Genomic DNA, 57,671 nt, shown 5'->3' on the forward strand with positions numbered 1-57,671 from the left:
CGGTCCGCCCTGGCGGCGAACCAGCCTTCCCTGCCCTGCTCCGCAGGGGTTCGATTCCTCCCCGCCCTGAAGGACGGGGTTTCCTCGAAGGAGACATGAGGGAGGACGTCGTGGAGCCATTCGAACTCCGCCGCGCGGTTCAGGCGGGACGGGCGACCGCCGTGGAGCTGGGCCTTCAAGTCGACGATGTGGTCGTCATCCACAACTCGGACCGCGTCGCGTTGCGCCTGGTCCCTTGCGATGTTCTGGCTCGGGTCGCGCCTTCGGGGCATCTGGCCGACTCCGAGTTCGAAGTGGAGGTTGCTCACCGTCTCGCCGGCATCGACGCGCCCGTGGCTGAGCTCGACCCTCGGGTCGTCCCCCGGGTCCATGTGCGTGACGCCTTCGCCGTCTCGCTCTGGACCTACTGCGAACCTGTGGGATCGGAGATCGCGCCGGCCGGCTACGCGGACGTGCTCATGCGGCACCATGCCGCTCTGCGGCGGATCGATCTGGACGCACCGCACTTCACCGATCGAGTCGCCGTGGCACTGAGAGAGGTGAACGCCCGGGAGCGGTCCCCCGAGCTGCCCGAGCCCGACCGGGAACTCCTCAGCGACACACTCAGCGGTCTGGCCGCTGCGATCAGCATCGACAAAGCCCGCGACCAGCTGCTGCATGGCGAACCGCACCCGGGCAACCTCCTCAACACCAGGAGAGGGCCGCTGTTCGTGGACCTCGCCACGTGCTGCCGTGGGCCGGTCGAGTTCGACCTCGCCCATGCGCCCGAAGAAGTGGGAAAGCACTATGCGGGGGCTGACCGCGCCCTGCTTCACCGGTGCCGCGCCCTGAACTGGGCGATGTTCTCGGCCTGGCGCTGGCGCCGAGACGACCAGATGCCCGACCGGGACCACTGGAGAGTGGAGGGCCTCAACCGGGTTCGCGCCGCACTTGATCGCTGCGGACCGGGCTGAACTCGGTTGAGGCCGTCGGGAGTGGGCGACGGACGGAGACGTCACCCGGCGGACGGGGGTGTCATCCGCCGCGGCTTGCTACCAGCCGGCCTTGACCCCGTTGTAGGCCTTGCGGCAATCGGCGTTGGTGGCCTCCGCCGAGAGCTTCTCCATGCTGTTCTGCCAGACCTTCTTGGCCACCTTCTCCAAGTCCCGTGTCTGGGCGGGGATGTTCGGCGCGAACTTCTTGATCGTCCCGATGGCGGAGGTGGTGAACTTGTTGCACGCGGGTCCGGCGGCGTTCCGGTAGCGGGTGTCCAGGTCCGTGGCCACCGCCTGGCCGTTCTTGGTGGCCCAGTTGTTCCAGGCCGCGCACGCCTCCTCGGTGATGGCCTTCTGGTCGGCGTCGCTCAGGTTCATGACCTCGACCAGCATGGCGTTCTGGACCTTGTCGGGGACCGTGAAGTCCGTGACGGGGAACTTGTCGAGGGTGGTGAGCAGCGCCTCCTGGCAGGCGGGCGGCAGCGGGGCCGCCTGTGCGGAGGCCGGGAAGGCGAGCGCGGAGGCGGACAGGAGGGCCGTGGTGAGGACCGTGCGCTGGACGGTACGCGACAGGCTCATAGGGGTGTGCTCCTTGCGTAAGGAATGTGACGGTTCGGGGCGATTCAACGCCCGCTTACAGAACGATCATTGGCCGCCGCGGTCACGGCGGCCCGTTCCGGTGGGAGCGCGTCGCGGGTACGGCGGCGGAAGACCATGAACCCGGCCAGCGCCGCCCCCGTCAGCCAGAGGAGCTGGATCGCGAGGCCCTGAGCCACCGGCGCGGTGGAGAAGGCCGCGGACATACTGGCCTGCACGGCTCCGTACGACGGCAGGAAGCGCACGACCGGGCTGTCCGACCCGGAGCTTGAGAGGGGGTTCTGCAGGGCGACGTCGATGACGCTGATCATCAGGATGGCGAACATGCCCTCCACCTCGCGGCGGAGCACCGAGCCGAAGACCACTCCGAGCGCGCCGTAGGTCAGGGCGGCGCAGAACAGCGCGGCAGCGAGCATGAGTGGCTGCCGGGGCGACCAGGCGAAGCCGGCGGCGGCCGTGGCGTACGCGGCGACGGCGGCGCAGACCAGGGTGAGCGCGGAGAGCTTGGCGAGGACCAGGTGGTGCCGCGGGTAACCCGCCATGGCCAGGCGCCGGTCGAAGGCACCGCCCGTGAAGGTGGCGGCGAACATCATGAACCCGGCGATCAGAGTGACCGCGTTCAACGCACCCGTGATCTGGGTGAGATGGTTGCCGGGCGGGGTCAGCACCTCACCCGTGGCGCGCAGTCTAAACGGCGCCGGCCGGTCGGGAATGGTCACGTAGGCCAGGGCGATCCACACGGGGATGTAGAGCACCACCAGCAGCATCGCGAACCGGTTGCGGGCGTGGCCGATCAGCGCGTACCGGGAGGCCGTGGTGAACAGGGCCCAGTGCCGCCTCATGCCGCGGCCTCCGCGCAGGCGTCCTGGCGGTGCAGGCGTCCGTCCTCCAGGCGCCACAACTCGTCCAGCCGGTCGATGTCGTACGCCAGGTGCGAGACGACCAGCACCGAGCGTCCGGCGTCGCGCAGCCCGGTAGCCAACTCCCAGAAGCGCAGATACGTCTCCCAGTCGAAGCCCTGGTAGGGCTCGTCCAGCAGCAGCACGTCGGGGTCGTGCATGAGCGCGAGGGTCAGGTTCAGCTTCTGCCGTGAGCCCCCGCTGAGCAGGCCCGCACGCTGGTCGAGGTACTCGGTGAAGTCCAGGGTCTCCATCACTTCCCCGGCCCGCCGCAGGTCCGCGAGTCCGAAGGCGTGCCGGAAGAAGTCGAGGTGCTGACGAACGGTGAAGGAGTCGTCCAGGACCACGGACTGCGGGCAGTAGCCGAACCTTCCGCTGTGGCGCACCGAGCCCCGGTCCGGCCTGAGTTCACCGGAGAGGATCTTCAGCAGCGTCGTCTTGCCCGCGCCGTTCTCCCCGACGATCCCGGCGAGCACCCCGGTGCGCAGCCGGAGGTCGACGCCTCGTAGAACCGAGTGCTGCCGGTAGGAGTGGTGCACATCTGTGACGTCCATCGCGCTGCTCCGTCGTGCCAGGTCTTCCGGTTGTCCGCGGAACCGGTCCGCGTCTTCCGGCTCTTTCCGAAGCGGCGGCAAAACCGGGCCGCCCGTGCCCAACGAGCGGCCACAGCAAGGGAAACGGCGTGGTCTCGGCTCGGTCCCACGGCGTCAATCCGGCGCCCGCCGCGTCACGCGTGCGGCGGTTACGCCGGCGGAAAAGGGGTTCGGGGTCGCCGGGGCGGCTAGCGTCGCCCGGACCGGGGTGCCGGCAGGTCCGCCCGCCCGGGTTCCGCTCCGGTCCAGAAAGGTCGGTCAGTCATGCGGAGGACATGTGTGATCGGCGCCGGTCCGTCAGGCCTGGCGGCGAGCAGGGTCTTCGCCTCCCGGAACGTTCCGTTCGACTGCTTCGAGGCCGGGTCGGGCATCGGCGGACTCTGGCGGTACGGCAACGACAACGGCATGTCGGGGGTGTACGCGTCGCTGCACGCGAACATCTCGAAGGAGAGCATGTCGTTCTCCTCCCTCGCCATGCCGGAGAGCTACCCGGTCTTTCCGCACCACAGCAAGGTCCTGGCGTATCTGGAGGACTACGCTGCGTCGTTCGGCCTGCACCGCCACATCGTGTGCGGCACGGAGGTCACTTCCGTGCGGCCCGTGGACGAGGGCGGCTGGGAGGTGGTGTGCCGGCGCCGCGGCGACACGGGCGAGGAGACGCGGCGCTACAGCGAGGTGGTGGTGGCCAACGGCCATCACTGGGACCCGCGTCTCCCGGCCCCCGCCGTGCCCGGTGCCGAGGAGTTCGAGGGGACCGCGATCCACTCGCACGACTACCGCACCCCTGACCCGTACGCCGGTCTGCGGGTGCTGGTCATCGGCATGGGCAACTCCGCGTGCGAGATCGCGGCGGAGATCTCGCGCACGGCGGCGCGGACGTTCCTCTCCGCGCGCGACGCGGCGCACGTGTTCCCCAAGATGCTGCTCGGCCGTCCGGCGGACCACCTGGTGTGGAGCCCGCTGGCCGGTCTCCCGCGGTTCCTGAAGGACCCGGGGCTGCGGCTCCTCCTGCGGCTCACCCGCGGTGCGCCGGCCCACTACGGGCTGCCCGCACCGGACCGCGGCCCGCTCGCCCGCCACCCTTCCACCTCCGACGAACTCCTCGTCCAACTGGCCCGGGGCGCGGTCACGCCGAAGCCCGGAGTCCGCTCCTTCGGCGGGACCACGGCGGCCTTCGCGGACGGCAGCCGTGAACCGGTGGACGCGGTGGTGTACGCGACGGGCTACGCCATCTCGTTCCCCTTCCTGGAACCGTCCCTGTTCGCCGCCCCGGACGGGCGCACCGAGCTCTATCTGCGTACCGTCCCGCCCCGCATCCCCGGGCTCTACTTCATGGGGCTCGCACAGCCTTCCGGCGCGGCCTTCCCGCTGCTCGAACCGCAGGCGGAATGGATCGCCGAACTGATCGAGGGCGCGGTCGCGCTGCCGTCTCCGGCGGACATGACACGGGCGATCGCGCGCGAGTGGCGCCGCCATCGCACGACGTACGTGTCCACCTACCGCCACGGGATCGAGATCGACTTCCGCTCCTACCGAAGGGCCCTGCGCCGGGAGCGCCGAGCGGGCAGGCGTCGCGCATGTGGCATCATGCCGAGCCTGCCCGGCGTCAGCGGCACCACCCGGGCGGCCGACGCCGTGTGAGCCCTGTGGATCGCCAAGTGACCTTCTGAAAGGAAGGGTTGGCACCGGGACCGTACCCGGGCGCTGGGTACGGCCCCGGTGCCGGTTCGTTCACTCGGGCGCCGAGGCCCCTTCCAGCTCACCCACGGCCTGCTCCCACAGTTCCGGGAGCGACTCCCCGAACGGCAGGGCCCGGTCGGACACGAAGGTCACCTCGGCCGAGCCGCCGAAGAACGACAGGCCCACCCCGAAGAGGTGTCCGGGCACCAGCAGGGGCAGCAGGGCGACGCCCGTCACCTGGGTGGTCCCCAGGCTGCCCTTGTCGGCGACCGGCATGGACGTGGCCATGACCTGGGTGACGCCCGGGGAGAGCATCCTGCGCAGGTACCACTCGGTCGGGCGGTCGGACATGTGGCGGACGAGGTCCTGAATACCCTGCCGCCATGCGTCGCCCCGCAGTTTCCGGGTCGTCGCCACGACGGAGTCCAGCCGCCACAGGGACGAGTCGCCGTCCCGGGACCGGGTGCCGCGCTCCGGGGCGGCCCGCACGGGCAGCTCCAACGGCAGGGCGAAACAGCGGTTGCCCCAGGTCTGTTCCTCCTCCGGGCGGCGCGCGTCGACGGGCAGCAGAACCGTCACGCGGGGAAGCCGCACACCGGACTTGGCGGACCAGGCCGACAACGCCCCGCCGAGCGCGGCCAAGTGGGCGTCGTGCGCCGATCCCCCACGTGCCGCACCGATCCGGCGGAGGGTGTCCGCCGACACCCGGCCCCGCCACAGGCGCCGCTCCCCCGTGGGGACGAAGGGAATGGCCGGACGGCGGCCGGGGAGGGTGAGCGAGCCGGCCATGAACTTCGCCGCCAGCCCGACGGCGGTGCCCACCCGCCGGGGCAGACCGGCCGGGCGGCCCTTCGCCGGCACCGGGCGGGCCGATGCCTCCCCCTCGCCCAGCATGGCCCGGAACGCCATCGCGGCGGCCGAGCCGTCCTGGCAGGCGTGGCGGAAGCGGTAGCACAGGGCGTAGTCGTCGGGCGCATGGCCATGGACCAGCCAGAGCCCCCAGTAGGTGCCGTGCGCGAACGGCGCGTTGACCGCGGTGTGCAGCGCGGTGTCCCAGCCCTCGGAGCCTTCGGCGACCACCTCGTGGACGTGGCGGTCGATGCTGAAGTCCGCGTCCGGCCGCCACCGGGGGCGCCGTGAGCCGCCGCCCTCGATCCGGCTCGTGTGCAGGGGCAGCCGGCCCAGGCGGAAGCCCACGTACGCGCGGAGGTCCGCCAGGCTCGGCGGCGGCCCGCTCAGGTAGGCGACGCCGCCCGCGTCCCAGCGGGTGTCGGGGTGGCGGCGTTCCACGCTGAGGAACACGCGGTCGATCGTGTGGGTGGGGAGACCGGGCAACGGACCGGACGGGGCTGAGGGGACGGGCGCGGGCATCGGGGAACTTCCATTCGTGCCGAGGGACAAGCAGGCGGGGCGAGGCCGGGCGGTCGGCCATCCCGACCGACCGCGGGACGTGTCACCTCGACCTGGATCAACACGGTTTATATCCGCACGTGGTGGGGGGCCGCAGGCGCTCGGGACCGCGGGCTCCCCCGTCTCACGCCGGGCTGGACGCTCCGCACCGCCCGCAGGCGGCGAGGCGGAACCACCCGGGGCCGCACATCGTCACCGCTCCGCCACCTCCGGCGAGATCATCCGAAAGGAGGACAGACTTTCCCGTCGCCCGCTCGGTCCCGGCCGCTTCGTCGCGCCGCTACGGACGTGCGTCCTGCCATTGCGACGGGCGCTTCGAAGGAACGTCCTGGATACGCACGGACCATGGCCCAGGTCATCCGTTCAGGTGAGCCGGTGGGATCGGAAGCTCCGTCGCCGTCCGCCGTCTGACACTGTGTGCCTTGCCCCGCGATCATCAGGCCGAGCCCGCCGGTGCCCATGCGCGCCGTGGGGGCGGTCGACTGCGTCCCGCCTCCCGGCCGCCGCAGCGGCCCGGCCTCCACCGCCCTCGCGCGCGATCGTGGTCCAGTCCCCCTTCGAACCCCTGGAGCCAAGGTCATGCACGTCGCCCTCACCGGCGCCACCGGATTCCTCGGGCTGCGCCTGCTGCGCCGTCTGCTCGGCACCCACCGGTCGGTGACGGTCCTGGCCCACGCGGGATCGGGCGACGCGGTGCACCGCATCAGCCGGTTCTTCGAACTGACCGGCGCGCCCGAGTCGTTCGTCGCCAGACTCCCAGGCCGACTACGGGTGGTGGAGACCGAGTTGGAGCAGCCCGGGCTGGGGCTGTCCAGGCGCGCGTTCCAGGAGTTGGCCGACGGGCTCGGCGCGATCTGGCACAGCGCGGGCAGCATCAACCTGGAGGCGGATCTTCCCGAGCTGCGCCGGACCAACGTCGAAGGGACCCGGCACGTGCTGGAGTTGGCCGCCGCCGGACGCCACAGACCCGTGCTCCACCACGTGAGTACGGCCTTCGTGGCCGGGAGCCGGCGTGAGGGCGTGGCCTACGAGGACGAGCTGGACGACGCGAACGGCTTCGAGAACACCTACGAGCGCTCCAAGTACGAGGCGGAGGTGCTGATCCACGCGTGGTCGCGGCAGCACCGCCGTCCGGTCGTGGTGCTGCGGCCCAGCATCCTGGTCACGGATCTGCCGCCGCACCCGGAACTGCCCTCGCATCCGCTGCAGGTCATCGAGCGGATCCTGCGCGACGCGCGACGCGCCGCCGGTCCCGGGAGCCCTGCAAGCGACGGTGCCGGGTCCGACGGCCCGCACGGTTCCGGCCTCCCGGACGGCCGTCCCCGCGTCCGCATGGTGGGGCATCCGCACGGCCGGCTGAACCTGATGCAGGTGGAGCACGCGGCCGAGGTCATGGTGCGGCTGGCCGGCCGGACACCCTCGGGCGGAGTCGACACGTTCCACGTCGTCCATGACCACGACGTGCCGGTGCCGACGATCGTGACCTTGCTGGAGCGGCTGGTCGGGTTGTCGATCGACCTGGTCGCCACCAAGCCGGACGATCTGTCGGCGCTGGAGGCGCTGGTGGACTTCTACCCGGGTCTCACGGCCTATCTGGCCCACCGGCGGCGCTTCGACGACACCAGGGTCCGGGCCCTGTTCGGTCCGTCGGCGGCCTCCCGCCCGGTGGACCTCGACTACCTGTTGTGCGGGCTGGTTCCGAGGGACCCGGTTCCCGCCGGGCCGCCGCCCACGCCCACGGCCGCCTCCCCGTCCGGCCGGTACGCCTGACCCGCGTCCCTCGCCTCCCCTCTCCCCGCTGGAGCCCCTTCGTGCCCGTGCTCTCCCCTCCTGACGCCCCCGTCGCGTCTCCTCCCGCCTTCTCCCTGGAGGAGATCGCCGCCCGTGCCCGAAAAATCCGGGAGCCCGTACACGTCGTCAGCGGGCCGAGCGGCCGTGAGCTGGGGCTCGCGACCGGCCCCGTACCCGACGGACAGGTGCTCGGCACGCTGCCGCCGCTCTACCCCGAGTGGCTCGGCGGGCGCACCTTCTGCGAGGCCCACGGCGTCCGTTTCCCCTACGTGGCGGGCGAGATGGCGAACGGCATCGCGACCACGCGGATGGTGTCCGCGATGGCCCGGGCGGAGATGCTCGGCTTCTTCGGCGCCGGCGGTCTGGCGTACGCCGAGGTGGAGCGGGCCGTGCACGCGCTGGCGCGGGAACTGCGGTCCCGGCCGAACTGGGGCGTGAACCTGATCCACTCACCGGCCGAGCCCACGCTGGAGTTGCGCGTCGCCGAACTGCTGCTGCGCTGCGGTGTGCCCCGGATCTCGGCGTCGGCGTTCATGGAGCTGACCCCGGCCGTCGTGCTGTGCTCGGCGCGAGGTCTGCGCCGGGGCGCCGACGGCGGGATCGTCCGGGGTACGCGGATACTCGCCAAGGTCTCCCGGCCCGAGGTGGCGGAGAGGTTCCTCTCCCCCGCCCCGGCCGCGCTCCTCGACCTGCTCGTCGCCCAGGGGAAGCTGACCCCGGAGGAGGCCGCTCTGGCGGCCCTGGTGCCGGTGGCCGAGGACATCACCGTGGAGGCCGACAGCGGAGGTCATACCGACAACCGGCCGTTGTCGGCCCTGCTGCCGAGGATCGTCCTGCTGCGCGACGCGCTCTGCCGGCGGTTCGGCCACCCCCGGCCGGTCAGGATCGGCGCGGCCGGCGGACTGGGCACTCCGGACGCGGTGGCCGCCGCCTTCGCCCTCGGCGCGTCCTACGTCGTCGTCGGATCGGTGAACCAGACCGCCGTCGAGGCGGGCCTGTCCGACGAGGCCAAGGCGATGCTCTGCGAGGCGGACGTCGCCGACGTGACGATGGCACCGGCGGCGGACATGTTCGAACTGGGAGTCACGCTGCAAGTGCTGTCCCGGGGAACGATGTTCGCCCGGCGGGCCGCCAGACTCCACGCCGCGTACCGGGCGCACGGCTCGCTGGAGGAGATCCCGCCCCCGGTGCGCGTCGCGATCGAACGGGACGTGCTGCGAGCCTCGTTCGACGAGGTCTGGCAGCGTACGCGCGCGTTCTGGGAACGGCGCGACCCCTCGGAGATCACGCGTGCGGAGGCCGACCCCAAACACCGTATGGCGCTGGTCTTCCGCTGGTACCTGGGCAGTTCCAGCCGGTGGGCGATCAGCGGCGAGTCGGCGCGGCGTGCCGACTACCAGATCTGGTGCGGTCCGGCGATGGGCGCGTTCAACCGCTGGGTCGCAGGCACGTTCCTCGCCGAACCGGCGAACCGGTCCGTGGTGCAGATCGCGCTCAACCTGCTCGAAGGCGCCGCGGTACTCACCCGCGCCCACCAACTGCGCACCTACGGAGTTCCGTTGCCGTCCGAGGCGTTCACCTACACCCCGTGCGGGCTGGCATGAGCGGCCCCCGGGTCCCGAAGGCATCAGCAGCAGCCGTCCATCCCCGAGGAGATATCGTGTCGGCTTCCGCCCCCGGGCAGGTGCCCGTCGCCGTGGTCGGTGTCGGTGCCCTGGTGCCCGGCGCGACGGACGCGGCCGGCTACTGGCGGATCGTGACCGGCGGCCGGGACCTGATCACCGAAGTGCCCGCCTCCCGCTGGCTGGTGGCCGACCACTACGACCCGGACCCCGCCGCCCCCGACAAGACGTACGCCCGCAGGGGTGCCTTCCTGCCGGAGGTGGACTTCGATCCGCTGGCGTACGGTGTGCCGCCCGCCGGCCTGCCGGCGACGGACACCTCCCAACTGCTCGCCCTGATGGTCGCGGACCAGGTGCTGACCGACGCCGGCGGTCTGCCGGACATGGACCGGGACCGGGTCGGCGTCGTCCTCGGCGCTGCCGCCCTGGAACTGCTTCCGCACATGTACGGGCGCGCCCATCGCCCGGTGTGGCTGAAGGCGTTGCGGGAGTACGGTTTCGCCGAGGCCGAGGCGCGGGCCGTGTGCGACCGCATCTCGGCGCACTTCACTCCGTGGCAGGAGTCGACCTTCCCGGGCCTGCTCGGCAATGTCGTCGCGGGACGCATCGCCAACCGGTTCGACCTGCACGGCACCAACCACACCACCGACGCCGCCTGTGCCAGCTCCCTGGCGGCCCTGTCCACGGCGGTCGGCGAACTGGCGCTCGGACGAGCCGACCTGGTGATCAGCGGAGGCGTGGACACCGGCAACGACATCGGCATGTTCCTGTGCTTCTCCAAGACGCCCGCGCTCTCCCGCTCCGGTGACTGCCGTCCGTTCTCGGACGCGGCGGACGGCACCATGCTGGGCGAAGCGGTCGTGATGTACGCGCTGAAGCGGCTGTCCGACGCGGAGCGGGACGGCGACCGGATCCACGCGGTGATCCGGGGCATCGGCACCTCGTCCGACGGCCGGAGTACGGCGATCTACGCGCCGCTGCCCGACGGTCAGGCACGGGCTCTGCGGCGCGCGTACGAGCAGGCGGGCTACGGTCCGCGGACCGTGGAGCTGGTCGAGGCGCACGGGACCGGCACGAAAGCCGGGGACACCGCCGAACTGACGGCGCTGCGAGCGGTGTTCGAGGCGCCGGGGCGTACGGACGGGCAGCGCATGGACGGGCAGTGGTGCGCGCTCGGCTCGGTCAAGTCGCAGATCGGGCACACCAAGTGCGCGGCGGGCGCGGCGGGTCTGCTCAAGGCGGTCATGGCCCTGCACCACAAGGTGCTGCCACCGACCATCAAGGTCGACCGGCCGATCCCGGCGGCCGCCGACCCGGACGGCCCGTTCTACGTCAACACCGAGACCCGGCCGTGGGTGCGGCCCGCCGGTCATCCGCGCCGGGCGTCGGTGTCGAGCTTCGGCTTCGGGGGCAGCAACTTCCACGTCACGCTGGAGGAGTACGTGCCCTCGGGCGCCGCGGCCCGGGTGCCGCCGCGCCATCGCTCCGCGCCGGACGAACTCGTCCTGTTCAGCGGCGCGTCGCCGTCCGACCTGGCGCCGCCGGAGACGGACGGCGGCCGTCCGCTGGCCGCGCTCGCCCGGGAGAGCCATCGCGCGTTCTCGCCCACCGACCCGGTGCGGCTGGCCGTCGTCGCCACGGACACCGAGGACCTGCGGGAGAAGTACGCGCAGGCGCTCACGCTGATCCGGCAACGGCCCGGCACGGCGCTCTCGACACCGAACGGCATCCGGTACGCCGTGGGGGACCCTGAACCCGGCCGGCTCGCCTTCCTGTTCCCCGGACAGGGGTCCCAGTACGTCGGGATGGGCGCCGGCCTCGCGATGCTCTCGCCGACCGCCCAGGCCGTATGGGACCGGCTGGCCGGTACCGGTTTCGACGGACGGCCCCTGCACCGGGTGGTGTTCCCGCCGCCCGCGTTCACCGACGGGGAACGCGCGGATCAGGCGGCGCTTCTGGCCGCCACCGAGTGGGCACAGCCCGCTCTCGCGGTGCACGCGCTCGCACTGCTGGACGTACTGCGGGAGCTGGGACTGCGACCGGACTGCGCGGCGGGCCACAGTTTCGGTGAGCTGGTGGCACTGCACTGCGCGGGTGCCCTTGACGCCGACGCGCTGGTCGGTCTGGCCCGCAGGCGCGGCGAGTTGATGCGGGACGCGGCCGCCGTACCGGGCGCGATGCTGGCCGTGGCGGCGGATCGCGAGCACGTGGTGTCGGTGCTGGCCGCCGGCGGGTTCGGCGACATCTGGCCGGCCAACCACAACTCCCCGCGCCAAATGGTGCTTTCGGGGGCGACGGAGGCCGTCGCGCGCGCCGAGAAGGCGTTCGCGGCCGAGGGTGTCGGCACGCGCCGGCTGGCCACGTCGACCGCGTTCCACAGCCCGCTGGTCGCCCCGGCCGGTGAACCGCTCGCCGCGTTCCTGCGTACGGTCCCGCTCACGGAGCCACGGATCGAGGTGTACGGCAACGCGGACGCGGCACCGTACCCGTCGCCGCCGGACGAGGTACGCCGCCGGATCGCCGAGCACCTGGCCTCACCGGTGCTCTTCCAAGACCAGATCGAGGCGATGTACGCGGCGGGGGTGCGCACCTTCGTCGAGGTCGGCGCGGGCACCGCGCTGACCGGCCTGGTCGGGCAGATCCTCGGTGACCGCGAGCACGCGGCGGTGCCTCTGGACCGGCCGGACCGGTCCGGGGTCTCCAGCCTGCACACCGCGCTCGGCGAACTCGCCGTGCGCGGCATCCCTCTCGACTTCGATCCCCTCTGGGCGCCTTACGCCTCACCCGGAACCCCAGTCAAGGAGCGCACGCCCCGGATGACCGTGAAGATCAGCGGAGCCAACTACGGTCAGCTGTACCCGCCCCGCGCCGACGGGGCCGAGCCATCGCCGTCCGCATCGACGCCCACGCCCGCACCCGTGCCCGTGCCCGTGCTGGAGCATGGGCCGGAGCACCACCCGTATCACGCACCTGTCCCTGCACCCTCCCCCTCCCCCGCGTCCGACATCCCGGTGGTTCCCATGCACGCGTACGAAGCCGAGCCGTCGCACGACCCCGTACCCGCGTACGACGCCGTGCCCGCCGACGACGCCCTGGCCGTGTACGGTGCCGAGTCCGGAGCCGCCCCCGCAGCCGAGTGGTACGCCGCGGTGGAGAGCGTCCAGCGGCACACGGCTGAGGCTCACGCGGCCTGTCAACGCATGCTGACCGACAGCCATTTGGCCTTTCTGCGGATGACCGAGACCACCCTGGCGGCGATGCTCGGGATCCAGGGCACCGGCGGTGCGCTCGACGCCCCGGCTCCCCCTGCACCGCTGCCGCTCCCCCGGCCTTCAGCGCCTCGGCAGGTCCCTGCACCTGCGACACCGGCCCCGTCGGCGGTCGGCGTTCCCGGGACCCAACCCGCCTTCGTACCCGCCGGGTCCGGCGTCGCGCCGTCGCCCGCACCGGTCGCCGCCGAGGACCGGGCGCCTGCCGCCGTCCCGGTGGATTCCCCGGACCCGGCCACCGACGGCGCGCCCCTGTCGGCGCCCGCGCTGGAGGAACTCCTGCTCTCGGTGGTGGCCCGGCTCACCGGCTATCCGGCCGAGATGCTCAACGTGGACATGGAGTTGGAGGCCGATCTGGGAGTCGACTCGATCAAACGCGTCGAGATCCTGTCGGCCGTGCGCCGCAGCGTCGGCGACATGGCGGCGGGAGACGTCGGAGAGCTCGGCAAGCTCCGTACGCTGCGCGAGATCGTCGAGGCGCTCACGGCGACCGGCCGGCAGCCCGGGAGCAAGGCGCCGGACGCCCCGGCCGCGCCCGCATCGTCCGGGGCGCCCGCCATGTCGGGGGCTCCCGCAGCGTCGAAAACCCCCGCAGGGGCGGGAACTTGCGCCGCCCCGGAGGCTCCCGCCACCCCCGCGATTCCCGCCGCCTCGGACGTGGCCGGCGTCCCGGCAATCCCGGCCATGCGCACCGAGTCCGGGCAGGAGACGGCACTGAAGAGGCTGGTGCCGCGCGCCGTGGAGTCATCGGCGTCCGGCCTGGCGACGGCCGGGCTCCTGGACGGACCGCTCGTGGTGACGGGCGCGGGCCCCCAGGACGCCGCGCTCACCGGCCTCGTCGCGCGGAAGCTGGCGGAGCACGGCGTGGACGCCACCGCCACGGCGGAGGTGCCCGAGGACGCGCACCGTGTCGTCCACCTCGGCGGGCTGACCAGGAGCGGCGCGCCGGACGAGGCGAGGGAGGTCCACCGGTCGGTGTTCCGCGCCGCGCGCACGGTCGCGGCACAGGCGGCCGAGCGGGGCGGGCTGTTCGTGACCGTGCAGGACACCGGGGGCGACTTCGGGCTCGGCGGTCACGCACCCGACCGGGCCTGGCTGGGCGGGGTCGCCGGTCTGACCAGGACCGCGGCGAAGGAGTGGCCGGGCGCCTCGGTCAAGGCCGTCGACTGCGAACGCGGTGGCCGGAGCGACGAGGAGGTCGCCGAGGCGATCGTGCGGGAGCTGCTGGAAGGCGGCCCCGACCTGGAGGCCGGTCTCCGCGCGGACGGTACCCGCACGACCCTGCTGGCGGTGCCCGCGCCGGTGACGCCCGACGGCACCCGGCGGATCACACCGGAGTCGGTGATCGTGGCCACCGGAGGGGCCCGCGGGGTGACCGCCGCCGCGCTGCTGGACCTGGCCAGGACCCACCGTCCGCGGATCGTGCTGCTCGGCAGGACGGCGCCGTCTCCCGAGCCCGAAGGGCTCGCGTCGGCCGCCGACGAACCGGCGCTCACCCGGCTGCTCGCCGAGCGTTCCACCGGGGACGCGGCGGACTCCTCGCCCGCCCGGATCGCGGCGCGGGCCCGGGAGATCCTGGCCGCGCGCGAGGTGCGGGCGACGCTGGCGGCGCTTGAGGAGGCCGGGTCCCCCGTCCGGTACGAGCAGGTGGACGTCCGCGACGAGGACGCCGTGGCCGCGGCACTGCGCGACGTACGTGACGCGTGGGGGCCGGTCACCGGCATCGTGCACGGCGCGGGGGTGCTGGCCGACAAGCTGATCGCCGACAAGACCGACGAGCAGGTCGAGTCGGTGATGTCCACCAAGGTGGACGGTCTGCGCGCGCTGCTGGCCGCGACGGCGGACGATCCGCTGGACGTGATCTGCCTGTTCTCCTCGGTGGCGGCCGTGTTCGGCAACGCGGGGCAGAGCGACTACGCCATGGCCAACGAGATCCTTGCTCAGGTCGCGTCCGCCGAACAGGTCCGCCGCCCCGGCTGCCTGGTGCGGTGCGTCGCCTGGGGTCCGTGGCGCGGCGGTATGGTCACGCCGGCCCTGGCCGGGCACTTCGGCCGGTCCGGGGTTCCGCTGATCCCTCTGGAGCAGGGGGCGGCCGCCTTCACGGCCGAGCTGGACGGCGCGGCCGGTGAGGCCCGGGTCGTCCTGGTCGCGGGGGACGATCCGGAGGCCCTGTCGCCGGCCGGCGATCCGCGTCCGGCTGAGCTGCTGGTCCGGGCGGACGGCCTGCCGCAACTGGCCGATCACGCGATCGCCGGGGTTCCCTTGCTGCCCGTGGCGATGGTCCTGAACTGGTTCGCCGGGGCGGCCACCGCATGGCTGCCGGGCGGAGCCGGCCCCCTCGTCCTGCGCGATCTGCGGGTGTACAAGAAGTGCGCCCTGCCCGAACTGGCCGGAGCGGGACACCGGCTCACCCTGCAGGGCAGCCGGGGTCCGGCCGGTTCCCCGTCGGGGCTGGAGGCGGAGCTGCGGGGCGACAGCGGGGTGGCGCACTTCCGGGCCGTACTGGACACCGGAGCCGAGGAGCCGGATCCGGCCGCGTGGAGCAGCCCGGACGGCCTCGAGCCGCTGGACGGCGTCGAGTTGTACGACGGGGAGATCCTCTTCCACGGCCCCCGCTTCCACTCCGTCCGCTCGCCGCACGGTGTTTCGGAGCACGGGGCCGAGGCGGTCGTCGCGGGCGTATCCGTGCTGGAGTGGCCGGGTGAGCACTGGCCGCTCGACCCGGCCGCCGTGGACGGCGCGCTCCAACTCGCCCTGGTCTGGGCGCAGGAGGCACTCGGTGCGGCGACGCTGCCGATGGCCGTCGCGGAGTGCAGGGTGCACCGGCGCGGTCCGGTGGAGGGCACCGTGCGGTGTGTGCTGCGGGGCCGGAAGGTCCACAGCACGGGGGCGCGCTGCGACGCGGCGCTCATCGACGCCGATGGAGCCGTCCGTCTGGAACTGCTGGGCGTGGAACTCGTCCGCCGCCCCTCCTGAGCCGCGCGTCTTCCGATATCCGGCCTCCCGCGTACCAGCCCCGCCCTGCCCCGCCGTGAAGTGAGACCCGCATGCAATTCGAACCGATCGCTGTCGTCGGCCGGGGCTGTGTGCTGCCCGACGCGCTCGATCCGGACACGTTCTGGGACAACGTCGTCGCGGGCCGCGCGAGCCTGTCGGCCGTCCCGGAGCGCCGGTGGCGGCTGCCCCGCCGCTGGGCCATGGGCTCGGTGGACGACCACCTCGACCGCACCTGGACCGATGTCGGCGGGTTCGTCACGGGGTTCGAGTCCGTCTTCGACCCGAGCGGCTTCCGGATCGCCCCGGAGCGGATCCTGTCCCTGGACCCGCTCTTCCACTGGGTCCTGTACGGCGTCCGGCAGGCGCTCACGGAGGCGGGCCGCGAGGGTCCGCTGCCGCGCGCGGGCCTTGTGCTGGGAAACCTGTCCTACCCCACGCCCTCGGGGGCGGCTTTCGCCGAGCACGTCTGGCTGTCCGCCCAGCAACCTCCACTCCGTGACGCCCTGCTGACGGGAGAACGCGCGGAGCGGCCCGACGCCCGGAACCGCTTCTCGTCCGGGCTGCCCGCCCTGCTCGCCGCGCGGGCCCTCGGGCTCGGTGCGGGCGCGTGGTCACTCGACGCCGCCTGCGCGTCGTCCCTGTACGCGGTCAAGCTGGCGTGCGACCGGCTGCACGACGGCACGGCGGACCTGATGGTGGCCGGTGCGGTCAGCCGGGCGGACCCCCTCTATCTGCATGTGGGGTTCTGCGGGCTGTCGGCGACGAGCCGTACGGGGCGCAGCCGCCCCTTCCACCGGGACGCGGACGGCCTGGTGCACGGGGAGGGCGCCGGGTTCGTCGCGCTGATGCGGCTGTCCGAGGCCCGCGCCGCCCGTCTGCCCGTGCTCGGGGTGATCCGCGGTGTCGGGTTGTCCAACGACGGGCGGGGGGCCGGGCTGATCAGTCCGTCGGAGGAGGGCCAGGTCCGTGCCATGCGCCTGGCGTACGAGGCCGCGGGCGTCGCGCCCGGGACCGTGTCGCTCGTCGAGTGCCATGCGACGGGGACGCCGGTCGGGGACACGGTGGAGGCGCGCGCCATGGCCCGGGTCTTCGGGGCCGGCGACGACGTGCCCATCGGTTCGGCGAAGTCGAACGTCGGGCATCTGCTGGCCTCGGCGGGCGCGGCCGGGCTGCTGAAGGTGCTCGGCGCGCTGCGCGCCGGGGTGCGTCCGGCGACGCTCGGGGCCCAGCGGCCGCTGGAGGCGCTGGCGGGCACGCCGTTGCGGGTGCTGGCGGCGCCGGAACCGTGGCCGGGGCCGCGCCGGGCGGCGGTGAGCGCGTTCGGGTTCGGCGGGACCAACGCCCATCTGGTGGTGGACCTTCCGGACGGCGACCCGGTGCCCGCCGCACCGCGACCGCTGGGCCCCACGTCCGCCGTGTCGCGGCCGGTCCACCCGCCGGCCGACGCCGTGCCCGCCCGGGCCCGGGTGCGGGAGTCGCCGGGCGGCCGTAGGCCGGTGGCGATCGTCGCCCTGGGCGCCCGTGTCGGTGACGGGACCTGCACCGAGGACTTCCGTCGGGCGGTGCTGGGCGGTGAGCGGCGCGGCCCCGCCACGGAGATCGCCGTGGAGTTGAGGGACCTGTGCTTCCCGCCCCTGGCCCTTCAGCGGACGGTGCGCCATCAGCTCCTGGTGCTGGAGGCGGCCCGGGAGGCCGTGCGGTCGGTGTCCTTGCCGCGGGAGCGGACCATGGTGGTCGTCGGGATGGGGGTGGATCCCGAGGTGGCCCGGGCGGGCGCCCGCTGGCGGGTACCCCACTGGCTGGAGCAGGCCGGACTTCCCACCACGGCGGCGTCGGCGGGGCTCGCACGGGACGCGTTCGTGCCGCCCATGACCGCGGAGGCGGTGGTGGGCAGCATGCCGAACCTCGTCGCGAACCGGATCAGCACCCAACTCGACCTGGCGGGAGCGGGGTTCGCGGTCTCGGCAGAGGAGGCGTCCGGACTGGTGGCGCTGGGCCTGGCGGCCCGGGCCGTACGGTCGGGGGAGGTCGACGCCGCCCTCGTCGGTGCCACCGACCTGTCCTGCGAGGCGGTGCACCGGGCAGCCCAGCGGGAGCTGGGACACGAGGACGAACCCGGGGACGCCGCCGTCGTCCTGGTCCTCAAGTCCCTGGACACCGCGCGCAGGGACGGCGACACCGTCGTCGCCCTGCTGGACGAGGACACCGCCGGCACGCCCGGCATGGTCATCGGGGACGGCCCCGACGCGGTGTTCGATCCGGCGTCGGTCTTCGGGCGCGCTCACGCCGCGTGCGGGCTGGTCTCCGTCGCGGCCGCGGCGCTCTCGCTCCAGCACCGCGCGGTGCCGCGCCCGGGCGGTCCCGCGGACACCACGGCCGTCGCGGACACCGCGAAGGCCGTGGTGAGACCGATGGAAGGGCCCACCGCGAGTGTCCGGCTGCGCGCGGGGGACGCCCGGCCGTGGCTGCGGGGCCCGGCTCCGCGTCTGCACGTCTTCTCCGGGGCCGGCCGCCGGGAGGTGCTGGCCGCGCTGGAGGCCGGTACGGAGTCCGGAGCCGGACCGGCCCGGCTGGCGCTCGTGGCCGACGACGACGCGTTGCCGGGCCGTGTGGCGGCGGCCCGTCGTTGGCTGGCCGGGGACGGGACCCGCCCGGCCGATGTGGCGTACCGGGACAGGCCGGTCACGGGGCAGACCGCGTTCGTGTACACCAACGGCTCGGCCGCGTACCCCGATATGGGCCGCGAGTTGACGCTCGCGCTGCCGTCGCTCGGCGAGGCCGTCCGGGTCCGGCACGGGGCGATCGGCGCACGACTGCGTTCCCGTACGGAGCGCGGCGTGTTCGACCAGATCTGGGCCGCCGCCGAACTCGCCGCCGTTCACACGGTGTTCAGCCGGGAGGTGCTCGGGCTGCGGCCGGACGCCGCTGTCGGGTACTCCTCGGGAGAGTCGGCCGCCCTGGTGGCGCTGGGTGCCTGGCCGGACTCGGCGAGGCTCTTCGACGCCACCCGTGACAGTGGTCTGTTCACGACCGAACTCACCGGTGAACTCAGGGCGGTCCGGCGGCACTGGGAGCGTCTGGGTGTCCAGGGCTCCCGCTGGTCCAGCCATCTGGTCACGGCGCCCCTGGAGGTGGTCCGTGCCGAACTCGCCGCCGAGGCCGCGGTCCATCTGATGGCGGTGAACGCGCCCGGAGTCTGTGTCATCGGCGGCGAGTCGCGCGCGTGCGCGGCCGTCGTGGCGAGGATCGGCGCCGACCGGGCGATCGAGCTCGACTACGACCTGGCCGCCCACGCACCGGAGTTGGCGGAGATCCGCGAGGTGTGGCGTCAGGCGCACCACCAGCCCACCGTCGACGTGCCCGGTGTGCGGTTCTACAGCGGGGCCACCGGGCAGTCGTACCGGCCGACGGCCGAGCGGGCCGCCGAGGCCCTCACCGCGCAGGGGCTGAACACGATCGACTTCGCGGCCACGGTCGAGCAGGCGTGGGCCGACGGTGTCCGGGTCTTCGTGGAGCACGGGCCGCGCAAGCTGTGCACCGGCTGGATCAAGCGGGTGCTCGGCGACCGGGACCATGTGGCCGTCGCGCTGGACGCCCCGGGCGACACCGGGCTGCGGCAGCCCTGCCTCGCGGTGGCCGAGCTCGTCGCCGCCGGGGTGCCCGTGCGCGCCGACGCGTTGTTCGCCCGGCTGGCGGAGGCGGCCGCCGAGGTTCCGCGTCCGGGGCCCGCGGTCACCGTGCCCGTACCCGCGTCTCCGGTGCTGCCGCCGGTGGAGGCGGCCCCGGTGACCCTGCCCCGGGCCCCCGAGCTGGCGCCGGTGCCGGACCCGGAGCCCGGCCGGTCCGGGGCACCGGCCCCCGTTGCCGTGCCGCGCCCCGGCGCCTCGGAGCGGCGTCCGGCGCCAAGCGTCCGGCCGGCGGACCCGGACGGACGGGAGCCGCGGGTGACGGGCGCCCGTGCCGCGGCCCTGCGGCAGACCGGTCGGGTCGCCGCGCTGCACCAGGAGATCCTCGCCGGGCACGCCGAGGCCCATCAGCGGTTCCTGCGGCTGTCCGCGCTGGCCGTCACCGCGCTGAGGAGCGGCGGCGTATCCGTTCCCGTGCGGCAACCGGACCTCCCGGCCCCGCGTCCGGCGCCCGTACGGTCCGCTCCCCACCCGCTTTCCCCGCCGCCTGTCCCACCGGAGACGGCACCCTTGAGGCCGGGGCCGAAGTTCGACCGTGCCCAGCTGGAGCATCTCGCCTCGCGGGAGGTCTCCGCGCTGTTCGGCCCCCGATTCGCCGAGCAGGACGCGTACGCGGTGCAGACCCGGATGCCCCAGCCGCCCATGCTGCTCGCGGACCGGGTCACCGGCATCGACGCCGTGCCGGCGGCGCTCGTCGCGCCCGGCCCGGTTCGCACCGACGGGACGATCTGGACGGAGACCGACGTCCTGCCCGGCGGCTGGTACCTGGACTCCACCGGACGTATGCCCGCCGGGCTGATGATCGAGGCGGGCCAGGCGGATCTGCTCCTGCTCAGCTGGCTGGGCATCGATCTTCTCAACCGGGGCGAGCGCGCCTACCGGCTGCTCGGCTGCGAGATGACGTACCACGGCAGCCCGCCGGAAGCGGGCGACACCCTGCGCTACGAGATCCACGTCGACGGCCACGCGGAGCACGACGGTGTCCGGCTCGCCTTCTTCCACTACGACTGCTACGTGGACGGCGAACTCCGGCTCAGCGTCCGCGAGGGGCAGGCCGGGTTCTTCACCCCCGAGGAGCTCGCGGGCAGCGGCGGGGTGCGGTGGGATCCCGCCGAGCGGCCGCCCGGCGACGACCTGCCGCTCGACCCGCCCGCCGTGCGCCGCGGGCGCGCTCGCTTCGGCGCGGACCGGGTGCGCGCCCTGGCCCAGGGGCGGCCGGCGGACTGCTTCGGTCCCGGCTGGGAGGCGACGGCGGCGCACGTACGCTCACCGGGGCTCGACGACGGCAGGCTGCGGCTGCTGCACGAGGTGACGGAGTTCGACCCGGCCGGAGGTCCGTGGGGCCGCGGCTATCTGCGGGCCGAGACCCCACTGTCGCCGGACGACTGGTTCTTCGCGGGGCACTTCAAGAACGACCCCTGCATGCCGGGCACCCTGATGCTGCAGGGCGGCCTCCAGGCGATGGCGTTCTACCTGACCGCCCTCGGCTTCACCGTGGACCGGGACGGCTGGCGTTTCGAGCCCGTCGACGGGCTGCCCTTCAAGGCGATGTGCCGCGGCCAGGCCACTCCTGCCGGGCGGCGCGTCGTCTACGAGGTGTTCGTGCGCGGTGTCTCGGCCGGTCCGGTGCCGACGCTGTACGCGGACGTGCTGGGCTGGGTGGACGGGACGAAGGCGTTCCTGGGCCAGGAGGTGGCGCTGCGGCTGGTGCCCGACTGGCCGCTGTCGCACTGGCGGCGCTCGGGCCCGCCCGCCGTGCAGGGCAGCGGTGCGCCGGTGCCGCTCCCGCTGCTCGGCGGGCTGGCCGGGCACCGGGAGGAGAAGCCGGTGGCGAGGGCTGCCGACGGACTCCCCTTCGGCTACGCCTCGTTGCTGGCGTGTGCCTGGGGCAGGCCGACCGAGGCGTTCGGTGCGGCGTACGAGCCGTTCGACGGCACCCGCAGGGTCGCGCGGCTGCCCGGTCCGCCGTACCACTTCATGAGCCGGATCGTCTCGGTGGACGGTCCGCAGGGCGGTATGCGGGAGGGCAGCGGCGTCGTCGCGGAGTACGACGTGCCCGCGCGTGCCTGGTACTTCGAGCAGAGCGGCGGCCGTACGATGCCGCTGGCCGTCCTGATGGAGATCGCGCTGCAACCCTGCGGGTGGCTGGCCTCGTACGTGGGCAGCGCGCTGACCACCGGTACGGATCTGCTGTTCCGCAACCTGGACGGCGCCGGCACGGTCACCGGTGAGGTCACTCCGGCGACGGGCACGGTCCGCACCCAGGCCGAACTGACGCGTGTCTCGCAGAGCGGGGACATGATCATCGAGTCGTTCCGGGTGAGGTGCACGGCCGACGGCGTGCCGCTGTTCGAACTGTCCACGACTTTCGGCTACTTCCCGCCGTCGGCCTTCGAGCACCAGCAGGGCCTCACGGTGTCGGCCGCGGACCGGGCGCGTCTCGACGAGCCCTGCGACCACGTCGTCGATCTGACCGCCCGGCCCGCCCGTTACTGCGCCGGAAAACCGCGGCTGCCGGGCCCGATGCTGCTGATGCTCGACCGGATCACCGGATCCTGGCCGGACGGGGGCAGCCGGGGGCTCGGGCGGCTGCGGTCGGAGAAGGACGTCGTCCCGGGCGAGTGGTTCTTCCGGGCGCACTTCTTCCAGGACCCGGTGCAGCCGGGGTCGTTGGGCGTCGAGGCCATGTGCCAGCTTCTCCAGTACCACCTGCTCGAGCGCGGCGCGGCGGACGGCGTCCCGCACCCACGGTTCGAACCGGTGCTGCCCGGCCGCGAGACGACCTGGACCTACCGCGGCCAGATCACCCCGGCCAACCGGCTGATCCGGGTGGACATGGACATCGTGGAGAGCGGCACGGACGCGTGGGGGCCCTACGTCACGGCGGACGCGACGCTGTGGGGCGACGACACCTGCATCTACCGGGTGCGCGGGCTGGGCATGCGCGTGGTGTCCGACACGGCTCCCGGGCCCTCACCCGCGCCGTGACGTGAGGGCCCGGCCGTGGCGGGCGCACCGCTTGCCGGTGGGGCGGCCGGGTTTCACCGGCCTTGGCCCATCGCCGGGAGGAGGACGACCAGCCGGGCGCCGGGGCGGTTGTCCTCGATACGGGTGCTGCCGTGGTGGGACGTGACGGTGTCACGGACGATGGCGAGGCCGAGGCCGCTGCCGCCGGTGTCCCGGGCGCGGGCGCCGTCGAGCCGGGTGAAGCGCCCGAAGACGCGCTCGCGGTCGGCCTCCGGGATGCCGGGTCCGTCGTCGGCGACGGTCAGTTGTGCCGTGTCGCCGAGCGTGTGGAGGCTGACGTCGATCCGGGTGCGGGCATGGCGCAGCGCGTTGTCCAGCAGGTTGCGCACGACACGGGCGAGGGCGTCCCCGTCGCCCGCCACCCGCGCGGCGCCCACGGCGTGCTGGTCGATGACGAGGCGGGTACGCCGACGGGCTTCGCGCACCTCGGTGAAGACGATCTCGTCCAGGTCGACGGGGCGGGCCCGCAGCCGCGGCCGGGCGTCGAGCCGCGCGAGCCGGAGCAGGTCGTCGACGAGCCGGGTGAGCCGTTCGGTCTGCGGCAGGAGCCCGGCGGCGAGGGACTGCCCGTCCGCCAGGCCGGGATGCTGGGCCGCTACGGACAGGCGCGTGTGCAGAATACTCAGGGGGTTGCGCAGTTCGTGGGCCGCGTCCGCGACGAACCGCCGCTGCCGCCGGGTCGAGGTGTCCAGGCGGGCCAGCAGGTCGTTGAAGGTCGTGGCCAGCCGGCCGAGCGCGTCGTCGGCGGGCGGTACGTCGAGGCGGCGGCTCAGGTCGGACGCGGTGATCTCGGCGGTCTGGGCGCGCATGCCGTCGACGGGGCGCAGCGCACGCCCGGTGAGCAGCCACGCCACTGCGGTGAGGGCGGCGACGACCGCCGGGACTCCGGTGGCCAGGGCGACGGTGAGCTGGGCCAGACCGTGGTCGACGCTCTCGGTGGGCACGGCGACGTAGACGGTCACCGGGTCGTGGGCGGTGCCCGCGGGGATGCCGACGGCACGCCATGTCCCGCCCGTGCCCACAGGGATGTCGTCGACGGTGTGGGCGCGCGGGGTGGCCGCCCGGCTCGCCGGGAAGGTGAAGACACGCGGCCGGCCGTGCAGGTTGGCCGAGCTGGCCCGTACCTTCCCGTTCCCCGCGATCACCTGGACGGCGACTCCCCCGTGGTCGGTCGTGGGCACGTCCGCCGTGGTCCGGTCACCGTCCTGGTCCGCCGCCACGACCTGGGCTCCCTGGAGGGCGGTCTGGTCGAGTCCGCTGATCAGGCTGGCGTGCAGCCAGACGACGAGCAGCACGGCGGCTCCGGCCAGTCCGGCGGCGATGACGGCGGCCGCGGCGGCGGTCAGCCGCAGGCGCAGTGACCGGCAGGCCCACCACGACCGGATCCCCGCGGCCATCGGTCACCCCGTACCGCCGCGCAGCCGGTAGCCGGCACCGCGGACGGTCTCGATGGTCCGGCGTCCGAAGGGGGCGTCGATCTTGCGGCGGAGGTAGCCGACGTAGACCTCGACGATGTTGGTGTCGCCGTCGAAGTGCTCGTCCCACACGTGGGTGAGGATGTCCGCCTTGCTGATCACCTCGTCGGGGTGCCTGAGCAGGTATTCCAGGAGGGTGAACTCGCGTGCGGTCAGGTCGATGTCGCGGTGTCCACGGCGGCAGCGGCGGCGCGCCGGGTCCAGCGTGAGGTCGTCGGCGGTGAGGACGGCGGGGCGGGCGGGTGCGCCTCGCCGCAGCAGGGCCCTGAGGCGGGCGACGAGCACGACGTAGGAGAAGGGCTTGCTCAGGTAGTCGTCGGCGCCGAGGTCGAGGGCGTCGGCCTCGTCGTACTCCCCGTCCTTGGCGGTGAGGACCAGCACCGGGGTCCAGGTCCGGGCCGCCCGCAGGCGTTTGAGGACCTCGTAGCCGGACAGGCCGGGCAGCATGATGTCGAGCACGATGACGTCGTACGGTTCGTGGAGCGCCCGCCAGAGTCCGTCCGGGCCGTCGTGTGCCAGGTCCGAGACGAAGCCCTCGGTGGCAAGTCCGTCGGCGATGGCCTCGGCGAGTGCCTGCTCGTCCTCGATGATCAGCGTCCGCATGGCAGCCTCAGGACCAACGATAGCTCCGGACGGGAGCCGCCGTTTTCCGTGAGGGGGCGTGTGCGGTACGGCGGTGGGGTCATTCCTCCATCACGGATTCCACCAGGTCCATGGCCAGGTCCAGGGTGTCGTGCACCGGCAGGCCGTGGTCGGTGTACCAGTTAGGCGTGGCCTCCGGGTGGGGACCGGTGACCGCCACCCGCCCGCGGCCGAAGGGGGTCACGAGGGCGGCGGGGGTGCCGTTGTCGTAGGTGGCGAGGACGGTGGCGTCGGCGTGCTCGTCGAGGACGAAGAGCGGGCCGTCCTGGAAGTAGACGATGCGGGGCCGGCCTCCCCAGTGCACCGTGACCAGGGTGTCGCTGTCGTCGTGGACGGTGGCCCCCGGGGAGGAGATGTACTGGTCGGTGTCGCCGGGGAGCAGGCCGAAGCCCGGGGTGGCCCCGGCGAGGTAGCCGCCGAGGCAGAACCCGAGGTAGCGCCCGCCGTCGCGGACGAAGTCGCGGATCTCCCGGCGCCGCCGCCGAAGTCTCCGGTAGGCGGAGGCGAGCGTGCCCCCGCCGGGCTGGGCGTACAGCGCGGCCTCGGTGAGGATCCCGGCCGACAGCGGGAGCGCCTCGCCCGGGCCGGTGTGGCGGACGTCCAGGTTCCACGGCCCGGCGGAGAGCAGCGCGGCGACCGCCTCGGGGCAGCCGGGCAGCGAGGCCGGGCCGCGGTAGACGAGGGCGAGGGGGCGGCGCCCGGCGGGGGCCCCTGAGTGCCCCGGGTGTGTCATGGCCGCCCCACCGCGGGTACGTCGTCGGCCTGACCGGCCGTCGGTACCGTGCCGTCTCCTTCGGCGGGGAGCCCGTGCCAGCTCGTTCCCGGTGTCAGGCGCTCGCCCTTCATCACCAGGGACAGCGCCCCGAGCCGGACACCGGCGCCCACCTGCGTGTCGTAGAGCACGACGGTCCGCGTACCGACGCTCGCGGCGGGGCCGACGGTCACCGTGGACATCTTCATCACCCGGTCCTCGAACAGGTGGGTCTGCAGGGAGACGTGCATGCCGATCGAGGCGTCGTCGCCCACTTCGACGAGGTCGAACTCGGTGAGGTAGGTGGTGCCGATCCAGGTGCGCCGTCCGATGCGGGCACCGAGCAGGCGCAGTACCGGCGGCAGGAAGGGCGTCCCCACCAGGGCGCCCACGCCCGCGGGCACCGCCGCCGCCTCGAAGAGGCCGGTGACGAACTCCGTGCGGCGCACGAACAGGCTCCACAGGGGCTCCACGCGCGGCCGGTACCGCCCCGCGACGGCCCACTTGGCCGCCACGCAGCACCCGATGACGATCAGCACCGCGCCCGCGGTGAACAGCGGCGACAGGGCCAGGGTGACCCACGGCCCGGTGCGGCGGGCGGTCTGCGACAGCGCGAGCAGGTACAGGAAGGCGGCGGTCGCGAGCACCGACATGGGCAGGGTGACGCGGAAGAACTCGATGGCCAGTCGGCCGAGCACGGCCCCGCGGGTGGGCCGGAACGTCTTCTCCTCCGGGTAGGAGCCGCTGTCCTGGCGCACGGGCAGCCGCAGGGCCGGTGAGCCCAGCCAGGTGCTGCCGGCGGGCACGCGCTGCGGGGGCGGCACGGTGGCCACGCCGACGAGCGAGCCCGGGCCGAGCCGCGTCCCGGCGGGAACGAGCGCCGCGTTGCCCACGAAGGCGCGTTCGCCGATGTCGGTGGGCCGGCAGGCCATGCGTCCGGCCGCGAAGGCCGCGGCGCCGACGCCGGCCATGTCGGCGACGAAGCTGCCGTCGCCGAGGGTGAGCAGGTCGGGATCGAGGTGCGCCGCGGTGGAGATCTCGGCGCGCCGGCCGACGCGGGCGCCGAGCAGCCGCAGCCACGGCACGGTGTAGAGCGTGGCGTAGAGGGAGTTGGTGAGGGTGAGGCTCTGCTCAAGCAGCTTGTCGGCGATCCACTTGCGCACGCCCAGCGCCGAGCGCGCCGGATGGATCCCGGGTGGTGTCCTGGTCAGGACGGCCCGCTTCCCGGCGGCGACGAACAGGCACACCGTCGCCACGAAGACCGGACCGGACAGGGCGGTCGCCGCGAGAGCGGCTGAGGTGCCGCCGCGCGACCAGGCCCACCAGAGCAGGGCGGCGCTCGGCAGGGCCGCGACGAGCACGACGGACTCCAGCAGGACCAGGCCGAGCACGACGGCGGCCAGGTGGCGGGGCCGCCACGGATCCGCCCCGGTCCGCTCGCGCAGCATCGTCTCGACGTGCGGGGCGAGTGCCTCGACCGGGCGCGCGGGCGATCCCGCGCGGCGCGCTCCGGCCGGAACGGCCTCGTCCGGGCCTGCCGCGGACTGCTCGCCGAGCGCGGACCCGGGGCCGAGGCGGGCCCCTGGTTCGAGGACCGCGTTGGCCCCGACGTACGCCCGCTCGCCGACGGTGATCGGCGCGACGGTGACCCAGCCGTCGGCGACCTGCCAGGGGCGCAGTGTGGCGCCGTAGCCGATCGTGGCGTCCTGGTCGACGCGCAGCAGCGTGGGCAGGCCGACGAAGCTGGTGGCGATGGTGGTGCGGGGGCCGACGCGGGCGCCGAGGAGCCGCAGGTACGGGCCCATGAGGGGGGATCCGCTGAGCGTCCGCAGGGGGCCGATGCCGTGCAGCAGTACGTCCAGCAGCCACAGCCGCAGGTACGTCGCTCCCCAGAGGGGGTACCGGCCGGGCCGGACGCCCGCCGCCAGGGGCCGTGCGAGCAGAACGGGAACGAGCCAGCGTACGGCGAACCAGCCGGCCGTCACCGCGAGGGCGGGCCCTACGGCTTCGCCGCCCGTCACCTGTCCGTGGCTCAGCACGAGGGCCCCGGCCACCGGGCCGGTGAGCAGGAGGAGCAGTACGTAGAGGGCCGTGCCCTGGACGAGGCCGGCGCGCGCGATGCGGGCGCGGCCGTGCCGCAGGGGGGCGGGGCGGGGCCGTCGTGGTGTGCGGGAGGCGTCGGCCGTTGCGCGCAGCCGGGCCGCGAAGCCGCTCACGGTCGGGTTCTCGTACAGTTCGCGCAGGGTGGGGCCGGGCCCGCCGCCCGGGTCGCGCAGCAGGGACACCGCTCGGGCGGCGAGCAGCGAGTGGCCGCCGAGGTCGGTGAAGAAGTCGGCGTCCGCGGAGAGTTCGCCGGGGTCCATGGCGAGTGTCCGTGCCCAGGCGTCGCGCACCCTGGCCTCGAGCCGGTCGCGGACCGGCGTGACACGGCCGGTGCCGGCGAGCCGGCGGCCGGTGGGTGCGGGCAGTCTCCTGCGGTCCGTCTTGCCGCTGGGCATGACGGGCAGCCGGTCGAGGAAGTCCAGTGTGGCGGGGACCATGTAGGCGGGCAGCGAACTGCGCAGGCGCCGGTGGAGGCGGGCGGTGAGATCGTCGTCGGGGTCCGTGCCGTTCCCGGCGGGCACGACGTAGGCGGCGAGGACGCGGTCGCCGTCGTGTCCGTCGCGCGGCGCCACAGGAGTGGTGGCCGCCTGGGCAACGCCGGGGTCCTCCAGGAGTACGTTGTCGATCTCCTCCAGGGACACCCGGTAGCCGCGGATCTTCACCTCGGCGTCGGCCCGGCCCAGGTATTCGATCTCCCCGTCGTCGGTCATCCTGCCGAGGTCTCCGGTGCGGTACAGGCGGCCCGAGCCGGGGGCCAGGGGGTGTGGGACGAAACGCTCGGCCGTCAGGTCGGGCCGTCCCGCGTAGCCGCGTGCGAGGCCCGGGCCGCCCAGGCAGATCTCGCCGACGGCGCCCTGCGGCACGGGGCGCAGCCGCTCGTCGAGGAGGACGGCCGAGCAGGTCGGCAGCGGGCGGCCGATGGTCACCGGGCGTCCCGGCCGGACTTCCTGCCAGGTGGCGGTGACGGTGGCCTCGGTCGGCCCGTAGGTGTTGAGGACGCGCCGTCCCGGCCTGCACCACCGCTCGACGAGCGGGGCGGGGCACACCTCGCCGCCGACGACGACCGTACGGAGCCGCGGGAGGTCGCGGGAGATCGTCGCGAGCAGCGTCGGGACGCAGTACAGAGCGGTGACCTGGTGCTCCTGAAGGAAGTCGGCGAGATCGTCGCCCAGTTGTGCGGGGCCGCCGGGTCCGGCGACCAGTGTGGCGCCGGCCGCCCAGGTGGGCCAGATCTCCTCGATGGAGAAGTCGAACGAGAGGGTCATGCCCTGGTAGACGCGATCGTCCGGCCGGATGCCGTAGATCGGTGCCACGACGCGCAGGAAGTTGCAGATGCTCGACTGCGCGATCTCCACGCCCTTCGGCCTGCCGCTGGATCCCGAGGTGTACATCACGTAGGCCAGCGGATCGTCCGCTCCCCTCGGCGGGACGGCGGGCCGCCCGGGCGGCTGGGCGGCGAGGTCCGCGGCAGACGTGTCGATCTCGATCACCTGGCACGTCGTTTGGCACCGCCGCGCCCAGGCGGCGCCGGACGCGAGCGCCGACGTGGTCAGCACCGCGGCCGCGCCCGCGTCGCCCAGGATGAAGGCGACGCGCTCGGGCGGCGCGGCAGGGTCGATCGGCACGAACGCCGCGCCCGCCTTGCACACGCCCAGCAGGCACGCGTACATGTCCACGGTCCGGGGCAGCAGCAGGCCCGCTCGGCTGCCGGGGCCGATGCCGGCGCGCAGCAGGTGTTGGGCCACCCGACTGGCCCGCGCGTCGAGTTCGGCGTAGGTCACACGCCGCGATCCGCAGACGAGGGCCGGGGCCGACGGGGTGCGGTCGCAGGCGTCGTCGAAGAAGCGGTTCAGCCGGTCACCGGTGCCTCCGGTTCCCGGGGCCGTGCGGCCCCGGCGAGAAGAGACGAATGGGGCCGCGGTACGGGAAGCCATGGACGCCTCCTCTTCGATGCGGGAAGAAGATGCGGGAAGGACTCACTTGCTCGGTGCGCGAAGGACCCGGTCGTCCCCGGTACTCCTCCAGCCTCGGCGACGCCCGCTGAGAGGAGACTGAGAAGCCGCCCGTGGCCGGCCCGGCGGGCCGCCCACCGCGCCCGTCACGGCGATCGCGAGGACGGCGACCGCGACTCGCGGGACGACGTCCTGCCCAGCTCCGGCGCCCCCTGCCCCCAGATCATCTGAGTACGGCACCTGAGTACGCGCGCTCATGCTCCGCGGCAGGGCTCGCAGCAGACTCCTCGGCATGACCCACCTACCGCCACCGGCCGAGGAGTTGCGGCTCCTCGACGCGGAGTTGCGGCAACTCGACGCCCGACGGGCCCAGTTGCTGTTCCGCCGCGCCTATCTGATAGGTCTCCTCCAGCCGGCCTTCCCGCCCGCTCCGCCCGTCTCACGGCGGCCCGAGACCACCGCGCCCCGTGTGCAGAACGTGCTCCTGGTCCTCGGCGGCGTCCTGCTGACCGTCGCCGCGATCGCGTTCACCCTGGTCAGCTGGGGGCACCTGGGCATCGCCGGGCGGTCCCTGGTGCTCGCCACGGTGACCGCGGCGGCGCTCGGCGCTCCCGTGTTCCTGCTGAGGCGCGGGCTGCGCTCGACGGCGGAGGCGCTGGCGGGCCTCGGTCTGGCGCTGACGGTGCTCGACGCGTACGCGCTGCACGAGGTGGCGCTGACGGCCACCGACGGCACGGGGTACGCGGCCGTCGCGGCGGTGTGTCTGGCCGGGCTGTGGTGGGGGTACGGCAGGGGGCTCGGTTCGCTGCGCCTCCCCTTCCCCGCCGCGCTGGCCGCCGGCCAGTTCCCGCTGCTGCTGTCGGCGGTGGCGGCCGGTGCTGGCCCGTACGCGATCACGGCCGCGCTGCTGCTGACGGCCGCGTGCGACACGGCCGTGGCGCTCCGGACGTCGGTGGGGTGCCTGCGCATCGCCGCCGCCGTCGGCGCGTACGGGATGGGCGGCTGGGGCGTGGCGGCGGCGGGCCTGCTCTCCTTTGAGGCGTCCGGTCCGAGCGCCGCCGCCCGTGCTGCGTCGCTCCTCGCCCTGGCGGCGGCGATCGCGCTGTACGCCGCGTGGCGCACCCGGCGGCAGGGCCTTGCCTTCGGCGCCGCGGTGACCGGCGGGCTGCTTCTGGTCGCGGCGCTCGGCGGCATCCCTCGCGCGATGCTGCCCGGGGTGTGGACGGTGCCCGGCTATCTGGTCTGCGGGGCCGGACTGCCGGCGGCGGTGCGCCTTCGGCTTCCGGATCCCGTGCGGCGCGGTGCCGCTTGGGCGTCGGCCGCCGTCCAGGCCCTTGCGTTGGTGTGGGCGCTTCCCCTGGTCTTCGTGGCGCTGCTGGGTCCGGTCGGGCTGACGGGACGGATCTGGTCCGGTGCGCCGTCGGATCTGCTTGGCGCGCTGACGGTCTGGGTGTCCTGGCCTCCGGACGCGGCGGCCGCGCCGCTGGTGCTCGCGGTCGTCGCGGCGGTGCTGGCCGTGGCGGCCCGCGCCACCACCGCCCGGCGCGACCAGGCCTCGGCCGGTGTCGTGGTCCTGGCCTGGGCGGCCTTGCTCGTCCTCCCGTTCGCCCTGCGACTCCCTTATACGGCCGGGCTGTTCGCGCAGGGGCTGACGGTCGTGGCGGCGCTGGCGGTGGCGGTGTACGCGCGCCGGACACCGACGTCCCTCACCGCCGTACTCCTTTCCCTGCTCACCGCGGCCGGTCTCTCGGTCCTCTCGCTCGCTTCCCAGGAGGCGACCCTGGCCGTGCTCGCCGTGCTGACGGCGATCTTCACGGTGGCCGCCGCGCACCCGCGGCTGACCGCCGTCTGCGCGAGCGCGTCCCTGGCCGGTGCGGCGGGTCTGGCCTGTGCGGCGGGTGCCGCCGCGGGCCGGCCCGCCGCGCACACGGCGCTGTTGCTCCTGGCCGTCCCGGCCGCCGCGGCCCTGTTCGCGGCGCGGGTCCCGCGCTCCGCGGTTCCGGTCGAGGCCACCGGCGCCGGGGCGGGGATCCTGGCCATCGGGCTGGCCGTCACCGACGCCCCGGTGCTGGCCCTGGTACTGGCCCTGTGCGGGGTGATCGCCGCGGGCACCGCCGTGCGCGCCGACCGCCGTCGGGCGGGGTACGCGGCCGCCGCGTTGTTCGTGCTGGCCGGCTGGGTGCGGCTCGGGTCGTGGGGCGTGGTCGCGCCGGAGGCGTACACCCTGCCGGTGACCGTGCCGGCGCTGGTCGTGGGCTTCGTCCGGCGCCGCCGGGACCCTGGAGCCTCGTCGTGGACGGCGTACGGCCCCGGGCTCTCGGCGACGCTCGTGCCGAGCCTGCTCGCGGCGTGGGCCGGCGCCGACTGGCCGCGCCCCCTGCTGCTCGGCACGGCCGCCCTCGTCGTCGTCCTCGTGGGGGCCCGCCACCGGCTCCAGGCACCGCTCGTTCTCGGCGGGAGCGTGCTCGTGCTGGACGCGCTGCATGAACTCGCCCCCTACCTCGTGCAGTTGGCGGGCACGCTCCCGCGCTGGCTGCCTCCCGCGTTCGCCGGGCTGCTGCTGCTCGTGCTGGGCGCGACGTACGAGCAGCGGATCCGGGACGCCCGGCGGATGCGGGACGTGCTGGGCCGGCTGCGCTGAGGGACGGCCGGGCCCGGGAGCCGGGCGGGCTCGGCGCATGCCGGCCCGGCACCTACCAGGGCAGCGGCCCCGTCACGTCGAAGTACCCGCCGCTGGGTCCGTCCGGGCCCAGCCCTGCCATGCGGACGATGATCTCGGCGCCCTCCTCGACGGTCCGGGTCCCGGTGTTCCCGTTCAGGTCCGTCTTGGTGAAGCCGGGCTCCACCGCGTTGATCCGCATGGCCGGGAACCCCTTCGCGTACTGCACGGTGATCATGTTGACCGCGGTCTTCGACGCCGGGTACGCGACCCCTGGGCAGGCGGCGGCGGGGTGGGCGGGGTCGGCCACGTGCGTGAGCGAGGCCAGGCCGCTGCTGACGTTGACCACGACCGGCGACGCGGACCGCCGCAGCAGCGGCAGGAACGCGTGGGTGACGCGTACCGTGCCGAAGACGTTGGTCTCGAAGACCTCCCGCATCAGATCGGCGGTGACGTCCGCCGCGTCCGCCACCCCGTTGTCCGGGCCGCGCGCCTCGACGCCGGCGTTGTTGACCAGCACGTCGAGACCGCCGTCGGCCTCGATCGTCCTCGCCGCGGCCGCCACGGACGCGTCGTCGGTGACATCGAGCTGGACGGCCCGGGCCCCGTCGCCCAGCCGCCCGGCGGCGTCGCGGCCACGGGCCTCGTCCCTGCTGCCGACGTACACGGTGTGGCCCGCGGCGATCAGACGACGGGCGGTCTCGTACCCGAGCCCCTTGTTCGCTCCGGTGATCAGTGTTGTCGTCATGCCTCCACGATCCGCCCCGCCCGCCCGCGCAGCCAGGCGTCCCGGCTTCCTGGTACCGGTGGTACCAGGAAGGCACCTGGCCGGCGGGGGCACACTGGCCGCATGGCGACGGCGGAGCTCGGCAAGGCGGTGCGCCGCTGGCGCGATCGGGCCTCACCCAAATCAGCGGGGCTGCCGACCGGGGAGCGGCGGCGCGGGGCCGGGCTGCGCTCGCTGCTGCGATCCGGCAGAACGTGAGGCGATCTCCCATTTCAGCCCACCCCAGGTGGTGAACGGGCAGCCCGAACGTATCCGGGTTGTGAGGGTGGCGAGGTCGGGGTGGGTGCGGCCGGGCGCTTCGGCTGTGCCGGGCCGCACCCGTGGTTACAGAGTCCCGGTCAGGCGGTCGGTGAGCAGCCGGGTGAAGCGGGCCGGGTCGGGCAGGTCGCCGCCCTCGGCGAGCAGCGCGCTGCCGTAAATCAGCTCGGCGGTCTCCGCCAGCGCGGGGTCGTCGGCGCCTGCGCCGTGTGCTGTGCGCAGGGCGGTGATGAGCGGGTGTGCGGGGTTGAGTTCCAGGATCCGCTTGACCGGGGGTACCTGCTGTCCCATTGCCCGGTACATCTTCTCCAGGGTCGGCGTCACGTCGTGGGCGTCGCCGACGATGCATGCCGCCGAGGTCGTCAGGCGTGACGACAGTCGGACCTGCTTGACCTGCTCGGACAGGGTGGTGGTCAGCCACGGCAGCAGGGCAGCGAAGTCCTGCTCGCGCTGGGCCTTCTCGGCGTCGGTTTCCTGGTCGCCGTCGGCGGACTCGGCGAGATCGACCTGGCCCTTGGCGATGGACTGCAGGCGGTGCCCGTCGAAGGCCGGGACCCGGTCCACCCACACCTCGTCGATCGGGTCGGTGAGGATCAGCACCTCGTACCCCTTGGCGGCGAAGGCTTCCATGTGCGGGGAGTTCTCCACCATCGCGCGGGTCTCGCCGGTCAGGTAGTAGATGGTGTCCTGGCCGTCCTTCATGCGCTCGACGTACTCGCGCAGCGTGGTGGTCTTCTCCGGGTCGTGCGTGGAGGCGGCCGACACCAGCTCCAGCAGAGCCTCGGTGTTGTCCGTGTCCTCGACCAGGCCTTCCTTCAGCACCCGGCCGAACTGGGCCCATACCTTCGCGTAGCGCTCGGCGTCCTTGGACTGCATGTCCTTGATGGCGCCGAGGACCTTCTTGACCAGACGCCGGCGTACGCCGCGGATCTGTCGGTCGTGCTGGAGGATCTCGCGGGAGACGTTCAGCGACAGGTCGTGGGCGTCCACGACACCCTTGACGAAGCGCAGGTAGTCGGGCATGAGCGCGTCGCAGTCGTCCATGATGAACACCCGCTTGACGTACAGCTGCACGCCGGGCTTGGTCTCGCGGGAGAACAGGTCGAAGGGCGCCTGTGAGGGGATGAACAGCAGCGCCTCGTACTCGAAGGTGCCTTCGGCGCGCATGTGGATCGTCTCGGCCGGTGCCAGCCAGTCGTGGCTGATCTGCTGGTAGAACTCGTTGTACTCGTCCTCGGTCACCTCGCTGCGCGGCCGGGCCCACAGCGCCTTCATCGAGTTGAGCGTGTCGATGTCGCGGCTGGTCCCGCCCTCGGCGTCGGTGCGCTCGGTGGCCATCCGGATCGGCCAGCGGATGAAGTCCGAGTACCGCTTGACGATCTGGCGGATCTTAGATTCGGAGAGGTAGTCGGCGAGCCCGTCCTCGCTGTCGGCGGGCTTGAGGTGCAGGGTGACCGAGGTGCCCACCTCCAGGCCGTCGACGGCCTGGAGGTCGTACGTGCCCTCGCCGTCGGACTGCCACTGGATGCCGGAGTCGGTGCCGGCCCGCCGGGTGCGCAAGGTGACCTTGTCGGCAACCATGAACGCCGAGTAGAAGCCGACGCCGAACTGCCCGATCAGGCTCTCGGCGGTGGCGGCGTCCTTGGACTCCTTGATCTTCTCCAGCAGGCCGGCGGTGCCGGACTTGGCGATGGTGCCGATCAGCTCCACGAGATCGTCCCGGGTCATGCCGATCCCGTTGTCACGGACGGTCAGTGTGCGGGCGTCCTTGTCGGCCTCCAACCAGATGTGCAGGTCGGTGGCGTCGATCTCGGCGAGGCTGGAGTCGGTCAGCGATTCGAGCCGCAGCTTGTCCAAGGCGTCGGAGGCGTTCGAGATCAGCTCGCGCAGGAAGATGTCCTTGTTCGAGTAGATCGAGTGAATCACCAGTCGGAGCAACTGGCGGGTCTCCGCCTGGAATTCCAGTGTCTCGACACTGCTGCCCATGTGGGTCTCTTTCTGTGGGAACGTCATGAACGGACTTGGACGAGGGCCGGGACGGACCGTTGCCCGCCGTCGGCGTGGTTCGGGGTGGGCCGGACTGCATCCGCATGATGTGACTCTGTGTGGCGGAAGTCAGTCATCGTCAGCGGCTGTTGTCGTGCGCCGGCCTTCGAGCGCGTCCAGGGATTCGACGAGGCCGGCGTGGCGGGCATCGAGGTAGGGACGCATGCCGGCCAGGGGCGCAATGAGCTCGGCGGCGTCGGCGGCACCGAGAGCGGCATGCAGGGCGGCCTGGGCCGAGCGCGCTTCGGGCCCGAGGTGGGCGAGCGCGGTGATCTGTCCGGCGAGGCGGCGCAGGTCGGCGGCGTTGGCGCGGGCCCAGGTGGTGGTGGCGCGTTCGGCGGCCCTGGCCTGGCGGGTGGCCGTCACGCGCTGCTCGCCGGTGGTACCGACGGCGCCGGGGCGGCCGCGCAGGTAGCGGCGCTCGGCGGCTTGGCGGCTGGCGACGCCGAGGGGGCCGGCGAGGTCGGCCCAGCTGGCGCCCGCGTCGCGGGCGGTTTCGATCAGGCCGGTCTCCCAGCCGGCGAGCTGCTCGCGCACCTGCCGCAGCAGCATCAGGGAGGCCAGCGCCTGTTCGGGACCGGGCCCGGCGGCGTCGGGGGTCTCGTGCTGGGCTTCGCGCAGCGCGTCGTCTATGGCGGCAAGGGCCGTCGCGGCGGCGAGGAAGGACGCCGGGCTGTGGGCGTCGGTACTGGTCGTGGACGGCTGGTCAGCTGCGGTCACGGGCACCTCCCTCGGACTGTCATCACGTAGACGACATCAAGTTTGTCATCCATTGGACGACATGTTACAACGGTGTCAGTGAGGCGCATTGGCAGCCACTGCCTGAACCCGCTGGAGGTGTTTTCACGATGTTGATGCGCACTGACCCCTTCCGTGAGCTGGACCGGCTGGCGCAGCAGTTGATGGGCCCGGGCACCTGGTCCCGGCCGTCGGCGATGCCGATGGACGCCTACCGCGAGGGCGACGAGTACGTGGTGGCTTTCGACCTTCCGGGCGTCACCGCGGACGCGATCGACATCGACGTCGAGCGGAACATGCTCACCGTCAAGGCCGAGCGGCGGCCGGTGGCGAAGTCCGGCGACGTACAGATGGAGCTGTCCGAGCGGCCGCTGGGTGTCTTCTCCCGCCAGATCGTGCTCGCCGACACCCTCGACACCGAGCACATCCAGGCCGACTACGACGCGGGCGTGCTCACCCTGCGCATCCCGATCGCCGAGCGCGCCAAGCCCCGCAAGATCTCCATCGGCGTCGGATCCGGCCGCAAGGAGATCTCCGGCTGACACCGGCCGGACGGGTGCGGAGGACGGGCACCTGATCTCCCCCTCACCCCGCCCTCCGCACCCCTCTCGGGCAGACCGAAGAAGAAGGGGCGGCGGCTGAGATGACTCTGCGACGCGAAGCGTTCCTCGGCCACGTGAAGGAACGCGGTGAGTACGACACCCTGGAGGAAGCCGAGCGCGCGGCGCGTGTGGTGCTCGCCCTCCTCGGCGCGCACCTGGTCGGCGACGTCCGCGCCCAGCTGGCGGCGCGCCTGCCTGAGGAATTCTCCCTGATCCTGCTCAACCCGCTGCAGAGCGCCGAGCCGCTGTCCCCTGAGCGTTTCGTCCGCGCGACCGCCGCGTGGATCGAGGGGGCCACCGAGCAGACCGCGGCCTGGGACGTCAGCGCCGTGCTGTCCACCGCCGCCGACGCCGCCGGCGAGGACCTGCTGAGCCAGATCCTGCTCCAGCTCCCGGCCGGCTACGACCTGCTCTTCGGCCGCCCCCAGCCCACCTGACCATCCGCCACGCCGGTGCCCGAACACCGCCCAAGCAAGAAAGGCAACCACCCCAGTGATCTCCGACCGGCACGCACAGCCCCGGCAGCCGTACGGGACGGCATACGAGCAGATGCTGGAGAAGGTCCGCTACGAGGGCGCCTACCCCACCCGTGACAAAGCCGACGAAGCCGTCCGCCTGGTTCTTGCCGGACTGGGGCGCCAGCTGACCGGCGAGGAACGCGTTGACCTGGCTGCCTGCCTGCCCCTGGAAGCCGCACGCGTGCTGACCGCGCAGATCCCCGACACCCAGCCGCTGACCGGCTGGGCCTTCGTCAAGGACCTCGCCGCCCGCACCGGCGCCTCCCTGGCCACCACCCGCTGGGACACCGGCTCCGTCTTCTCCGCCGTCGCCGCCTACGCCGGCCCCACCCTGATCACCCGCATCCTGCACCAGCTCCCCACCGGCTACGCCCTGCTGTTCGGCCGCGCCGAACTCACCCGGGCCGCGTAGACGGCGACATGCGTGCTCGGGGCGGGCACGACCGCTGCGCCGGTGTCCGCCCCGGTCAGGTCCGGCGACGTGCGGCGGGATCGAGCTCAGCGACGCGTCGGGCGGACCGCGTCGACACCGGGGCGGGCGTGCCGACCTGCGCACGGCCGCCGGACGCTACCCGGCCGACCGGCGGCTGCACCGGCTGATCGCCGAACCGCGCGCGGGCAGCGAGCGGTTCTCCGACCACCCGCGGGTCGAACCCGTCACACCTCGCCCTTCTCACCGTCCTCGGTACCCAGGATCTCGTCAACGCTGACGACTTTTGCCTATAGGCCGTAGGCAAATGCATAATGAGGTTCGGGTCGAGGCTTTCCTCGACGCTCCGACTCCTGATCAACAGGCTGAGGCGATGAGCACCGAGCACGACTGGATCACCACACCCGTCACCGCGGACCTCCTGCGCGGGCACCTGGACGTGGAGCGCACCGCGCACGGTCTGCTGCCGCACCGGCTGCCCGCCGGCGCGCGCCGGCAGATCCCCGACGACCAGCTGGCGATGGCCGAGGCCCAGCCGTCCGGCGTACGGCTGGCCTTCCGCACCCGGGCGACCACCGTCGAACTGGAGACCCTGCCCACCAAGAGGGCCTACCGCGGCTTCCCGGCCCCGGCGGACGGCGTCTACGACCTGCTGGTCGACGGTCGCCTCGCGGGCCAGGCCACGGTGACCGGCGGCAACGTCCGCACCGTCGACATGGCCACCCAGTCCGCCGAGCTGCTCGAAGGGCCTCCCGGCACCGCCCGGTTCACCGATCTGCCCGCGCGGGACAAGGACGTCGAGATCTGGCTTCCCCATACGGAGATCACCGAGCTGATCGCCCTGCGCACCGACGCCCCGGTCGTACCGGCGCCGGACAGCGGACGCAGGGTGTGGCTGCACCACGGCAGTTCCATCAGCCACGGCTCGAACGCCGCCCATCCGAGCGCCATCTGGCCGGCCCTGGCCGCGGCCCGCGGCGAAGTGGAGCTGGTCAACCTGGGGTTCGGCGGCAGCGCGCTGCTCGACCCGTTCACCGCCCGCGCGATGCGGGACACCCCCGCGGACCTGATCAGCCTCAAGATCGGCATCAATGTCGTCAACACGGACGCGATGCGCCTGCGGGCCTTCACGCCCGCCGTCCACGGCTTCCTCGACACCATCCGCGAGGGGCATCCGACGACGCCGCTGCTGGTCGTGTCCTCCATCCTCTGCCCGGTCCAGGAGGACACCCCCGGCCCCCTCGCACCCGACTTCGCCGACGGGACCCTGCGGTTCAAGGCCACGGGCGATCCGGCCGAGCGCGCCGCCGGGCGCCTGACACTCCACGTCATCCGCCACGAACTCGCCCGGATCGTCGAGCAGCGGGCGGCCGACGACCCGAACCTGCACCATCTCGACGGCCGTGAACTGTACGGCGAGGCGGACTACGCCGAACTCCCGCTGCCCGACGAGGTCCACCCCGGCCCCGCGGCGCACCGTCGTATCGCCGACAACTTCGCGCGGCTCGCGTTCGGCACCGGCGGCCCCTTCGCCTCCGTGACCGGCGGCTGATCACATCGCGGTCGGGCAGGGCGCGACAGCGGTCCCGCCCCGCGCCCCGCCGTGGCCCCGGTCCGGCGGGCCGACGGCCGCGACATCGGTGTCCGAGACCCGACGACGACCGGGGGCCGTTTCCGTCAACGGCCCCCCGGGCGTCCGGTGCCGCTGGTCAGGTGTGGTTCCCGGTGGTTCTCGGGGCGGCGTCGCGGATCGGTTCGGGTCAGGCCCGCGGAGACCGGAGCGGGGCCGAGATCGCCGTCGCCGTCCTGGTGGCGCAGGACCCAGTCGTCGAGGTCGAGGGCCGTTTCCAGCGGCTCCCTGGCCATGTGGGCGCGCAGGCGGCTCGCCCCGCCGGTCCCGGTCCGCCCTGGCAGGAGCAGTTCCTCCCGGAAGCCGGTCTCGGCCACGGCGAAGCGCGCCCTGGCGGCCTGCGGGGACACGCCCAGGACGTCGCCGACGAGCTGCCAGTCGGCGCCGCCCGTGCGCTCGTACACGGCGGCGCTTTCGAAGAAACGCCGCGCGGCCGCGAGCACGTGGGCGGCGTCGGCCAGCACCGCACCCGGCGCGCGCGTGGTCCCGTCGGCGTTCAGCTCATGTGCGCCGACGGGCACCGCGGCCCGCGCGAGATCCGCCAGTACGCACGCGTCATAGGCCATCAGCAGCCTCGCTCGCGCCGTGTCCGTGTACGGCACGCCCGCTTCCTTGTCAGCTTCGCTCATGCCGGTCAGCCTCAGCTCCCATCGATCGGGGGCGGTCGTCGTCACTCAGTGCCCTGCGCGCGGTCGGCAGCACGGTGCCTACGGCGCCGCCGAAGTGACCGCCGCGTCCGCCGCCACCAATGATGAGCATGACCGCAAGACCAGCGGTCCACAATGCGTCATCGACGCAGCCTGCCCAAGGCTGGGCCACAGGCTGGCCCTAAGGTTCAGCTTTAGGCTGGGGCGATGCGCTACGACCTGGACGACCTGCGGCTCTTTCTCCACATCGTGACGGAGGGGTCGATCACGGCGGGCGCCGAACGGATGCACCTGAGCCTGCCTTCCGCCAGCGCCAGGGTGCGTTCGCTGGAACACCACGCCGGCGTTGCACTGCTCATCCGCGGACGACGAGGCGTGCGGCCCACGCCGGCGGGCACGACACTGGCACGCCACGCACGCGACGTCCTCGACCGGACCGCGCGCCTCGAAAGCGCCGTCGCCGGCTACACCCGGTCCCCGACCGCACCGCTCACCCTGCTGGCGGGTGGATCCGCGATGCATCGGCTGGTGCCCCAGGGCCTGGTGTCCTTCCTGCGCGCGCACCCGGACGTCGACGTCAGGGTGTGCGAGAGCCGCACGCCGCAGACGGTGCGGATGCTCGCCGACGGCGAGGCGGATCTCGGGGTCGTCGTCGACGACGAGGCCCGCGACTGCGGCCTGCGCATGGAGGCTCTCGGTGACGACTCCCTCGTGGTGATCGGCCAGGCCGGAGGAATCATCGCCGGCCGGACCTCACTGACCTTCAGCGAGGTCGCCGAGCATCCGCTCGTCGGGCTCGACCGCGGTTCCTCGCTGCGCCGCTGGATCGAGGAGCACCTCGGGCCGCAGGCTCCGGTGGCGCGCTACCGCACCACCGTGGCCGACCTCGGCGTCCTCGTCGCCCTCGCCGCCGCGGGCGTCGGGCTCGCGGTCGTACCGCGTCGCGCCATCGACCCCGACCAGCCGCTCACCGTCTGCGAACTGCAGGATCCCTGGGCGCGCCGCCACCTTCTGCTGGCCTGGGGCGTCAAGGACGGCGCCGCGCCTACGGCCACCGCGGCGCTCGCCGGGCATCTGCGCGAGGCGGCACTGTCCGAGGGGCGCGCCGGAGGTCGCGGCTAGCTAGTGCCGCGGCGAGCGACAGGCGAGAGGCGGTCCCGGGCCGCCTGGGGCAAGCTGCGAGAGGAGGAAGCACCACGCCGGCCTCGGTGGATGCGATCTGTGAAGGGCGGTGCTGAGCGTGAGGGACCCGAATACCGGATCCGTGGGGACTGCGGAACAGGGCGGCATGTCGCCGGGCGCCGACGCCGAAGCACCGCCGGACGCGCCCTTGTCGGGGTGCGCGGCGCTGGTGACCGGCGCGTCCAGCGGCATCGGTGCGGCGACGGCCCGGGAACTGGCCCGACTCGGCGCGGCCGTGGCGGTCGTCGCCCGGCGTACCGAGCGGCTGGAGGAACTGGCCGCGGACATCCGCGAGCACGGCGGCTCGTGCGCCGTGCTCACCGCCGACCTGCGGGACGCGGCGCAGGCGCGCCGGGCCGTCGAAGAAGCCGTCGGCCGCCTCGCACGGTTGGACGTGCTGGTGAACAACGCCGGTTACGTGGCCATGGGTCCCGTCGAGGAGAGTGACCCGGCGGACTGGGAGCGGATGGTCGGCCTCAACCTCAACGCAGTCCTGCAGATGTCACGATCGGCGTTGCCGCACCTGCTGCGGGCGGCGGCGGAGGGGACTCGCGGGGTCGCCGATCTGGTGAACGTCAGCTCGGTCGCGGGCAGGGTGGTGCGCAGGAACAACGTCGTGTACTCGGCGACGAAGCACGCGGTGGGCGCGTTCAGCGAGGGCATGCGCCAGGAGGTGACCGGGAGGCGCGTCCGGGTGGGACTGATCGAACCCGGCATGACCATGACGGAGATGGCGGCCGGCAGCGGGCGCCTCGCCGCCGGGGACCTGCCGCAGGACGCCTGGCTGCGTGCCGAGGACATCGCCCGCGCCATCACCTACATGATCACCCAGCCGCCGCACGCGGCGGTCAACGAGATCATGATGCGCCCCACGGCCCAGGAACGCTGATCGCGGTTGGCCTGGGGCGTGCAAGCGATCCTGGTCAGCGCGTGTCTGCGGGGAGTGCCGTGCCGGTTCGACGGGCGGCACAAGGTCCCTCGGCGATCGAGGAGGCGGTGGCCCGCCGCGAAGTCGTCTCCTGCTGCCCGGAGGTCGCGGGCGGGCTCGTGACCCCGCGGCGGCCGGCGGAGCGCCCGGGGCGCAACTCGGTTTCCCTGCCGGCCTGATGAGGAGGGCCGGGCTGCCCGGCCCTCCTCATCGGCTGTCAGGTGGGCACCTTCTCCGGTTCGGTGGCCGGTTCGGTGGTGGGCGGGCCGGGTGTCGGCAGCGGGCCGCCGCGCAGCAGCGCGCCGCTGACGACGGCGCCGAGCGCGAAGATGCCGGCGCACCACCAGAACACCCGGGTGTAGCCGTGGATCGTCGCCAGGTGGAGCAGCGCCGGTCCCGGCTTGCCCTGTGCGTGGCCGGTCAGGTAGTCGGTGGTGGCGCTCGCCGCGATCGTGTTGAGCAGCGCGGTGCCGATGGCGCCGCCCAACTGCTGGCCGGTGTTGATGGCGGCCGAGGCGATGCCCGCGTCCTGCGGCAGCACCCCGGAGGTTCCGGTGCGCAGAGCGGCGGCGAAGATCATGCCCATGCCGAGCCCGATCACCATGATCGGCCCGAGAAGCGTCGAGGCGTAGTGGGAGTCCGGCCCGATCCGGGTCAGCAGGGCCATGCCGACGACGTTGATCAGCATGCCCGCGGTGATCAGCGGCCGCGGTCCGAAGCGCGGCATCAGCCGGATGTTGCCTACGGTGCTCGCCGCGGCCGTGACGCCCACCATCGGCAGCAGGGCGACACCCGACTTGATCGCCGAGTACCCCAGGTCGGTCTGCAGGTAGTAGACGAGGAAGAGCAGCACGCCGAACATGCCCGCGCCGATGACCAGTGCGGCGAGGTAGGAACCGCCGCGATTGCGGTCGAGCACGATGCGCGGGGGCAGCAGCGGGTGCTGGGCGCGGCGCTGCCAGAAGGAGAACAGGACCACCAGCACGCCGCCGGCCACGAGGAAGCCCCAGGTCGACGGGGTGTGCCAGCTGTGCGTCGCCGCGTTGGAGAAGCCGTAGACCAGGCAGAGCAGGCCGCCGGACACCACGATCACGCCGGGGACGTCCATCCTGGCGCCGGTGCGCGGCTGCCGGGTCAGCAGCGAGGAGCCGACGATCAGCGAGAAGGCGGCGAAGACCAGGTTGATGTACATGCACCAGCGCCAGTTCAGGGCGGAGGTCAGCGCGCCTCCGATGAGCAGGCCCATGCCGCCGCCACCGGCCGCGACCGCGCTGAAGACGCCGAATGCCCTGCCGCGCTCCTTGGGGTCGGTGAACGTGGTCGCCAGCAGCGACAAGGTGGTGGGTGCGAGCAGCGCGGCGAAGACGCCCTGGCAGGCGCGGGCGGCCACCAGCATGCCGAAGCTGCTGGCGGCGCCGCCGACCGCGGAGGCGGCCGCGAAGCCGGCCAGACCGGCGATGAACGTCTCCTTGCGTCCGATGAGGTCGGCGAGCCGGCCGCTGAACAGCAGCAGGCTGCCGTAGCTCAGGGCGTACGCCGTCACGACCCACTGCTTGTCCGCGGCCGAGAAGTGCAGCGCGGTCTGCGCCGACGGCAGGGCCAGGTTCATCACCGTGGCGTCGAGGGTCAGCATGAGGTATGCGGTGCAGATGACGGCGAGGACCATCCATCGCCGTGATTCCCCGGCCGCGGGCACGGCGCTGGGTGTGGACATGAGGTGTCTCCTAGTCGCATGAGTCGGAGTTCGGGCTCAGTCCGTATGACAGGCGACGGCCGCCGGATGTGACGGGGTGTACGTCCCGGCCCGGGAACGGGCCGGTCGGGGTACTCCGCACCGGTCCCGGTCGGGGCCATGGCGTGCCGCGGCGGTTCAGCGCAGAACGATGTCCACGCCGGTGAGGTCGGCGCGGACGTCGATGCCGGTGATCAGGTCGCCGGCGATACCGAAGCGGTACACGGCCAGCGGCACGCCGCCCGGGGCGTAGGCCAGTCCGGCGGAGCCGTCGACCAGAGCGGGCACCGGGTCCCAGGAGAGCTTGGCGAAGGCGCGCGCGACGGCGTCGGAGCCGCGGAGCTCCGTCACCGCGTCCCTCCCCCTGGCCGCGCCCATCCGCACGGCCGTCCGGTCGGAGCGGAGCACGATGTCCGGGGCGAGCAGGGTCAGCAGCGCCTCGAAGTCTCCCTCGCGGGAAGCGGTGAGGAAGGCGCGGATGAGATCGGCCTTGCCGGCCTGGTCGGTGCCGGTGCCCCCGTCCGGTGCCGGCTCGCCCGTCGGGCCCGCGCCCGGTGCGGCCGCGGCGACGCCCGGCCGTTGGACGCGGCGGCGGGCGCGGCTGGCCAGTTGGCGGGCCGCGGCCGGAGTGCGGTACACGATCGGCGCGATCTCCTCGAAGGGCACGGCGAACATGTCGTGCAGCACGAACGCCAGCCGCTCGGCCGGCGTGAGCGTGTCGAGGATGAGGAGCATGGCGGCGCCGACCGACTCGGCGAGCAGCGCCTCCCCTTCCGGGTCGACCGGCGTGTCCGGGCGGGGCGAGCCGCCGGTCTCGGGGACGTCGACCAGGTCCTCGCGGCGCGACCTGCGCGACTGGAGCATGTTCAACGACACCCGGGCCACGACGGTGGTGAGCCAGCCGCTCATGTTCTCGACCGCGGCGGTGTCCGAGCGGCTGACGCGGAGCCAGGCCTCCTGGACGGCGTCGTCCGCCTCGGCCGGCGAGCCGAGCATCCGGTACGCCACCGCCCGCAGGCGGGGGCGGTCGGTCTCGAACCGAGCGGCCAGCCAGTCGTGTTCGGTCATCGGGTCACACTCTCCCCACGGGTGCCTCGGATCCGACGGGCCCGAGCCCGCCCATGTGACGCCCGCGGGGCCGAAAGTGTGACATCCGGGCCGGGCGCCCGACCGGGCGGGATCGCAGCGGCCGGACGCGGGCCGGAGCGCTTCCGCCCGCTTGAAGGAGGACGCCGTGAGCCCACCGCTCGCGGACGGCGCCGACCGGTGGCGGACGCTCCTGGAGGCCACGGAGCCGGGGACGGCGCTGCCCCGGGCGCTGGAGTCCGCGGTTGAGCAGGCCCTGCTCCCGCCGGACGAGGAGGCCACCCAGGCGCTGCTGCGCACCTGTGGGCTGCTCCGGGCCGCGGCCGAGGACGCCCTGCGGGCCGTCTGGTACCGGGTCGACCACGAATCCGAGGAGCGGCTCGTCCCGGTGATCGCGCGGCTCTCGGGCGGGCGCCTCGACGATCTGGAGGTACGGGTCACCGCGGCCGCGGCCACCGACGCGATCCGGATCGCCCTGGGGACGGGGGCCGGCGCGGAGGCCGGAGCCGAGGGACCGGGCTCCCCCGCCGACCTCGCCGTCCGCTGCCTGCGCCGATTCGGCCGGACGGCGGTCTCATAGGGGTCCGGGAAGCGTCGCACCCCAACAGGACGTACGGGCGGCTGAGTCAGATACGCGCGAACCGGCCATGGCTCTCGCCACTGATCACGGGCAGGCGGGCCCGGCGGGGAGGCTCCGCCTCACTCGTGGGGCACGACGGCCAGCGGGCAGCGGACGTGGTGGACGGCGGCGTGGGTGACGGGGCCGATGCGCGGAACCGCCGGCCGGCCGGACAGGCGGCGGCCGACGACGAGGAGGCTCGCCGCGGAGGCGGCCCGGACCAGCACGGTGGAGGCCCTGCCCTCCACGACGGTCTCCAGGACCTCGGTGTTCGGGTACTTCTCGCGCCACGCCTTCAGCACGGCGGACAGGAAGCCCCGCCACTCCTCGGCCTGCTCGGGATCGTTGATCAGCCCGATGTCCCCGGGGCCGAGGCTGATCGCGGAGGGCGGCTGCCAGGCGTACACGACACGCAGCCGGGCGTGCCGCAGCCGCGCCGCCTCGAACGCGAACTCGATCACCTCGTCGCAGGCGTCGGCGAGGTCGATGCCGAGCACCACGTCGCGGAAGCCGGTGCTGGTGGACGGGCGGCCGTCGCCGGCCGGGTAGTGCTCGTCCTCGGCCTCCTCCCCCGCCCGTACGAGGACCACGGGGCGCGGGGCCGTCGCGACCACCCCCTGGGCGACGGAGCCGACCAGGACTCCGGTGAAGCCGCTGAGGCCTCGCGAGCCCACCACCAGCAGTTCGGCCCGCTCGGTCGCCTTCAGCAGGGCCGCGGTCGCCGGGCCGTCGACCTGCTCGTCGGTGAGGTCCACCTCGGGTACGGAGCCACGGAGGTGCTTTTCGGCCTGCCGCAGGGTGCGGTGTGCCCGATGCCGCTGGGCGGCGTGCGCGGTTTCGCTCTCCGCCTGGCCACGGGTCCAGTTCCGGGCATGCACGAGGCGCAGCGGCCGATCGCGGCGCACCGCCTCACGGGCGGCCCACTCGACGGCGGCGAGGCTCTCGGCGGATCCGTCCACTCCGACGACGACAGGCGACAGCATGGCGCGCACCTCCTGCGCTCGGTCTGCTCCTTACTGTCACTGTCTTACCGCGATCACTCGGTGGATATGGGCCACAAGGGCTCCCCCAGGCCCATTCGGCCCCTGTGGGCCCGCACCCGCGCGTGTGGGCCCGCACCCTGATCAGGCGGAAGCGGAGAGCTGTCCGCGTACCCAGGCGGGATCGGGGTTGGTGTGCGGCCGGCCCGCAACGACGACGGTCGGCACGGTCTCGTTGCCACCGTTGGCCGCCCGCACCGCCGCCGCGCCGGCCGGGTCACGCCAGATGTTGACCCAGTGGGCCTGGCGGGCGCGATGGGCCAACCGGATGCGCAGCCTCAGACAGTACTTGCAGCCCGGCCGCCAGAAGACGATCGGCCGGCCGTCGACCGCGCTGCGGTTCTGTGCCTGCTGAGCACCGATCGACCGCGGGAAGACGAGCGGCGAGTACATGCCTGCGAGCAGCACGAACACCAGCAGGTACGCCACGGCCCGGCCGGGGCTCCCCTGGAAGATCAGCACGGTCGCCAGGACCGAGCCGCAGAGCACGAACAGGACGGGCAGAAACCACGCGCGTTTCATGAACATGATGACTCAGGCTACCGATACGCGTTCGCGCGCCGCTCGGCTAGGGCGAACTCGGCCGCCGCGCCGCCGCCTTGATCAGTCTCCTGATGTCGTTCAGGTCGGCCTCGAACTCGGCGGTGAGGTCGACGGGAAGGTCCAGCCACTGCCCAAGTCTGCTGTGGCCGGGCAGTTCACCCTCCGGAACCCGGCCGCGACGGCCGCGCGGGTCGGGAGTGCCGGGAGCGAAGCGGCCCGAGGCCTCGGAGGCGGCGAACCGGACGGGCCCCGTGGTGCGGGGCCCGTCGCAGTGTGATGCCGTCGCGCTGTGCCGCTCTCACGCCGGGCGTGGTTCAGCGCAGCCAGGTGTGGTTGCGGACGATCGGCAGCCGCGCCCACAGCCGGCCCAGGCCCCAGGTGGTGCCCGCGCCCGCCGCCGCCACGGCGATCAGGGCGACCGCGTAGATCACGTGGTAGTCGGCGAACGGATTCGTCGACATGCTCGGGGATCCGTTCGACAGATGCCTCGCCGGTGGCCATTCGGCGATCCACATCAGCGCCATCATCGCCGTGCCCGCCACGGCGGCCGGCCGCAGCGCCACACCGGCCACGGCGGCCGCCCCGATGGCGAGGAGGCCCAGCATGAACAGCCAGTCCACCCATGTCCGGCCGGCCCACGAGTGGAACGTGGACTCCATCGGCCCGGCGGCGACGGAGCTGAGGAAGCCCTTCGTCGGCGATCCGCCGTCGACCCAGCCCTTGCCGGAAGCGGTCGCGTAGCCGAGGCCGAAGACCTTGTCCAGGAACGCCCACAGGAAGACGAACCCGGTCAGGATGCGCAGGGACGCGAGGGTGTACGCCTGAGCGGCGGTGTGCGTGCCGAGGTGCTCCGACACGCCGGACGCGGAGACGGAGGTCCGGTTCCGGCGGAAGACCGGCAGATGGAAAGCCGGGTTCCGGTGAGCGTGCTCGTCCACGGCCATGGCAGTGATCCCTTCGCGTGTGTCCGGTCCTTGCCCTTTCACCTCCCACCCTTGTCGTGGACGCCGCGCGCCGCCGGATGCCGAAAGGCCACGACCTGTGGGCCGAAGGTCCCTGTCCGCGGGGCCAGTTGGGCGAACTCGTACTGCCCGGGCCGTCGTTTCCCGCCGGAAATACTAGCGAGTATCATCATCAGGGCGGCTTGCCCTGTGAACAGTGCACCGAGTACCGAGCGAGAGAAGGTTCTGGATGTCAGTCACGGACGGCGCCGAGGCCGACAACGCCAAGCGCCGCATTCTGGATGCCGCGGCCGAGGCCTTCATGGAGCAGGGATTCGGCGTCGCCATCGACGACATCGCCGACAGTGTCGGCGCCACCAAGGGGCTGATCTACTACCACTTCCGCTCCAAGTTCGACATCTTCCTGGCCGCCTACGAGCACGGCATGCGAACCGTCCATGACCAGGTGGAGCCGCTGGCCAAGGCCACGGGGAGCGGGCGGGAGAGGCTGGTCGCCATGTCGACGCAGCACGTGATGAACCTCATGACGAATCTCGCGTATCACCATGTCGTTCATCTCGGAGTGCGGGAACAGTCGTCCACCGCGCTGAAACCGCGTCAGCGGAATGCGCTGGATGAACTCAATCTGCTGCGGGCCGAGTACGAAGGCCTTTTCCTCCAGGTCGTCGAGGACGGAATTGCCGACGGCACCCTTCGCCCCGTGCGCGCGAAATTGGCCGCGAGGACCTTGCTGTGCAGTCTGAATGCCGTCGACATGTGGTTCCACCGGATCGAGGGACAGTCGCCGGAGGACCTGCGGCAGCTCGCCGACGAGGTCGTGGACCTCGTGGTCGGAGGACTGGTCCTCGATCCGGTGCGCTGAGTGCGTGCGACGGGCGGGTGCGCACGCTCGCGTACGCCTGCGCGCTGCCCCGTCCGGCGTGACGGCCGCGGCCGCCGGTCAGCCGCTCCCGGCGATCAGCAACTGACGCAGCGCGGCCTTCGCGAACTTGCCGGAGGCCGTCTTGGGCAGCTCGTCGAGCATCACGACCCTCTCGGGGATCCACCATTTGGCCACCCGCCCGGACAGATGCCGGCGTACGTCCTGCGCGGTGAGGCCCGAGTCCGGTAGCGGTACCACGCAGGCGAGGGGCCTTTCTCCCCACTTGTCGTCGGGCACCGCGATGACCGCCGCCTCCAGGACATCGGGCATCGCCATGATCGCGTTCTCCAGTTCGACCGACGAGATCCACTCGCCGCCGGACTTGATGAGGTCCTTGGTCCGGTCGACGATGCGCACGACTCCGTGGTGGTCGATGGTGGCCACGTCACCGGTGCGCAACCAGCCGTCCTCGGTGAACGCGGCGGCATGGGGGGCGCCGCCGAAATAGGCGGCCGCGATCGTCGGGCCGGCGACCTGGAGTTCGCCCCGGTGCCGTCCGTCGCGCGGTGCGAGGGAACCGTCCTCGGCGACCAGGCGCAGCGAGCACAGCATCGTGGGAGGCCCGGGGGCGGCCAGTGCCGTGACGCGGTCGCTGCCGGTCAGGGAGTGCGCGTCTTCGCTGGGTATTCTCGCGCTGCAGACGAGCGGGCTGGTCTCGGTCATGCCCCAGGAACTCGTCAGCGGGAGCCCGGTCCTTTCCTGGAAGGCGCGGGAGAGGGACTCGGGCAGGGCGCCGCCGCCGCTGACGAGGCGTCTGACCGAGCCGAGGTCGGCGTCGGTGATGTGGGGCAGCATCCCGCGCCAGACCGTGGCCACGGCGGCGGCGAAGGTGACCCGGTGCTCCTCCATGCCGCGCACCAGACCGTCCGGTGACATGACCGGGCCGGGCATGACCAGGTTCGCACCGGCCATCAGCGCCGCGTAGGGAAGGCCCCAGGCGTTGACGTGGAACATGGGCACGACGGGCATCACCGTGTCGTCCTCGCTGATGGCGAAGGTGTCCGCCATCAGCAGGGTCATCGCGTGCAGCACGATCGAGCGATGGTCGTAGAGGACTCCCTTGGGGCGGCCCGTGGTCCCCGAGGTGTAGCACAGGGCGGCGGCGGTTCGTTCGCCGACGGGCTCGAACGCCTCGACCGGCCGTGCGCCGGCGAGGAGGGACTCGTAGTCGTGTACCCGGGGGCCGGACGGCAGCTCTGCCGGTGAGCCGTCGTCCATCACGATCAGGTGCCGCACGCTCGGGCACGTGTCGAGCAGGGGGCGTACCACGTCGAGGATCGAGCGGTCGACGAAGAGGACGTCATCGGCGGCGTCGTCGACGATGTGGGCGATGTCCTCCGTGAAGAGGCGATGGTTGATCGTGTGCAGGACCCGCCCGGTGCACGGCACCGCCATGTACAGCTCCAGGTGGCGCTGCGAGTTCCAGCCGAACGTCCCCACCCGGGCGCCGGCGGGGACACCCAGGTGGTCGAGCACTCCGGCGAGACGGCGGATGCGGTCGGCCACTTCGCCGTACGACGCGGAGACGGTGCCGCTCAGCCGTTCCGTGGTGACGTGCTTGCGGCTGAACCTGTGTTCCATGCCGTCCATGAGCATCGGCAGCGACAAGGGGCGGTCTTGCATGAGGCCGTGCATGTGGGTTCCTTCTGTCTCGCTGTCTCGCTGTCTCGTTCGGAGTCCGGTCGCGGTCAGGGCGAGACGGGCACCGGGGCTTCGGCCGCGTCCTCGCTGCGTACGGCGTTCGCGAGCAGCGGGGTGAGCAGGACGCCGCCGACCGAGCAGGCGATGACGACCCAGAGCCCCGCGCTCGGATTGCCGGTCGCGTCCTCGGCCAGGCCGAAGGCGTACGGGCCGAGGAATCCGCCGAGAAGCCCGATCGTGTTGATGAACGCGAGTCCGGCGGCGGCGACCAGGCCCGACATCCTGGCCATGGCAACCGACCAGAACAGCGGCAGGGTGCCGAACACGAAGATCATGGACACGGCTATCAGCAGGATCTGGACGGCCGGGGACGACGAGAGCACGAATATCGCCGCCGTCACCGCTGTCGCGGCCGCGAGGATCCCGATGAGAGCCACCTCGTTGCCGAAACGACGGTGGACGACCGGCACCAGGAGCACTCCGATGGTGGCGCCGATCCCGGAGCTGCCCGACACCAGCCCGATGAGGAACGAACCATGGACGTTCAAGTCCTCCACGATGGAAGGGAGGTTGAAGACGATGCCTACGTTGGTGATCTGGTTGAGCAGGTAGATCAGCGCCACGATGACGATGAAGGGGCGGGCGAAGGCCCTCTTCAGGTTGCCCTTGATGCGGTTCTCGCTCTCCGCGCCGTCACCGGTGGCGCGGGCGGACAGGATGCCGGCTTCCTCGGACGTCAGCCACTTGGCGTCGCGGGGGGTCTCCGGGAGGCTGAACCAGACGAGGACACCGACCAGCATGGTCACGAGGCCCTCGATCAGGAACATCCACTGCCACCCGTGCAGGCCGAGAGCGCTGTCGAGTTCCATCAGCGCGCCGCCCAGCGGGTTGCCGACGATCAGTGCGACGGTCGGGGCCAGGTAGACGAATCCGACCACGGTGGCGCGGTGCTTCTGGGAGAACCAGACGGTGACCATGTACATCAGGGTCGGGTAGAGGCCGGCCTCGGCCATGCCGAGGAAGAAGCGCAGCGCGTAGAACGACCATTCGCCCTGGACGAACATCATGGCCGCCGAGAGCGCGCCCCAGGTGAGGGCGATTCGCGCGATCCAGCGTCTTGGGCCGATTCTGTGCATGATCAGGCTGCTCGGCACCTCGAGGAAGGCGTAGCTGACGAAGAAGATGCCGGCGCCCAGTCCGAAGGCGGTGACACTGATACCGACATCGGCCTGCAGATGGGTCTTGGCGAGCGCGACGTTCGTGCGGTCGACGTAGGCCATGAAATAGGCCGCGAGCATGATGGGCAGAAGCCTGACCAGGGCCTTGCGAGTGGCGCGCTCGTGCAGCGAATCCGCCGCCGGGGAAACCGGGTTGATGGCCATCGGAGCCCTTTCATCGGGGGTGAGGTGCTCGTGAACTGCTCGTGAGGTGCGTTGAGGTGCTCGTGATGTGCGCGCAGCGCACAGGGGGGTGACGCGGTGTCGCCTCGGTACTGCAGCGGTGCGAAGACGGGGCTGTGCCCTCGTCCTGTCAGAAGATCTCGAAGAGCCCGGCGGCGCCCATGCCCCCGCCGACGCACATGGTGACGACCGCGAACCGGGCGCCGCGCCGCCGCCCTTCGAGCAGGGCGTGACCGACGAGGCGGGCACCGGTCATGCCGTAGGGGTGCCCGACGGCGATGGCGCCCCCGTTGACATTGAGCTTGGCCGGATCGATGCCCAGGCGGTCGCGGCAGTGGACGGCCTGGGACGCGAACGCCTCGTTGAGCTCCCACAAGTCGATGTCGTCGACGCGGAGGCCGTGTCGGGCGAGCAGCTTCGGCACCGCGTGGACGGGACCGATGCCCATCTCGTCCGGCTCGCAGCCGGCGACGGCGATCCCCCGGTAGGCGCCGAGCGGGGTGAGTCCGCGCCTCGCGGCCTCGCGGGCCTCCATCACGACGGCGGCGGAGGCGCCGTCGGAGAGCTGGGAGGCGTTGCCGGCGGTGACGGTCGAGGTCGTGGTCACCTTCCCGTCGGGAAGCACGGGCCGCAGGCGGGAGAGTGCTTCCCCGGTCGTCGAAGGGCGGTTTCCCTCGTCCGTGTCCAGGGTGAACTCCTGGATGGCCGCGGCGTCCGGTCCGTCGGGAGCCGAGCGCCGGCCGGAGAAGGCGACGATCTCTTCGTCGAAGAGGCCCGCCTGTTGCGCGGCGGCCGTCCGCTGCTGCGACAGCAGGGCGAACTCGTCCTGTTCGTCCCGGCTGACGCCGTAGCGCTCCGCCACGATCTCCGCTGTTTCCAGCATGCTCGTGTACACCGAGGGCTTCTCGCGTACGAGCCAGGGGTCGAGCGTCCGGTGGCTGTTCCGGTGCTCGTTCTGGACCAGGGAGATCGACTCGACACCGCCGCCGATCACGATGTTCATCCCGTCGACGACGACCTGTTTCGCCGCGGTCGCCATCGCCATCAGGCCCGAGGCGCACTGCCGGTCGATGGTCATTGCGGACACCGACACCGGCAGACCCGCCCGCAGCGCGCCCTGCCGGGCGACGTTCATCCCCGTCGAGCCCTCCTGCATCGCGCAGCCCAACACGATGTCCTCGACGTCCTGTCCGTCGACCCCCGCGCGCCGCAGCGAGCCGGTGATCGCGTGGGCGGCCAGATGCTGGCCCGACGTGTCGCTGAACGAGCCGCGGTACGCCTTGCCGATCGGCGTGCGGGCGGTGGAGACGATGACGGCCTCTCTCACGGCACCGCTCCCGCCTCGGTGCCGGCGATGGCGGCGTACCGCTTCGTCTGGTCGAACGCGGACGCGGTGATCACGGGCTCGCTCATGTCGCTGATCTCGGCCCACCGCTCGGCGATGGCCTCGGGCGAGCGGTCGCCCTCCGGGAGGTACACCCCGGCGGACTCCTTCATCTGCGCGACGGCGAAGACACCGGCGCCGGCCGCGAGGATGGTCTTGGTGGGGGCCTGTTCACTCACGAGGAACAAGGCACCCGGAGCGATCGACTCCGGGGTGAGCAGGCCGAGGACCTCCTCGTCGATCAGGCCCTCGGTCATCCGCGTGGCGGCGGTCGGAGCGAGCGCGTTGACGTGGATGCCCTTGGGCTCGCCCTCGATCGCCAGGACGTTCATCAGGCCGACCAGGCCGGACTTCGCCGCACCGTAGTTGGACTGGCCGAAGTTGCCGTAGATCCCCGAGGCCGACGTGGTCATCAGCACCCTGCCGTAGCCCTGTTCCGCCATGTGCGGCCACACCGCCTTGGTGCAGTGGACGGAGCCCATCAGGTGCACGTCCACGACCTGGCGGACGTGATCCAGCCGGATCTTCGCGAAGGACTTGTCGCGCAGGATTCCGGCGTTGTTGATGAGGATGTCGACGCGGCCCCACCGCTCGAGGGTCTCGCCGACCATGTTCTCGACGGCTTCCGGGTCGGTGACGTCGCAGAGGTGGGCGAACGCCTCGCCGCCGGCGGCCCGGATCGCGGCCGCGACCTCGGCCGCCGCACTCCCCTCGACGGATGCTCCACTCGGCGCCCCCATGTCGTTGACGACCACCTTGACGCCGCGCTCGGCGAGGGCCGTGGCGTGTGCCCGCCCCAGCCCGCCGCCCGCACCGGTCACCACCGCGACCTGACCTTCGAAGTTCATCTCACTCCCGTCATACTACGGAGTATCATGATGGCCAGGACGTGAATGAGGTGTCAACAGTCAATTTCACGGTGGACCGGCGTGCCCCTCGGTCAGCATCCGGGCGCACCGAAGGGTGCTCCAAGACTTCAGGCGGAGCCCAGCGGGCCCGCTGGGCCCCAGACACGGTCCAGGAACCAGTACAGGCCGACCGTCACGATGACTGCCGTCAGCGTGACGGCCACCCAACGGGCCGCGGGCGTCCGGCGGGCCAGGGCCAGCAACGGGAAGAGGACGGCGATGACGGCCAGTTGGGCGGCCTCGATGCCGACGTTGAAGCTCAGCAGCGGCAGCAGCAGTCCCCACGATCCCGGTTCGCGGATGTCGAGCGCGCCGGCGAAGCCCAGTCCGTGGATCAGGCCGAAGGCGAAGACCACCGGGAGCCGCCACTTGCCCAGTCCGTCCTCGCCCCTCCCCAGGAGGTTGGCGACCGCCACGACGACGATCGACGCCGCGATGACCGGCTCGACGAGGGCGCCGGGCACATCCACCACGCCGAGCGCCGCCAGGAGGAACGTGATGCTGTGGGCGGCGGTGAAGGCGGTGGCGGTGACGAGGACGTCACGCAGCCGGCGCGCGCCCATGACAAGGGCGGTCAGGAGGAGCACATGGTCGAGGCCGAACAGCAGATGCCCGGTGCCGAGGAGGAAGAACTCCCCGACCTGGTGGCCCGTTCGGCGCTGGGCGGTGCGCAGCGTCGGGTCGGCGGCGGAGAGGACCACTGAGCCCTCCCTGCCGTCGAGCTCGTAGGTGACCAGGGTCTTGGTGCTGTGCACGAACGACTCCTGGTCGGGAAAGAGGGCGCTGGAGACGGTGTGCTCGCCTCCGCCGCCCGCGCAGTCGTAGGCGAGGGTCAGCACCGCGAAGGCCTTGCCGCCCCGGACACGTATGTCCGCGCGGTCGGCCATGGACGGTGTGCAGGGCTTGTCGTCGTGGGCCACGGCGAACCGCTCGGTGACGTACTCGGTCACCGCGTCGTGGTTGACCGCGAGTTGGTGGAGCCGCTCGGTACGCCCCCTGGCCTCGTAGGCCTCGGCGTGGAGCCACGCCGACTTCATCAGCAGGTCGTATTCGAGTTCGAGTTCGGCCGTGACGTGTGTGCCCTCGCCGGTCAGCCGGGCGTGGGCCGTGGTGGTGGCGTCGTGTGCCGAGGCCGGGACGCTTCCCGGGAGGAGGAAGAAGAGGAGCAGGGGGAGGACGTACAGCCGGCGCATGGTCTGGTGCCTCCAATGCGGGAGGAGGGCCGCCCCGGACCGGGGTCCGGGGCGGCCGGCTGTCACATACGGTCCGACGTCACCGGCGGCGGGACGTCACCGGTGGTCGAACCAGGCCGACAGCGGCGAGCTGTCGCTCAGCCTGCCGGGGCGGCCGTCGGCGTCCCTGGTGACGAAGACGGCCGGCTGGGAGGCGGTCACGCCGCCGCCGGAGGAGCGCGCCGTCACGAACCAGGCATAGGCGGTGGCGTCCTTGAGGCGGTCCCACCGCACCTGGGCGACCTGGCCCGAGGCGACGGCGCTCCTGCCGGTGATCTGCTTCAGCTTGTACAGGCGTCCGGATTCGGACTCGCGCCGCACGCGTCGTCGCCGTGGTCGTCAGCTCGCCTCCAGGACGGGCTCACCCTTCGGAACACCCGCCACCCACCCTTTCGCGAGGGTCGCAACGGCCGCGTGCGCCGCCGGGAACGGGTCCCCGACAGGGGGTCGCGCCGTTGTTACGGAAGGCCTTCGGCCATTCGCGGGAGGAGAGGCGGCGAAACCGCCAGGTGGCCCGCGCACTCCCCCGATCGATGCTCCGTACAAGGGAGAGTTACGGATATATCCGCGTTTCGTAACACGAATCGGTTTGGCGATCTGCTGTCGTCGTGGAGGGCCACAGTGTGGCGTCCCGGCACCAAGCCGGGAATTCGGACCGCGCGCCCGGCCAACCAGGGCGGGTGTGCATGACCGTGAGGGGATTCATGTCTGTTTCTCGTACGGCGCTCCGCCTGATCGCCACCTGTGTGGCTTCGGGCGCCCTCGTCGGCGCGGCCGCCCTGCCGGCCCTGGCGGCCGGCGCGGACCACGACGGCGCGAGGAACCTCCCGCAGAGCCAGCGGGCGGACCTCTTCAGGATCGACCACGACCACGACCGCGGCGACCGCGACGGCCGTCACGGTCACTTCGGCGACCGCGACCGGAACCGGGCCTGGCACCACGGCTGGTACAACAACCGGCCCTGGTACCGGCACCACCACGGCTGGTACGGCGACCGGCACCACTTCCCCGGCCGCCGCTGACCCGCCCCTGAAGCAGTGCTGTGACGCGGAGGCGAACGGCATCCTCCGCCACCGCCGTCACAGCGGGTGTGGCCGTTGCACCGAAGGGCCGAAGACCGTGCGCACGGTCTTCGGCCCTTCGGCCGCGTGCGGCGCCCTCCGCAGCCGTCAAGAGGATGCTCTCGCCGCAGTCGTCCGGTTGCCGCTCGTGATCCGCGTGTGAGGTCGGCCACCTAACCATTGCTGACAGCGGAATCTTCGGCTTAACGTCCCCGCAATCCGTTTGAGCGGACGGCTTGTACGGCCGGTCTCCGTTCGGCGGCGGCCTTCGGGCGCGGGCTCGGAGCGGAGCCTTCTCCGTGCGGCGAGGCGTGTTCCGTCGCGTGGTTCCGGCAGCGCGTGCCCCTGGCGGCGTGAGGAGTCGCCCATGATTCGCGTAAGCCCGCTCCCCGTCCGCACTCTGACCGGAGCCGTGTTCGGCGCCGCCGTCGAGGTGGCCGCGATCGTCGCGGCGCTGGCCCTGTACCCGTCCGGCTTCGGCGAGGGCCGGCAACGCCGCGGTCCCGGATCCTGGCCGGTGGCGCCTTCGGACAGCACTGTGGCCCTTCCGGCCCTCTCCACCGACAGCCCGGTCCTGCTGGTGCACGGCTTGTGCAGCAACCGCGCGATCTTCCACGTCATGAGGCGCGGCCTGCGGCAGGCGGGCTTCCGCCGGGTCGCCGTGCTGAACTACAACTGGCTGAACAACGACGTCCGCAGCGCCGCGCGCCTGCTGGCGGACCAGGTGGAACGGGTCTGCGAGGGCAGCGGGCACGAGCGCGTCCACGTGATAGGACACAGTCTCGGCGGCGTGGTCGCCCGCTACTACGTGCAGCGCATGGGCGGCGACGCCCGGGTGCACACACTGGTCACCCTGGGCGCCCCCCACACCGGCACGCTGGCCGCGACGCTGCCTCTGCCCCTGCGGGCGATCCGGCAACTGCGCCCGGGCAGCGACGTGCTCGCGGAACTCGCCGAGCCCGCCTCCGGCTGCGGGACCCGCTTCGTGGCGTTCCACAGCGACCTCGACGAGCTGATCGTCCCTGCCGCCAACGCCCGGCTGGTCCACCCCGACCTTCGGATACGCAACGTCGCCGTGCGGGCCGTCGGCCATGTCTCACTGCCGATGCACGCCAGGGTGGTCGGTGAGGTCTGCCGCGTGCTCCACGACGCGCACGGCGCCGAGCCCCTGGCCGCGGCCTGAGCCGCGGCGGCCCGCATCCTGGCCGGTCCATCGGTTCCGGCACCCATTCCGTGCCGTCTGTGGGC

The 57,671-nt window shown here is 72.8% G+C and carries 41 protein-coding genes and 3 pseudogenes; 20 read left to right on the forward strand and 24 right to left on the reverse strand.

Annotation, left to right across the window (positions count from 1 at the left end; all coding sequences use genetic code 11):
* The first annotated feature begins 110 nt into the window (after positions 1-110).
* Entirely contained in the window at positions 111-953 is an 843-nt protein-coding gene (locus ACIOWN_RS26340; RefSeq protein WP_401983570.1) for a phosphotransferase, read from the forward strand.
* A gap of 78 nt (positions 954-1,031) precedes the next feature.
* Here the strand turns inward: ACIOWN_RS26340 and ACIOWN_RS26345 are convergent, their stop codons facing one another.
* Genes ACIOWN_RS26345 through ACIOWN_RS26355 form a run of 3 tightly spaced genes read right to left on the reverse strand, consistent with a single transcriptional unit; the run spans position 1,032 to position 3,024 of the window.
* Positions 1,032-1,553, reverse strand: coding sequence for a hypothetical protein (locus ACIOWN_RS26345; RefSeq protein WP_362348899.1), 522 nt, complete (start codon positions 1,551-1,553; stop codon positions 1,032-1,034).
* Positions 1,554-1,597: 44 nt separating this feature from the next.
* Positions 1,598-2,413 carry an ABC transporter permease gene (locus ACIOWN_RS26350; RefSeq protein WP_362348901.1) on the reverse strand — a complete coding sequence of 272 codons (816 nt, stop codon included), beginning with the start codon at positions 2,411-2,413 and terminating at the stop codon, positions 1,598-1,600.
* A complete protein-coding gene (locus tag ACIOWN_RS26355; RefSeq protein WP_401983476.1) occupies positions 2,410-3,024 on the reverse strand; it encodes an ABC transporter ATP-binding protein in 615 nt (204 codons plus the stop codon). The genes ACIOWN_RS26350 and ACIOWN_RS26355 overlap by 4 nt, the downstream gene beginning before the upstream one ends.
* A gap of 303 nt (positions 3,025-3,327) precedes the next feature.
* Here ACIOWN_RS26355 and ACIOWN_RS26360 point away from each other — a divergent pair, with 303 nt between their 5' ends.
* Positions 3,328-4,704, forward strand: a complete 1,377-nt coding sequence (locus tag ACIOWN_RS26360) for a flavin-containing monooxygenase (RefSeq protein WP_401983477.1) — start codon at positions 3,328-3,330, stop codon at positions 4,702-4,704.
* Positions 4,705-4,794: 90 nt separating this feature from the next.
* Here the strand turns inward: ACIOWN_RS26360 and ACIOWN_RS26365 are convergent, their stop codons facing one another.
* Positions 4,795-6,045, reverse strand: coding sequence for a hypothetical protein (locus tag ACIOWN_RS26365; RefSeq protein WP_362348907.1), 1,251 nt, complete (start codon positions 6,043-6,045; stop codon positions 4,795-4,797).
* Positions 6,046-6,732: 687 nt separating this feature from the next.
* On the opposite strand from ACIOWN_RS26365, the gene ACIOWN_RS26370 reads away from it, so the two are divergent.
* From ACIOWN_RS26370 to ACIOWN_RS26385, 4 genes are all read left to right on the forward strand, one after another.
* Positions 6,733-7,923 carry an SDR family oxidoreductase gene (locus ACIOWN_RS26370; RefSeq protein WP_401983479.1) on the forward strand — a complete coding sequence of 397 codons (1,191 nt, stop codon included), beginning with the start codon at positions 6,733-6,735 and terminating at the stop codon, positions 7,921-7,923.
* A gap of 41 nt (positions 7,924-7,964) precedes the next feature.
* Complete coding sequence (locus ACIOWN_RS26375) at positions 7,965-9,548, forward strand: PfaD family polyunsaturated fatty acid/polyketide biosynthesis protein (RefSeq protein ID WP_401983481.1); 1,584 nt, start codon at positions 7,965-7,967, stop codon at positions 9,546-9,548.
* 56 nt (positions 9,549-9,604) lie between these two features.
* Positions 9,605-15,811 carry an SDR family NAD(P)-dependent oxidoreductase gene (locus ACIOWN_RS26380; protein ID WP_401983482.1) on the forward strand — a complete coding sequence of 2,069 codons (6,207 nt, stop codon included), beginning with the start codon at positions 9,605-9,607 and terminating at the stop codon, positions 15,809-15,811.
* A 71-nt stretch (positions 15,812-15,882) separates the two neighbouring features.
* Positions 15,883-22,506, forward strand: coding sequence for a beta-ketoacyl synthase N-terminal-like domain-containing protein (locus ACIOWN_RS26385; RefSeq protein WP_401983483.1), 6,624 nt, complete (start codon positions 15,883-15,885; stop codon positions 22,504-22,506).
* 53 nt (positions 22,507-22,559) lie between these two features.
* Here the strand turns inward: ACIOWN_RS26385 and ACIOWN_RS26390 are convergent, their stop codons facing one another.
* From ACIOWN_RS26390 to ACIOWN_RS26410, 5 genes and pseudogenes are all read right to left on the reverse strand, one after another.
* Positions 22,560-23,942, reverse strand: a complete 1,383-nt coding sequence (locus tag ACIOWN_RS26390) for an ATP-binding protein (protein WP_401983484.1) — start codon at positions 23,940-23,942, stop codon at positions 22,560-22,562.
* A 3-nt stretch (positions 23,943-23,945) separates the two neighbouring features.
* Entirely contained in the window at positions 23,946-24,623 is a 678-nt protein-coding gene (locus tag ACIOWN_RS26395; RefSeq protein WP_362348918.1) for a response regulator transcription factor, read from the reverse strand.
* A 79-nt stretch (positions 24,624-24,702) separates the two neighbouring features.
* Positions 24,703-25,395 carry a BPL-N domain-containing protein gene (locus tag ACIOWN_RS26400; protein ID WP_401983486.1) on the reverse strand — a complete coding sequence of 231 codons (693 nt, stop codon included), beginning with the start codon at positions 25,393-25,395 and terminating at the stop codon, positions 24,703-24,705.
* Positions 25,392-27,629: a Pls/PosA family non-ribosomal peptide synthetase gene (locus ACIOWN_RS26405; protein ID WP_401983571.1), complete on the reverse strand. Its 2,238-nt coding sequence runs from the start codon at positions 27,627-27,629 to the stop codon at positions 25,392-25,394. The genes ACIOWN_RS26400 and ACIOWN_RS26405 overlap by 4 nt, the downstream gene beginning before the upstream one ends.
* A gap of 36 nt (positions 27,630-27,665) precedes the next feature.
* Positions 27,666-29,450 (reverse strand): annotated as a pseudogene (locus ACIOWN_RS26410) (amino acid adenylation domain-containing protein); the annotation flags it as partial.
* Positions 29,451-29,760: 310 nt separating this feature from the next.
* Here ACIOWN_RS26410 and ACIOWN_RS26415 point away from each other — a divergent pair.
* Entirely contained in the window at positions 29,761-32,109 is a 2,349-nt protein-coding gene (locus tag ACIOWN_RS26415; RefSeq protein WP_362348923.1) for an SCO7613 C-terminal domain-containing membrane protein, read from the forward strand.
* A 52-nt stretch (positions 32,110-32,161) separates the two neighbouring features.
* Here the strand turns inward: ACIOWN_RS26415 and ACIOWN_RS26420 are convergent, their stop codons facing one another.
* Complete coding sequence (locus ACIOWN_RS26420) at positions 32,162-32,875, reverse strand: SDR family oxidoreductase (protein WP_401983488.1); 714 nt, start codon at positions 32,873-32,875, stop codon at positions 32,162-32,164.
* A 102-nt stretch (positions 32,876-32,977) separates the two neighbouring features.
* Here ACIOWN_RS26420 and ACIOWN_RS26425 point away from each other — a divergent pair, with 102 nt between their 5' ends.
* Positions 32,978-33,112, forward strand: a complete 135-nt coding sequence (locus ACIOWN_RS26425) for a hypothetical protein (protein WP_401983490.1) — start codon at positions 32,978-32,980, stop codon at positions 33,110-33,112.
* A 126-nt stretch (positions 33,113-33,238) separates the two neighbouring features.
* Here the strand turns inward: ACIOWN_RS26425 and htpG are convergent, their stop codons facing one another.
* Positions 33,239-35,158 carry a molecular chaperone HtpG gene (htpG, locus tag ACIOWN_RS26430; RefSeq protein ID WP_401983492.1) on the reverse strand — a complete coding sequence of 640 codons (1,920 nt, stop codon included), beginning with the start codon at positions 35,156-35,158 and terminating at the stop codon, positions 33,239-33,241.
* A gap of 129 nt (positions 35,159-35,287) precedes the next feature.
* Positions 35,288-35,938, reverse strand: a complete 651-nt coding sequence (locus tag ACIOWN_RS26435) for a type III effector protein (RefSeq protein ID WP_362348929.1) — start codon at positions 35,936-35,938, stop codon at positions 35,288-35,290.
* A 128-nt stretch (positions 35,939-36,066) separates the two neighbouring features.
* On the opposite strand from ACIOWN_RS26435, the gene ACIOWN_RS26440 reads away from it, so the two are divergent.
* From ACIOWN_RS26440 to ACIOWN_RS26460, 5 genes and pseudogenes are all read left to right on the forward strand, one after another.
* Entirely contained in the window at positions 36,067-36,498 is a 432-nt protein-coding gene (locus ACIOWN_RS26440) for an Hsp20/alpha crystallin family protein (protein WP_362348931.1), read from the forward strand.
* Positions 36,499-36,599: 101 nt separating this feature from the next.
* Complete coding sequence (locus ACIOWN_RS26445; RefSeq protein WP_362348933.1) at positions 36,600-36,995, forward strand: DUF2267 domain-containing protein; 396 nt, start codon at positions 36,600-36,602, stop codon at positions 36,993-36,995.
* A gap of 55 nt (positions 36,996-37,050) precedes the next feature.
* Positions 37,051-37,488, forward strand: coding sequence for a DUF2267 domain-containing protein (locus tag ACIOWN_RS26450; RefSeq protein ID WP_401983493.1), 438 nt, complete (start codon positions 37,051-37,053; stop codon positions 37,486-37,488).
* Positions 37,489-37,618: 130 nt separating this feature from the next.
* Positions 37,619-37,786 (forward strand): annotated as a pseudogene (locus ACIOWN_RS26455) (hypothetical protein); the annotation flags it as partial.
* A gap of 93 nt (positions 37,787-37,879) precedes the next feature.
* Positions 37,880-39,058, forward strand: coding sequence for a GDSL-type esterase/lipase family protein (locus ACIOWN_RS26460; protein WP_401983495.1), 1,179 nt, complete (start codon positions 37,880-37,882; stop codon positions 39,056-39,058).
* A gap of 125 nt (positions 39,059-39,183) precedes the next feature.
* Here ACIOWN_RS26460 and ACIOWN_RS26465 read toward each other — a convergent pair whose 3' ends face one another.
* Entirely contained in the window at positions 39,184-39,765 is a 582-nt protein-coding gene (locus tag ACIOWN_RS26465; protein WP_401983497.1) for a hypothetical protein, read from the reverse strand.
* A 225-nt stretch (positions 39,766-39,990) separates the two neighbouring features.
* On the opposite strand from ACIOWN_RS26465, the gene ACIOWN_RS26470 reads away from it, so the two are divergent.
* From ACIOWN_RS26470 to ACIOWN_RS26480, 3 genes and pseudogenes are all read left to right on the forward strand, one after another.
* Complete coding sequence (locus tag ACIOWN_RS26470; RefSeq protein WP_362348940.1) at positions 39,991-40,905, forward strand: LysR family transcriptional regulator; 915 nt, start codon at positions 39,991-39,993, stop codon at positions 40,903-40,905.
* Between the two features lie 142 nt (positions 40,906-41,047).
* The gene (locus ACIOWN_RS26475) at positions 41,048-41,854 is read left to right on the forward strand and encodes an SDR family NAD(P)-dependent oxidoreductase (protein ID WP_401983499.1); all 807 of its coding nucleotides are present in this window, start codon (positions 41,048-41,050) and stop codon (positions 41,852-41,854) included.
* An 18-nt stretch (positions 41,855-41,872) separates the two neighbouring features.
* Positions 41,873-42,045, forward strand: a pseudogene (locus ACIOWN_RS26480) (2-thiouracil desulfurase family protein); the annotation flags it as partial.
* 65 nt (positions 42,046-42,110) lie between these two features.
* Here the strand turns inward: ACIOWN_RS26480 and ACIOWN_RS26485 are convergent.
* Together ACIOWN_RS26485 and ACIOWN_RS26490 are read right to left on the reverse strand one after the other, a co-directional pair.
* Positions 42,111-43,607 carry an MFS transporter gene (locus ACIOWN_RS26485; protein WP_401983500.1) on the reverse strand — a complete coding sequence of 499 codons (1,497 nt, stop codon included), beginning with the start codon at positions 43,605-43,607 and terminating at the stop codon, positions 42,111-42,113.
* A gap of 156 nt (positions 43,608-43,763) precedes the next feature.
* Positions 43,764-44,693 (reverse strand): sigma-70 family RNA polymerase sigma factor, encoded by a 930-nt coding sequence (locus tag ACIOWN_RS26490; RefSeq protein ID WP_401983501.1) that lies wholly within the window; start codon positions 44,691-44,693, stop codon positions 43,764-43,766.
* Between the two features lie 166 nt (positions 44,694-44,859).
* On the opposite strand from ACIOWN_RS26490, the gene ACIOWN_RS26495 reads away from it, so the two are divergent.
* Positions 44,860-45,291 (forward strand): hypothetical protein, encoded by a 432-nt coding sequence (locus ACIOWN_RS26495; RefSeq protein WP_401983503.1) that lies wholly within the window; start codon positions 44,860-44,862, stop codon positions 45,289-45,291.
* A 119-nt stretch (positions 45,292-45,410) separates the two neighbouring features.
* Here the strand turns inward: ACIOWN_RS26495 and ACIOWN_RS26500 are convergent, their stop codons facing one another.
* From ACIOWN_RS26500 to ACIOWN_RS26510, 3 genes are all read right to left on the reverse strand, one after another.
* The gene (locus ACIOWN_RS26500) at positions 45,411-46,313 is read right to left on the reverse strand and encodes a universal stress protein (protein WP_362348948.1); all 903 of its coding nucleotides are present in this window, start codon (positions 46,311-46,313) and stop codon (positions 45,411-45,413) included.
* A 141-nt stretch (positions 46,314-46,454) separates the two neighbouring features.
* Positions 46,455-46,892 carry a glutaredoxin domain-containing protein gene (locus ACIOWN_RS26505; RefSeq protein ID WP_401983572.1) on the reverse strand — a complete coding sequence of 146 codons (438 nt, stop codon included), beginning with the start codon at positions 46,890-46,892 and terminating at the stop codon, positions 46,455-46,457.
* A gap of 335 nt (positions 46,893-47,227) precedes the next feature.
* On the reverse strand, positions 47,228-47,857 hold the full coding sequence (locus tag ACIOWN_RS26510) for a hypothetical protein (RefSeq protein WP_401983504.1): 630 nt from the start codon (positions 47,855-47,857) through the stop codon (positions 47,228-47,230).
* A 247-nt stretch (positions 47,858-48,104) separates the two neighbouring features.
* On the opposite strand from ACIOWN_RS26510, the gene ACIOWN_RS26515 reads away from it, so the two are divergent.
* The gene (locus ACIOWN_RS26515) at positions 48,105-48,737 is read left to right on the forward strand and encodes a TetR/AcrR family transcriptional regulator (RefSeq protein WP_362348952.1); all 633 of its coding nucleotides are present in this window, start codon (positions 48,105-48,107) and stop codon (positions 48,735-48,737) included.
* Between the two features lie 78 nt (positions 48,738-48,815).
* On the opposite strand, the gene ACIOWN_RS26520 is transcribed toward ACIOWN_RS26515, so the two are convergent.
* The 6 genes from ACIOWN_RS26520 to ACIOWN_RS26545 all read right to left on the reverse strand — a co-directional run bounded on the left by ACIOWN_RS26520 (position 48,816) and on the right by ACIOWN_RS26545 (position 55,683).
* Positions 48,816-50,432 (reverse strand): long-chain fatty acid--CoA ligase, encoded by a 1,617-nt coding sequence (locus ACIOWN_RS26520; RefSeq protein WP_401983506.1) that lies wholly within the window; start codon positions 50,430-50,432, stop codon positions 48,816-48,818.
* 53 nt (positions 50,433-50,485) lie between these two features.
* Positions 50,486-51,820 (reverse strand): MFS transporter, encoded by a 1,335-nt coding sequence (locus ACIOWN_RS26525; RefSeq protein ID WP_401983507.1) that lies wholly within the window; start codon positions 51,818-51,820, stop codon positions 50,486-50,488.
* A 148-nt stretch (positions 51,821-51,968) separates the two neighbouring features.
* On the reverse strand, positions 51,969-53,165 hold the full coding sequence (locus ACIOWN_RS26530; protein WP_362348958.1) for an acetyl-CoA C-acyltransferase: 1,197 nt from the start codon (positions 53,163-53,165) through the stop codon (positions 51,969-51,971).
* Positions 53,162-54,070: an SDR family NAD(P)-dependent oxidoreductase gene (locus ACIOWN_RS26535; protein WP_401983510.1), complete on the reverse strand. Its 909-nt coding sequence runs from the start codon at positions 54,068-54,070 to the stop codon at positions 53,162-53,164. The genes ACIOWN_RS26530 and ACIOWN_RS26535 overlap by 4 nt, the downstream gene beginning before the upstream one ends.
* Positions 54,071-54,198: 128 nt before the next feature.
* Positions 54,199-55,323, reverse strand: a complete 1,125-nt coding sequence (locus ACIOWN_RS26540; protein WP_401983511.1) for a HupE/UreJ family protein — start codon at positions 55,321-55,323, stop codon at positions 54,199-54,201.
* Between the two features lie 96 nt (positions 55,324-55,419).
* Positions 55,420-55,683: a hypothetical protein gene (locus ACIOWN_RS26545; RefSeq protein WP_362348965.1), complete on the reverse strand. Its 264-nt coding sequence runs from the start codon at positions 55,681-55,683 to the stop codon at positions 55,420-55,422.
* A 383-nt stretch (positions 55,684-56,066) separates the two neighbouring features.
* Between ACIOWN_RS26545 and ACIOWN_RS26550 the strand changes: the two genes are divergently transcribed.
* A complete protein-coding gene (locus ACIOWN_RS26550; RefSeq protein ID WP_401983513.1) occupies positions 56,067-56,384 on the forward strand; it encodes a hypothetical protein in 318 nt (105 codons plus the stop codon).
* 406 nt (positions 56,385-56,790) lie between these two features.
* Positions 56,791-57,606, forward strand: coding sequence for an alpha/beta fold hydrolase (locus ACIOWN_RS26555; RefSeq protein WP_362348968.1), 816 nt, complete (start codon positions 56,791-56,793; stop codon positions 57,604-57,606).
* Positions 57,607-57,671 lie beyond the last annotated feature (65 nt).

It is taken from the genome of Streptomyces sp. NPDC087787 (genome assembly GCF_044743035.1).
Classification (GTDB): domain Bacteria; phylum Actinomycetota; class Actinomycetes; order Streptomycetales; family Streptomycetaceae; genus Streptomyces.

What these genes read in the sequence shown, in the direction of transcription:
- ACIOWN_RS26415 (WP_362348923.1), top strand. Translation starts at nt 29,761, where the DNA reads ATGACCCACCTACCGCCACCGGCCGAGGAGTTGCGGCTCCTCGACGCG.
- ACIOWN_RS26550 (WP_401983513.1), top strand. Translation starts at nt 56,067, where the DNA reads ATGTCTGTTTCTCGTACGGCGCTCCGCCTGATCGCCACCTGTGTGGCT.
- ACIOWN_RS26555 (WP_362348968.1), top strand. Translation starts at nt 56,791, where the DNA reads ATGATTCGCGTAAGCCCGCTCCCCGTCCGCACTCTGACCGGAGCCGTG.
- ACIOWN_RS26345 (WP_362348899.1), bottom strand. Translation starts at nt 1,553, where the DNA reads ATGAGCCTGTCGCGTACCGTCCAGCGCACGGTCCTCACCACGGCCCTC.
- ACIOWN_RS26515 (WP_362348952.1), top strand. Translation starts at nt 48,105, where the DNA reads ATGTCAGTCACGGACGGCGCCGAGGCCGACAACGCCAAGCGCCGCATT.
- ACIOWN_RS26510 (WP_401983504.1), bottom strand. Translation starts at nt 47,857, where the DNA reads ATGGCCGTGGACGAGCACGCTCACCGGAACCCGGCTTTCCATCTGCCG.
- ACIOWN_RS26385 (WP_401983483.1), top strand. Translation starts at nt 15,883, where the DNA reads ATGCAATTCGAACCGATCGCTGTCGTCGGCCGGGGCTGTGTGCTGCCC.
- ACIOWN_RS26425 (WP_401983490.1), top strand. Translation starts at nt 32,978, where the DNA reads ATGGCGACGGCGGAGCTCGGCAAGGCGGTGCGCCGCTGGCGCGATCGG.
- ACIOWN_RS26445 (WP_362348933.1), top strand. Translation starts at nt 36,600, where the DNA reads ATGACTCTGCGACGCGAAGCGTTCCTCGGCCACGTGAAGGAACGCGGT.
- htpG (WP_401983492.1), bottom strand. Translation starts at nt 35,158, where the DNA reads ATGGGCAGCAGTGTCGAGACACTGGAATTCCAGGCGGAGACCCGCCAG.
- ACIOWN_RS26525 (WP_401983507.1), bottom strand. Translation starts at nt 51,820, where the DNA reads ATGGCCATCAACCCGGTTTCCCCGGCGGCGGATTCGCTGCACGAGCGC.
- ACIOWN_RS26360 (WP_401983477.1), top strand. Translation starts at nt 3,328, where the DNA reads ATGCGGAGGACATGTGTGATCGGCGCCGGTCCGTCAGGCCTGGCGGCG.
- ACIOWN_RS26470 (WP_362348940.1), top strand. Translation starts at nt 39,991, where the DNA reads ATGCGCTACGACCTGGACGACCTGCGGCTCTTTCTCCACATCGTGACG.
- ACIOWN_RS26520 (WP_401983506.1), bottom strand. Translation starts at nt 50,432, where the DNA reads ATGCACGGCCTCATGCAAGACCGCCCCTTGTCGCTGCCGATGCTCATG.
- ACIOWN_RS26500 (WP_362348948.1), bottom strand. Translation starts at nt 46,313, where the DNA reads ATGCTGTCGCCTGTCGTCGTCGGAGTGGACGGATCCGCCGAGAGCCTC.
- ACIOWN_RS26535 (WP_401983510.1), bottom strand. Translation starts at nt 54,070, where the DNA reads ATGAACTTCGAAGGTCAGGTCGCGGTGGTGACCGGTGCGGGCGGCGGG.
- ACIOWN_RS26465 (WP_401983497.1), bottom strand. Translation starts at nt 39,765, where the DNA reads ATGAGCGAAGCTGACAAGGAAGCGGGCGTGCCGTACACGGACACGGCG.
- ACIOWN_RS26350 (WP_362348901.1), bottom strand. Translation starts at nt 2,413, where the DNA reads ATGAGGCGGCACTGGGCCCTGTTCACCACGGCCTCCCGGTACGCGCTG.
- ACIOWN_RS26440 (WP_362348931.1), top strand. Translation starts at nt 36,067, where the DNA reads ATGTTGATGCGCACTGACCCCTTCCGTGAGCTGGACCGGCTGGCGCAG.
- ACIOWN_RS26490 (WP_401983501.1), bottom strand. Translation starts at nt 44,693, where the DNA reads ATGACCGAACACGACTGGCTGGCCGCTCGGTTCGAGACCGACCGCCCC.
- ACIOWN_RS26355 (WP_401983476.1), bottom strand. Translation starts at nt 3,024, where the DNA reads ATGGACGTCACAGATGTGCACCACTCCTACCGGCAGCACTCGGTTCTA.
- ACIOWN_RS26400 (WP_401983486.1), bottom strand. Translation starts at nt 25,395, where the DNA reads ATGACACACCCGGGGCACTCAGGGGCCCCCGCCGGGCGCCGCCCCCTC.
- ACIOWN_RS26420 (WP_401983488.1), bottom strand. Translation starts at nt 32,875, where the DNA reads ATGACGACAACACTGATCACCGGAGCGAACAAGGGGCTCGGGTACGAG.
- ACIOWN_RS26505 (WP_401983572.1), bottom strand. Translation starts at nt 46,892, where the DNA reads ATGAAACGCGCGTGGTTTCTGCCCGTCCTGTTCGTGCTCTGCGGCTCG.
- ACIOWN_RS26485 (WP_401983500.1), bottom strand. Translation starts at nt 43,607, where the DNA reads ATGTCCACACCCAGCGCCGTGCCCGCGGCCGGGGAATCACGGCGATGG.
- ACIOWN_RS26390 (WP_401983484.1), bottom strand. Translation starts at nt 23,942, where the DNA reads ATGGCCGCGGGGATCCGGTCGTGGTGGGCCTGCCGGTCACTGCGCCTG.
- ACIOWN_RS26460 (WP_401983495.1), top strand. Translation starts at nt 37,880, where the DNA reads ATGAGCACCGAGCACGACTGGATCACCACACCCGTCACCGCGGACCTC.
- ACIOWN_RS26370 (WP_401983479.1), top strand. Translation starts at nt 6,733, where the DNA reads ATGCACGTCGCCCTCACCGGCGCCACCGGATTCCTCGGGCTGCGCCTG.
- ACIOWN_RS26540 (WP_401983511.1), bottom strand. Translation starts at nt 55,323, where the DNA reads ATGCGCCGGCTGTACGTCCTCCCCCTGCTCCTCTTCTTCCTCCTCCCG.
- ACIOWN_RS26395 (WP_362348918.1), bottom strand. Translation starts at nt 24,623, where the DNA reads ATGCGGACGCTGATCATCGAGGACGAGCAGGCACTCGCCGAGGCCATC.